55 protein-coding genes and 2 pseudogenes (1 of these 57 running past the window's edge) are annotated in these 57671 nt (G+C 44.8%); 42 read left to right on the forward strand and 15 right to left on the reverse strand.

Annotated features, from left to right (window positions below):
* The 6 genes from ald to H8S84_RS05940 all read left to right on the forward strand — a co-directional run.
* Positions 1-544: the final stretch of an alanine dehydrogenase gene (gene ald / locus H8S84_RS05915; protein ID WP_187066317.1), read on the forward strand. It extends 569 nt beyond the left edge of the window; the window shows 544 of its 1113 coding nt (coding positions 570-1113); its start codon lies beyond the left edge, outside the window; it ends in the stop codon at positions 542-544.
* Between the two features lie 387 nt (positions 545-931).
* Positions 932-2803: an LTA synthase family protein gene (locus H8S84_RS05920; RefSeq protein WP_187066318.1), complete on the forward strand. Its 1872-nt coding sequence runs from the start codon at positions 932-934 to the stop codon at positions 2801-2803.
* A 228-nt stretch (positions 2804-3031) separates the two neighbouring features.
* Positions 3032-4792 (forward strand): sodium:solute symporter family protein, encoded by a 1761-nt coding sequence (locus H8S84_RS05925; RefSeq protein WP_187066319.1) that lies wholly within the window; start codon positions 3032-3034, stop codon positions 4790-4792.
* Between the two features lie 303 nt (positions 4793-5095).
* The gene (gene murB, locus H8S84_RS05930; RefSeq protein ID WP_187066320.1) at positions 5096-6112 is read left to right on the forward strand and encodes a UDP-N-acetylmuramate dehydrogenase; all 1017 of its coding nucleotides are present in this window, start codon (positions 5096-5098) and stop codon (positions 6110-6112) included.
* A gap of 87 nt (positions 6113-6199) precedes the next feature.
* The gene (locus H8S84_RS05935; RefSeq protein WP_187066321.1) at positions 6200-6634 is read left to right on the forward strand and encodes a DUF5004 domain-containing protein; all 435 of its coding nucleotides are present in this window, start codon (positions 6200-6202) and stop codon (positions 6632-6634) included.
* Positions 6635-6728: 94 nt separating this feature from the next.
* Positions 6729-7151 (forward strand): hypothetical protein, encoded by a 423-nt coding sequence (locus tag H8S84_RS05940; protein WP_187066322.1) that lies wholly within the window; start codon positions 6729-6731, stop codon positions 7149-7151.
* Between the two features lie 61 nt (positions 7152-7212).
* Here the strand turns inward: H8S84_RS05940 and H8S84_RS05945 are convergent, their stop codons facing one another.
* Complete coding sequence (locus tag H8S84_RS05945) at positions 7213-9609, reverse strand: endonuclease MutS2 (RefSeq protein WP_187066323.1); 2397 nt, start codon at positions 9607-9609, stop codon at positions 7213-7215.
* 170 nt (positions 9610-9779) lie between these two features.
* Between H8S84_RS05945 and H8S84_RS05950 the strand changes: the two genes are divergently transcribed.
* From H8S84_RS05950 to H8S84_RS05980, 7 genes are all read left to right on the forward strand, one after another.
* Positions 9780-10238 carry a YhcH/YjgK/YiaL family protein gene (locus tag H8S84_RS05950; protein WP_187066324.1) on the forward strand — a complete coding sequence of 153 codons (459 nt, stop codon included), beginning with the start codon at positions 9780-9782 and terminating at the stop codon, positions 10236-10238.
* A 102-nt stretch (positions 10239-10340) separates the two neighbouring features.
* Positions 10341-10766: a hypothetical protein gene (locus H8S84_RS05955; RefSeq protein ID WP_187066325.1), complete on the forward strand. Its 426-nt coding sequence runs from the start codon at positions 10341-10343 to the stop codon at positions 10764-10766.
* A 79-nt stretch (positions 10767-10845) separates the two neighbouring features.
* Complete coding sequence (locus H8S84_RS20095) at positions 10846-11073, forward strand: RidA family protein (RefSeq protein WP_230407052.1); 228 nt, start codon at positions 10846-10848, stop codon at positions 11071-11073.
* 353 nt (positions 11074-11426) lie between these two features.
* On the forward strand, positions 11427-11873 hold the full coding sequence (locus H8S84_RS05965) for a DinB family protein (protein WP_187066326.1): 447 nt from the start codon (positions 11427-11429) through the stop codon (positions 11871-11873).
* A 94-nt stretch (positions 11874-11967) separates the two neighbouring features.
* Entirely contained in the window at positions 11968-12459 is a 492-nt protein-coding gene (locus H8S84_RS05970) for an SRPBCC family protein (protein WP_187066327.1), read from the forward strand.
* A 111-nt stretch (positions 12460-12570) separates the two neighbouring features.
* Positions 12571-13062, forward strand: a complete 492-nt coding sequence (locus H8S84_RS05975) for a GyrI-like domain-containing protein (RefSeq protein WP_187066328.1) — start codon at positions 12571-12573, stop codon at positions 13060-13062.
* Positions 13063-13126: 64 nt separating this feature from the next.
* Positions 13127-14047, forward strand: coding sequence for an alpha/beta fold hydrolase (locus H8S84_RS05980; RefSeq protein WP_187066329.1), 921 nt, complete (start codon positions 13127-13129; stop codon positions 14045-14047).
* Between the two features lie 26 nt (positions 14048-14073).
* Here H8S84_RS05980 and H8S84_RS05985 read toward each other — a convergent pair whose 3' ends face one another.
* On the reverse strand, positions 14074-15126 hold the full coding sequence (locus tag H8S84_RS05985) for a serine hydrolase domain-containing protein (RefSeq protein ID WP_187066330.1): 1053 nt from the start codon (positions 15124-15126) through the stop codon (positions 14074-14076).
* 203 nt (positions 15127-15329) lie between these two features.
* On the opposite strand from H8S84_RS05985, the gene H8S84_RS05990 reads away from it, so the two are divergent.
* On the forward strand, positions 15330-15638 hold the full coding sequence (locus tag H8S84_RS05990; protein ID WP_187066331.1) for a putative quinol monooxygenase: 309 nt from the start codon (positions 15330-15332) through the stop codon (positions 15636-15638).
* Here the strand turns inward: H8S84_RS05990 and H8S84_RS05995 are convergent.
* The 3 genes from H8S84_RS05995 to H8S84_RS06005 all read right to left on the reverse strand — a co-directional run bounded on the left by H8S84_RS05995 (position 15635) and on the right by H8S84_RS06005 (position 18546).
* Positions 15635-16411, reverse strand: a complete 777-nt coding sequence (locus H8S84_RS05995; protein ID WP_187066332.1) for a TIGR02757 family protein — start codon at positions 16409-16411, stop codon at positions 15635-15637. The two genes, H8S84_RS05990 and H8S84_RS05995, sit on opposite strands and share 4 nt — an antisense overlap.
* Positions 16412-16768: 357 nt before the next feature.
* On the reverse strand, positions 16769-17755 hold the full coding sequence (locus tag H8S84_RS06000; protein WP_187066333.1) for a septal ring lytic transglycosylase RlpA family protein: 987 nt from the start codon (positions 17753-17755) through the stop codon (positions 16769-16771).
* A 14-nt stretch (positions 17756-17769) separates the two neighbouring features.
* On the reverse strand, positions 17770-18546 hold the full coding sequence (locus tag H8S84_RS06005; RefSeq protein WP_187066334.1) for a DUF4905 domain-containing protein: 777 nt from the start codon (positions 18544-18546) through the stop codon (positions 17770-17772).
* 98 nt (positions 18547-18644) lie between these two features.
* Here H8S84_RS06005 and H8S84_RS06010 point away from each other — a divergent pair, with 98 nt between their 5' ends.
* From H8S84_RS06010 to kdsB, 5 genes are all read left to right on the forward strand, one after another.
* The gene (locus H8S84_RS06010) at positions 18645-19994 is read left to right on the forward strand and encodes an NfeD family protein (RefSeq protein WP_187066335.1); all 1350 of its coding nucleotides are present in this window, start codon (positions 18645-18647) and stop codon (positions 19992-19994) included.
* A gap of 244 nt (positions 19995-20238) precedes the next feature.
* On the forward strand, positions 20239-20535 hold the full coding sequence (locus H8S84_RS06015) for a hypothetical protein (protein ID WP_187066336.1): 297 nt from the start codon (positions 20239-20241) through the stop codon (positions 20533-20535).
* A 70-nt stretch (positions 20536-20605) separates the two neighbouring features.
* Complete coding sequence (locus tag H8S84_RS06020; protein WP_187066337.1) at positions 20606-20944, forward strand: hypothetical protein; 339 nt, start codon at positions 20606-20608, stop codon at positions 20942-20944.
* Positions 20945-21013: 69 nt separating this feature from the next.
* On the forward strand, positions 21014-21721 hold the full coding sequence (locus tag H8S84_RS06025; RefSeq protein ID WP_187066338.1) for a DNA alkylation repair protein: 708 nt from the start codon (positions 21014-21016) through the stop codon (positions 21719-21721).
* Positions 21722-21777: 56 nt separating this feature from the next.
* The gene (gene kdsB, locus H8S84_RS06030) at positions 21778-22515 is read left to right on the forward strand and encodes a 3-deoxy-manno-octulosonate cytidylyltransferase (RefSeq protein WP_187066339.1); all 738 of its coding nucleotides are present in this window, start codon (positions 21778-21780) and stop codon (positions 22513-22515) included.
* Positions 22516-22605: 90 nt separating this feature from the next.
* Here kdsB and H8S84_RS06035 read toward each other — a convergent pair whose 3' ends face one another.
* A complete protein-coding gene (locus H8S84_RS06035; RefSeq protein WP_187066340.1) occupies positions 22606-23388 on the reverse strand; it encodes an SDR family NAD(P)-dependent oxidoreductase in 783 nt (260 codons plus the stop codon).
* A gap of 134 nt (positions 23389-23522) precedes the next feature.
* Between H8S84_RS06035 and H8S84_RS06040 the strand changes: the two genes are divergently transcribed.
* From H8S84_RS06040 to H8S84_RS06065, 6 genes are all read left to right on the forward strand, one after another.
* Positions 23523-24146 carry a hypothetical protein gene (locus tag H8S84_RS06040; RefSeq protein WP_187066341.1) on the forward strand — a complete coding sequence of 208 codons (624 nt, stop codon included), beginning with the start codon at positions 23523-23525 and terminating at the stop codon, positions 24144-24146.
* 67 nt (positions 24147-24213) lie between these two features.
* Complete coding sequence (locus H8S84_RS06045; protein ID WP_230407094.1) at positions 24214-24462, forward strand: winged helix-turn-helix domain-containing protein; 249 nt, start codon at positions 24214-24216, stop codon at positions 24460-24462.
* Positions 24463-24538: 76 nt separating this feature from the next.
* Positions 24539-24868 carry a potassium transporter KefB gene (locus H8S84_RS06050; RefSeq protein ID WP_187066343.1) on the forward strand — a complete coding sequence of 110 codons (330 nt, stop codon included), beginning with the start codon at positions 24539-24541 and terminating at the stop codon, positions 24866-24868.
* A 56-nt stretch (positions 24869-24924) separates the two neighbouring features.
* On the forward strand, positions 24925-26166 hold the full coding sequence (locus tag H8S84_RS06055) for a hypothetical protein (RefSeq protein ID WP_187066344.1): 1242 nt from the start codon (positions 24925-24927) through the stop codon (positions 26164-26166).
* A 45-nt stretch (positions 26167-26211) separates the two neighbouring features.
* Complete coding sequence (locus H8S84_RS06060; RefSeq protein ID WP_187066345.1) at positions 26212-26499, forward strand: hypothetical protein; 288 nt, start codon at positions 26212-26214, stop codon at positions 26497-26499.
* Between the two features lie 43 nt (positions 26500-26542).
* Entirely contained in the window at positions 26543-26833 is a 291-nt protein-coding gene (locus H8S84_RS06065) for a hypothetical protein (RefSeq protein ID WP_187066346.1), read from the forward strand.
* Positions 26834-27280: 447 nt separating this feature from the next.
* Here H8S84_RS06065 and hpf read toward each other — a convergent pair whose 3' ends face one another.
* Positions 27281-27586 carry a ribosome hibernation-promoting factor, HPF/YfiA family gene (gene hpf, locus H8S84_RS06070; RefSeq protein WP_187066347.1) on the reverse strand — a complete coding sequence of 102 codons (306 nt, stop codon included), beginning with the start codon at positions 27584-27586 and terminating at the stop codon, positions 27281-27283.
* Positions 27587-27840: 254 nt separating this feature from the next.
* Here hpf and H8S84_RS06075 point away from each other — a divergent pair, with 254 nt between their 5' ends.
* From H8S84_RS06075 to H8S84_RS06085, 3 genes are all read left to right on the forward strand, one after another.
* Complete coding sequence (locus H8S84_RS06075; RefSeq protein ID WP_187066348.1) at positions 27841-28560, forward strand: hypothetical protein; 720 nt, start codon at positions 27841-27843, stop codon at positions 28558-28560.
* A 355-nt stretch (positions 28561-28915) separates the two neighbouring features.
* Positions 28916-31462, forward strand: a complete 2547-nt coding sequence (locus H8S84_RS06080) for a TonB-dependent receptor domain-containing protein (protein WP_187066349.1) — start codon at positions 28916-28918, stop codon at positions 31460-31462.
* 360 nt (positions 31463-31822) lie between these two features.
* Entirely contained in the window at positions 31823-34255 is a 2433-nt protein-coding gene (locus H8S84_RS06085; protein ID WP_187066350.1) for a TonB-dependent receptor domain-containing protein, read from the forward strand.
* 107 nt (positions 34256-34362) lie between these two features.
* Here the strand turns inward: H8S84_RS06085 and H8S84_RS06090 are convergent, their stop codons facing one another.
* Positions 34363-36057, reverse strand: a complete 1695-nt coding sequence (locus H8S84_RS06090; protein WP_187066351.1) for a PAS domain-containing hybrid sensor histidine kinase/response regulator — start codon at positions 36055-36057, stop codon at positions 34363-34365.
* A 563-nt stretch (positions 36058-36620) separates the two neighbouring features.
* Here H8S84_RS06090 and H8S84_RS06095 point away from each other — a divergent pair.
* Complete coding sequence (locus tag H8S84_RS06095) at positions 36621-37016, forward strand: DUF7793 family protein (RefSeq protein ID WP_187066352.1); 396 nt, start codon at positions 36621-36623, stop codon at positions 37014-37016.
* 94 nt (positions 37017-37110) lie between these two features.
* On the opposite strand, the gene H8S84_RS06100 is transcribed toward H8S84_RS06095, so the two are convergent.
* The 3 genes and pseudogenes from H8S84_RS06100 to H8S84_RS20355 form a co-directional block, all read right to left on the reverse strand.
* Positions 37111-37518: a response regulator gene (locus H8S84_RS06100; protein WP_187066353.1), complete on the reverse strand. Its 408-nt coding sequence runs from the start codon at positions 37516-37518 to the stop codon at positions 37111-37113.
* 5 nt (positions 37519-37523) lie between these two features.
* On the reverse strand, positions 37524-40106 hold the full coding sequence (locus H8S84_RS06105; protein WP_317175427.1) for a PAS domain-containing sensor histidine kinase: 2583 nt from the start codon (positions 40104-40106) through the stop codon (positions 37524-37526).
* A gap of 33 nt (positions 40107-40139) precedes the next feature.
* Positions 40140-40436 (reverse strand): annotated as a pseudogene (locus tag H8S84_RS20355) (PAS domain S-box protein); the annotation flags it as partial.
* Positions 40437-40954: 518 nt separating this feature from the next.
* Here H8S84_RS20355 and H8S84_RS06110 point away from each other — a divergent pair.
* The 6 genes and pseudogenes from H8S84_RS06110 to H8S84_RS06130 all read left to right on the forward strand — a co-directional run bounded on the left by H8S84_RS06110 (position 40955) and on the right by H8S84_RS06130 (position 46024).
* Positions 40955-42229 (forward strand): site-specific integrase, encoded by a 1275-nt coding sequence (locus H8S84_RS06110; protein ID WP_187066355.1) that lies wholly within the window; start codon positions 40955-40957, stop codon positions 42227-42229.
* Positions 42222-43172 carry a hypothetical protein gene (locus H8S84_RS06115; RefSeq protein ID WP_187066356.1) on the forward strand — a complete coding sequence of 317 codons (951 nt, stop codon included), beginning with the start codon at positions 42222-42224 and terminating at the stop codon, positions 43170-43172. The genes H8S84_RS06110 and H8S84_RS06115 overlap by 8 nt, the downstream gene beginning before the upstream one ends.
* A 68-nt stretch (positions 43173-43240) precedes the next feature.
* Complete coding sequence (locus H8S84_RS06120) at positions 43241-43585, forward strand: helix-turn-helix domain-containing protein (protein WP_187066357.1); 345 nt, start codon at positions 43241-43243, stop codon at positions 43583-43585.
* Positions 43578-44900: a YfjI family protein gene (locus tag H8S84_RS06125; protein ID WP_187066358.1), complete on the forward strand. Its 1323-nt coding sequence runs from the start codon at positions 43578-43580 to the stop codon at positions 44898-44900. Before H8S84_RS06120 ends, H8S84_RS06125 begins: the two co-directional genes overlap by 8 nt.
* Positions 44901-45004: 104 nt before the next feature.
* Positions 45005-45193, forward strand: a pseudogene (locus tag H8S84_RS20360) (PG0870-related protein); the annotation flags it as partial.
* An 81-nt stretch (positions 45194-45274) separates the two neighbouring features.
* Entirely contained in the window at positions 45275-46024 is a 750-nt protein-coding gene (locus H8S84_RS06130; RefSeq protein ID WP_187066359.1) for a DUF6371 domain-containing protein, read from the forward strand.
* Positions 46025-46095: 71 nt separating this feature from the next.
* Here H8S84_RS06130 and H8S84_RS06135 read toward each other — a convergent pair whose 3' ends face one another.
* Positions 46096-47829, reverse strand: a complete 1734-nt coding sequence (locus H8S84_RS06135) for a zinc-ribbon domain-containing protein (protein ID WP_187066360.1) — start codon at positions 47827-47829, stop codon at positions 46096-46098.
* A gap of 178 nt (positions 47830-48007) precedes the next feature.
* Between H8S84_RS06135 and H8S84_RS06140 the strand changes: the two genes are divergently transcribed.
* On the forward strand, positions 48008-48232 hold the full coding sequence (locus H8S84_RS06140) for a helix-turn-helix domain-containing protein (RefSeq protein ID WP_317175428.1): 225 nt from the start codon (positions 48008-48010) through the stop codon (positions 48230-48232).
* A gap of 487 nt (positions 48233-48719) precedes the next feature.
* Here the strand turns inward: H8S84_RS06140 and H8S84_RS06145 are convergent, their stop codons facing one another.
* Complete coding sequence (locus H8S84_RS06145; RefSeq protein ID WP_187066362.1) at positions 48720-49580, reverse strand: DNA/RNA non-specific endonuclease; 861 nt, start codon at positions 49578-49580, stop codon at positions 48720-48722.
* A gap of 99 nt (positions 49581-49679) precedes the next feature.
* The gene (locus tag H8S84_RS06150; protein ID WP_187066363.1) at positions 49680-50339 is read right to left on the reverse strand and encodes an SOS response-associated peptidase; all 660 of its coding nucleotides are present in this window, start codon (positions 50337-50339) and stop codon (positions 49680-49682) included.
* 368 nt (positions 50340-50707) lie between these two features.
* Between H8S84_RS06150 and H8S84_RS06155 the strand changes: the two genes are divergently transcribed.
* From H8S84_RS06155 to H8S84_RS06175, 5 genes are all read left to right on the forward strand, one after another.
* Positions 50708-51169, forward strand: a complete 462-nt coding sequence (locus H8S84_RS06155; RefSeq protein WP_222621579.1) for a contact-dependent growth inhibition system immunity protein — start codon at positions 50708-50710, stop codon at positions 51167-51169.
* An 84-nt stretch (positions 51170-51253) separates the two neighbouring features.
* Positions 51254-51730 (forward strand): GIY-YIG nuclease family protein, encoded by a 477-nt coding sequence (locus H8S84_RS06160; RefSeq protein ID WP_187066365.1) that lies wholly within the window; start codon positions 51254-51256, stop codon positions 51728-51730.
* A gap of 70 nt (positions 51731-51800) precedes the next feature.
* Complete coding sequence (locus tag H8S84_RS06165) at positions 51801-52361, forward strand: hypothetical protein (RefSeq protein WP_187066366.1); 561 nt, start codon at positions 51801-51803, stop codon at positions 52359-52361.
* A gap of 2 nt (positions 52362-52363) precedes the next feature.
* Complete coding sequence (locus H8S84_RS06170) at positions 52364-53203, forward strand: agmatine deiminase family protein (RefSeq protein ID WP_187066367.1); 840 nt, start codon at positions 52364-52366, stop codon at positions 53201-53203.
* Between the two features lie 104 nt (positions 53204-53307).
* On the forward strand, positions 53308-54192 hold the full coding sequence (locus H8S84_RS06175) for a hypothetical protein (RefSeq protein ID WP_187066368.1): 885 nt from the start codon (positions 53308-53310) through the stop codon (positions 54190-54192).
* 442 nt (positions 54193-54634) lie between these two features.
* On the opposite strand, the gene H8S84_RS06180 is transcribed toward H8S84_RS06175, so the two are convergent.
* The gene (locus tag H8S84_RS06180) at positions 54635-55267 is read right to left on the reverse strand and encodes a recombinase family protein (protein WP_187066703.1); all 633 of its coding nucleotides are present in this window, start codon (positions 55265-55267) and stop codon (positions 54635-54637) included.
* A 468-nt stretch (positions 55268-55735) separates the two neighbouring features.
* Here H8S84_RS06180 and H8S84_RS06185 point away from each other — a divergent pair, with 468 nt between their 5' ends.
* A complete protein-coding gene (locus H8S84_RS06185; RefSeq protein WP_187066369.1) occupies positions 55736-57340 on the forward strand; it encodes a hypothetical protein in 1605 nt (534 codons plus the stop codon).
* Positions 57341-57671: the final 331 nt, after the last annotated feature.

Below are 57671 nucleotides of genomic sequence, written 5' to 3' on the forward strand. Positions count from 1 at the left end.
GGGTGCCGACGTAACTATACTTGACACGAACTTGGCAAGACTTCGTTACCTTGATGATGTAATGCCTGCCAACGTGAACACTTTCATGTCGAACGAATACAACATCCGCGAGCTACTTTCTACACATGACCTTATTATCGGTGCAGTGCTTATCCCAGGCGCGAAGGCTCCACACCTGATCACAAGAGACATGCTGAAGGAAATGCGTCCGGGTACTGTAGTAGTAGACGTAGCTGTTGACCAGGGTGGTTGTATCGAGACTTGTACGCCAACAACGCACGAGAACCCGACTTATATCATTGATGACGTGGTTCACTACTGCGTGGCTAACATGCCAGGTGCAGTGCCTTATACTTCTACGCTTGCGCTTACTAACGCTACCCTGCCTTATGCTATTCAGTTGGCAAACAAAGGCTGGAAGCAGGCTTGCGCCGATAGCAATGAGCTGAAGCTGGGCTTGAATGTAGTTAAAGGCCAGGTAGTGTACAAAGGCGTTGCTGAGGCATTTAACCTGGATTACACTCCAGTTGAAAACGTATTGTAAGCTTTAGGCTTTTATAACTATAAGGAGCGCCTTTCTGACACACGTCGGGAAGGCGCTCTTCATTTATGCCGAATTTTGATTGTATCTTTGTAGTTGGTTTGTGGGATAAGTTACAGTTATGGGCTCATAACTACTCTGATGTGGTCAATCTAAAGAGATAACTCAGTAACTTGTCATCTCGACCTTTGGGAGAGATCTCGATAGAATTCTTTTGAGCAAACCTTAAATAGATTTCTCGCGGTGTTCGAGATGACAGATAGGCAAGTTAAATATATTGAGAGGCAGAAGAGGTAAAGCACCAGGCTAACCTACTCTCATATTAGAGGGATTAGTTTAAAATAACATTGCAGCCATACTTCAGCTGCAATTGAATACATAAATTACTTGATGATCGACAGTTCTTTAAAGTTGATGCTGCGCCGGTTGGGATTGCTCCTGGTGGTATATATGCTGCTTAGGCTCCTGTTTTATGCTTTTAACTACAGCACTTTTGGAGAGGCCACAGCTGGCAATACGTTATTGGCATTCCTCTATGGCCTCCGCTTCGACTTTGCGGCTATCTCCATCATTAATGCTCCTTTTATACTTTTATCGCTGTTCCCGTGGGGCAACACCCTTAACCCGGTTTACCAGCGCGTGCTAAAAGTATGGTTTATACTTACCAATGCTCCCTTTATAGCCCTGGCACTGGTAGATGTCGAGTTCTTTAAGTTCATAGGCAAACGCTCCAGTAACGAAGTAGCCACCATCACAGCCGATATCATGGACCAGTTGGGCCAGTTGATGCAGAATTACTGGTTTATTGTGCTGGGATTTATACTTGTGGTGTACCTGCTGGCAAAAGTATACCCATCGTTAAAAGAGCCTTATACTTTCCAGAAGAATATATTACTGCGTGCTATGCGCCTGCTGTTTATGGCAGCGCTTGCAGTGCTTGCCATACGGGGTGGCTGGCAGTTGAAGCCGCTGCGCGTGAGCCACGCCTTTATACTTGAACCCGCAGCTCTGGGTCACTTGTCGCTTAACAGTCCTTTTACTTTTATAAAAGGTATCGGGAAGCCACAGCTGGAGCTGAAAAACTACTTCCCTAACCAGGAAAGTTTACTTGCCGCCATGGCTTTTGATCCGGCAAAGTATAGCCAGCAGAACGGAGAGCCGCTAAACGAGAATGTGGTTGTAATTATACTGGAGAGTTTTGCTTCAGAGTATGTCGGGGCCCTCAACAATGGGCAAGGCTATACTCCTTTCCTGGACTCGCTGGCTACGCAGGGGATACTTTTCAAAAATGCCTTTGCCAATGGCCGTAAATCTATCGAAGCGCTGCCTTCGGTGTTGTCTGGTATACCTTCGCTGATGCAGGAGCCATACATAACGTCAGCATATCAGGCGAACAAACTACACGGTTTAGGCACTGTGCTGCAGGATGCCGGTTATAAGACAGCTTTTTTTCATGGAGCCGCCAATGGCACCATGGGGTTTAACAACTTCTCGAAGCAGGCAGGCGTGCAGGAGTATTATGGACTTGACGATTACCCATTAGAAAAGCGTGCAGAAGATTTTGACGGCCTCTGGGGTATTTTTGATGAGCCATACCTGCAATATGTAGCCCATAAGTTAACGGACTATAACAAGCCTTTCTTTGCCACACTTTTTACCCTGAGTTCTCACCAACCTTACACGGTGCCTGCCAAGTATAAAGGTCGTTTTCCGAAGGGTGAGTTGGAGATACATGAATCTATTGGCTATGCTGACCATGCTCTGCGTGAGTTCTTTAAAACAGCCTCTAAGCAGCCCTGGTATAACAACACCCTGTTTATACTTACTGCAGACCATACCCAGAAAAGTATAGCTCCGGCCTATCAGAACGAGCTGGGTTATTACCGTGTGCCGCTGCTACTCTTTCATCCAGGTAAAAAATTTGAAAGTATAAACCCAGAGCAGGTTGCCCAGCACACTGATATTTTCCCTACCATTGTTGATTACCTGAATATCAACACAAACAAGGTACTGCCATTTGGCAACTCTTTACTGGACACCACAACCAATGGCAGCGCTATACTTTATAATGGGAACTCCCACTTTCTGGTGCAGCAAAATGGAGTAACAGAGCTAACTGCGGACGATCAGGTACGATTTTATACTTTCCCTGATTTCGCGCCTGCTCCCTCCCCTACCCCTAATGCCGAACAACAGCTAAAGGCCTATGTGCAATATTTCAGAAGCGGCTTGGTGAACAACAAGCTTTACTTAGAAGACTAATGAGTTCTGAGTCTCATGTTCTGGGTCAGGATCTGGATATTACTTGTCAGACACAGGACTTTATACTTGAAGCTGACTTTGTTGCTTAAGAGAATGTAATTCGTAATTCGTAATTCGTAATTCGTAATTCGTAATTTATATTTCCTTTTCTTAATTTACGCTTCTTATTGCAGGCTTCAATATTAAAAACTGCAAAATCAGGCATCTTTCACCCTTAAAGCACACAGCATGCACCTCGATTTAATCGACTGGATTGTAATGGCCGTTTTCGCCATATTGATTTTAGGCATCGGTATAAGTTATACAGGCAAAGCCAGCGGCAGTTTGGCCAACTATTTTCTTGGTGGCCGTAACTTAACCTGGTGGGTAGCCGGCACCTCTATGGTGGCCACTACGTTTGCCGCCGACACACCGCTTGCCGTTACAGAACTGGTGGCCCAGAGCGGCATCTCCGGCAACTGGCTTTGGTGGAACATGCTTTTGGGTGGTTTGCTTACTACTTTCTTCTTTGCCAAGCTATGGCGCCGTGCCGGTATCATCACCGACCTTGAATTTATCGAGATGCGCTACTCTGGCAAGCCTGCTTCCTTTTTAAGGGGCTTCCGGGCTATTTACCTGGGCATTTTCATGAACAGCTTAATTATTGGCTGGGTAAACGTTGCGCTGATGTCCATTATCGAGGTTTTCTTTGAAGTACCAAAGTCTGAGCAGCTGTTTTACGTGGCTATTGCGATGCTGGTGGTGGTTACATATTCATCCTTGTCAGGTTTATTAGGTGTTGCCATAACCGACGTGGTGCAGTTTGTAATTGCCATGACAGGCTGTATCATACTGGCTATACTTGTTGTAAACTCCGAGCAGATTGGAGGCATTACAGGCTTGAAGGCTAAATTGCCAAGCTGGTCTTTGGATTATTTTCCGAGTGTAGGTACTGAGGGGGCCACGGCAACAGGTGTAGCAAAATCGCTCACGCTATCTTTGGGTGCCTTCCTGGCATTTACTACGGTACAGTGGTGGGCCAGTTGGTATCCGGGCAATGAGCCTGGCGGTGGCGGTTACATTGCCCAGCGTATGATGAGTACGAAAAACGAAAAGCACGCTCTATACGCAACGCTTTTCTTCCAGATCGGGCATTACTGTATTCGTCCTTGGCCATGGATCATTGTGGCACTTTGCGCGGTGGTTTTATACCCTGATCTTTCTGCTGCCGATAAAAAGTTAGGTTACGTAATGGCTATGAAAGACTTTTTGCCTGCAGGTTTAAAAGGCTTGCTGCTTGTTGCCTTTTTCGCGGCCTACATGAGTACCATCTCCACGCAGCTTAACTGGGGTGCTAGCTATATCATCAACGACTTTTATGGCCGTTTCATCAATAAAGAGGCTAATCAAAAGCAGCTGGTGTCAGCCTCTCGTATTACTACGGTTTTACTTATGATCGTTTCTTTGGCCGTAACCACTCAAATTACCTCTATCTCTGCTGTATGGGCCTTTATTATGGAGGCCGGAGCCGGACTGGGCTTGGTACTTATACTTAGATGGTACTGGTGGCGCATTAACGCTTGGAGTGAGATTGTAGCAACCATTGCCCCGTTCATTGCCTTCGGTGTGTCTAAATTTATACTTGGCTGGGAGTTTCCAGACAGCTTCTTCCTGACTGTGGCCTTTACTACAGTTGCCTGGATAGCAGCTACCTATTTAACACGCCCTACGCCAATGACAAAGCTGCACGCATTTTATGAAAAGATTCAGCCGGATGGTGCCTGGGCTCCTGTTCGTAAATCGCTGGGCTTGCCAAAGCCAAGAACAAAGGTGTTTCATTTGCTTATCGGTTGGATTTCAGCAGCTGTTATGGTGTACTCCACCCTGTTCCTGATCGGTGACCTGATCTTCCAGAACTATGCCCGCTTTGCCATGTGGCTTGCTTTTGCCGTGGTAGCCGGATTTGTGATGGTTTATACTTCCAAACGCATCAACTTCTTCCAGGACTGATTCTGAGTTAGAGCGTTTGGGAGTTAGAAAGTTTCTTATCTCCCAACTTCTTAAAGACCTGTGAGTGCCTACAGAAAGTATGAGTGGAGCAGTTGCCTCTGCTCATACTTTTTTGCTTTAAATAGTGTTGTTCAACAGAAGTTTATCCCCTTATAACCTCCGAGGAGGGCAATTTTCATTAATTACTTCTGCTTCTGCACTTATAGTTATATCTTTTTAACTCCCAAACGCTCCAACTCACAAACTCCTAAACGCTTTAACTTTCTAACTCCTATCCTTACCTTTGCATTAAACTTATCGCCTATGAAACTGCAGTCCGATTATTCTCTTAAAGCTTACAACACCTTTGGCATTGATGTAAAGGCAAAACTCTTTGTGCAGTTTAGCACCGTGCAGGAGTTGCAAGAGCTAATGCAGATGCCGGAGCTACAGCAGGAAGAGAAGTTAGTACTAGGTGGTGGCAGTAACGTGCTTTTTACAAAAGATTACGACGGTGTGGTGATGCGCAACGAGATAAAAGGCATTGAAGTACTGCGCCAAGACGATGAGCATGTATATGTAAAAGCAGGAAGCGGCGAAGTATGGCATGACTTTGTACTTTATACTTTGCAGCATAACTGGGGTGGACTGGAAAACCTTTCGCTTATACCTGGTTCTGTAGGCGCTGCTCCCTTGCAAAACATTGGGGCTTATGGCGTAGAGCTGAAAGATGTGTTTTACGAATTGGAGGCTGTAGAGATAGCAACCGGCGAAATTAAAACCTTTGACAATGACACCTGCCAGTTTGGATACCGTGAAAGCGTATTTAAGAACAAGCTGAAAGGCCGGTACATTGTAACAGGCGTAACATTTAAATTAACCAAAGAGCACCGGATAAATACAAGCTACGGCGCCATCCAGACTACCCTGCAGGAGATGCAGGTACAACAGCCAACAATACAAGATGTTAGCGCCGCGGTTTGCCACATCCGCAGCACAAAACTCCCTAACCCTAAAGAAATAGGCAACGCTGGTAGCTTCTTTAAAAACCCAGAGATTCCATTAGAGCAATTCGAGGTCTTAAAGGCGCAATACCCTACTATCCCCTCCTACCCTGTTACAGAAACAACGGTTAAGGTGCCAGCCGGCTGGCTGATAGAGCAGTGCGGCTGGAAAGGCAAAATGATTGAGAACTACGGTGTACACAAAAACCAGGCATTGGTGCTGGTAAACTATGGCGGCGCCAAAGGGGAACAGGTGCGCAAACTGGCCTTTGATATCATTGATTCTGTTGAGCAAAAGTTTGGCATCAGACTGCATCCGGAAGTAAATATCCTATAGTTTACATTGAAGTATAAAAATTCAGTTATATAGGCTCAACCTTATTTGCATAGCTACGATATACAAGGATATTTACAAATCGTATCTATGAACAGAAGAGAATTATACTCACTCCTTTTTGCCCTTTTAACCCTTACTATTTTTAGCAGCTGCGGCAAAGACGATCCTAAACCTGTAACCAAAACCGATTTACTGGTAGCGAATGAGTGGCGCGGAGACCAGGTAACGGTAAATGGTATTGATGTATCGAATCGACCCGAGGTAACCGGCCAGATAGGTCAGATAAAGACTGTGCGGCTTAAATTTAACCGAGACGGTACTTATACTGCCAAATACATGACCAATATGGGCGAACAAACACAAAACGGTAATTGGAGCTTTAACCAAGACGAAACCAAAATGACGTTTGAGCTTTACGGGGAAGTAGAAGTAAAAACACTTACAGAAAATAATCTTGACCTAACGTCTAAGATTCCTTTCCAGGGTGTGCTATTTAATGCTGAAATAAAGTTTGTGAAGTAATTTTGAAGAAAATTATTTAGGATTTTCTTTTTTATTTACAACTTTAAAAACTTTAAGTTAAATCGGATTATTCAACTTGTTAAGATATCGCATCATGAACAAAATTAAACTTTTGACCTTTCTTTTTGCCACCTTAATTATTACAACATTAACAAGCTGTGATAAGGACGATGATAAGGAGCCAAGCAGAACAGCCCTATTAACTGATCCTACATGGCAAGGAAACAGAGCCTTTATAGATGGCCAAGATGTAACCAGTTTCATTGATATTGATAATACGTCTTTCAAGTTTAAGACAAATGGCACGTATGATATTGTCTTGACTGGTACATCAGAAAACGGGACTTGGGAATTTACTAACAATGAGCAAAAGTTGCTGTTAGATAAGGGTACAGATAGTGAGTTACCAGTAGATATTTTAAGGCTGACAGATGCTAACCTAGACCTTAAATGGACTCAGGAAGATGAGGATACTGGTGAAATGTATACAGTTGAATTGCGCTTTATAAAGAAGTAATCTTATCAGATAAAATAGAAAAGGCTCCTACTCGGGAGCCTTTTCTATTTTACAGAAATTTTTATTTTAGCACAGCTAAGGTAGCACCATTACCACCGCGTTCTTCGGCTTCGTTGGCTACGCTTACCACCTCCGGGATAGAGTATAAATAATCGCGTACTACCTGCCGTAGTACGCCGTTTCCCCGGCCATGTACGATCTTGATCTCCGGTATGCCCAGCATAATGGCTTCATCCGTAAAGTTCATTACTTTGTTCAGGGCATCTTCAGCATATTCTCCCCTAATGTCTAACGTAGAGCCAAAGTCTGCCATGCGCTGCGTCATGTTCATGCCACGGGTATAGCCTTCTTCAGCTTTGGAAGCCGCCTTTTTCTGCTTGGCTACCTGCCCTTCCAGCTTCTCCAGGTTATCTACCTTTACAATCGTTTTAAGGCCACCGAATAGTACCTCTGCAGTTTTGCCTTTTATACTTACCACCTGGCCCACAGACTCCTGCCCTACCAGCGCCACGTTGTCACCTTCTTTTATACTTGCGTTGGCAAAGCGTTTGTGCGCAGGGCGCGGTTCTTCTTTGCGTACTTGTTCATTAGCAAAAGTTTCCAGTTCACGACGTGCTTCTTTGGTCTGCTCTTTCTCGGCCTGGCTCTGCTTTATCTGCTGTATGGTAGCCTCTATCTTCTGGTTAGCATCCTTTAACAGCAGCTTAGCCTTGCCTTTGGCCTCGCGCATAATGTCCTGCTTGCTCTCCTCAAGATAATTTTTCAGATCGCTATACTCTTTCACGTTGCGCTTCAGCTTCTGCTCCAGTTTGGTGGCTTCCATCACCTTCTTTTCCAGTTCCTGCTTTTCGGTTTCGAGTTCTTCCAATAACCTGTCGTAACGTATCTTGTCTTTACCTACCAGGCTGCTGGCTTTGTCTACGATGGCTTTAGGCAAACCAATTTTGCGTGCAATCTCGATGGCAAACGACGAACCCGGCTTACCGATCTCCAGTTGGTAGAGCGGCTGCAGGTTTTTGTGGTCGTAGCGCATGGCACCGTTTATAATGCCCGGTGTTTTCTCGGCAAAGTTCTTCAGGTTGGTGTAGTGCGTGGTGATCACACCGTATACTTTGCTGTTGTTTAGCGTCTGCAGCACCGCCTCGGCAATGGCACCACCCAGCACAGGCTCTGTACCCGTACCAAACTCATCTATCAGCACCAGGCTTTTATGGTCGGCCACCGTCACAAACTTTTTCATGTTGGTGAGGTGCGAACTATAGGTACTCAGGTCGTTTTCGATAGACTGCTCATCCCCAATATCGATAAAAATATCGTGGAAAACACCAGCCTCCGAGCCGTCCTCTACCGGAATCAGCATACCGCACTGCACCATGTACTGCAGCAGGCCTACTGTTTTTAAGCTTACCGATTTACCACCGGCATTTGGCCCTGAGATTAGCAGAATACGTTGGTCGCGGTTCAGCTCCAGGTCCATGGGCACGGTTGGCTTGCCCACTTGCCTGTGTGCCAGGTACAGCAGCGGGTGCATGGCTTTACGCCAGTTAATGTGCGGATACTTTTGCAACGTTGGTCTGGTCGCCTCTACCCTGCGGGCAAATGCCGCCTTTGCCCTAATAAAGTCCAGCAAGCCGAGGTATTGGTAAGCTTTGCGCAGTTCCGGAATATGGTGGCGAAGCGTGTTGGTTAAGCCTATAAGTATGCGGATCAGCTCACGGTGGTAAGCGTTCTCCAGGTCTTTAATATCGTTGTTGAGTTCGAAAATAGACTCCGGCTCAATGTATACCGTTTGTCCGGTAGCTGACTCGTCATGAATCAGACCTTTGATGCGGCGCTTGTGCTCGGCAATTACAGGAATTACCAAACGGCCACCACGAATGGTTGGCTCCACGTCGGATGGTGTCCAGCCTTCGTTTTTTGCGTGCTTGATGATGGACTGTATCTGCTTGCGAAGTATAGCCTGCTGTGAGATAAGGTCGCGCTTCAGGCGTTGCAGTTCCGGGGTGGCATCATCGCGTACGGCACCGGCATCGTCTACTACTTTATCCAAAGCCGCAATCAGAGAACGCTCTACAGTTACGTTGGCACCTAAGGCTTTCAAAGCTTCATACTTTCCTTCTTCGGAGTTAGATATAAAGCGCAGCGAGTCACGAATCGTACGCAGCGACATCTTTATCTCGAAGAAATGTACCACGTCCAGGTAAGCACCTTCCAGGGTTGCCCTGTCGAGGTAAGCGTTTACATCGAAGTAGTGCTGCAAAGGTATTTCCGCGTCGGACTCCAGCAGTTGCTTGAACTCGTCGGTTTGCTGCAGGAGGCGGTCCACCAGGTCGTGGCGGTTGAGGAATTGCATGCGGTTTACGAACTGGCGCCCCAGCGGGCTAAGGCACAACTCGGACAACATCTCACGCACCTGCGCAAACCCAATTTTTATTTCGAAATTATCTGGATAGATCAATGTTAATCTTTTAATTTAAGGCAAATTTAGCATTTAATAACAAGTATAAGCAGGTGTTTTGTTCGTTTTGGCAACCTTGTTTTTGACAAAAGAAAATGTGACAAATGACAAAAGAACTCTTCATCACTTTTAACTCTCTAACTTTCTAACTTTTTAACTCTCTAACTCAAATGGTTCTTGATAAACTCGCTAACGCACAGCGTTACTACACGTTGCACCCACGATTCGAAAAAGCGTTTGCTTACCTCCGCGATACAAATTTGGCAACGGAGCCAACCGGTTTGCACGAAATAGAGGGCAAAAAGCTATTCGCCATCGTATCGGAGGGTAAAGGAGTAACCGAGCAGGAGTATAAGCTGGAAGTACACCGCAAGTATATTGATATACAATTCATAATTTCAGGCACCGACCGTATGGGCTGGAAAGACCTGGCACAATGCGATGCTCCCAATGATTCCTACAACGAAGAACGCGACGCAGCTTTCTTCCCTGACAAGACCAACAGCTGGTTCGATGTACCCGCCGGCTCTTTCACTATCTTTTACCCTGATGATACCCACGCCGCCATGGTTACCGGTGAGAGTGTAGTAAGAAAGGTAGTGCTGAAGATTGCGGTAGAGTGTAAATAGTAGATTTGTTCTGCCGATTACGCTTATCCGTTGAAATCAACAAAAAAGCGTACGTTTATTATGTTTAGCCGGTAGTTAGCATTAATAATAAAAATAGATTGAATGTCTTTCAACCCAAGAAACATAGCTTTTTTAATCATTAGTACTTCCTTGGGTTGTGCTCAGGAAAAGACACCCGCAAAATTCTATTATTATGACGCTTATAAAGAAGCTAAGAATATAGAAATCGATAATACTCAAAAAGTTTATCAGCTTAACGTAAGTAAATTTGACCCTGATTCAGTAGAAATATCATTTATCAAATTCCATTCTATATCCTGCCCACTAGATGGTATTGTTACCCAAGTATCGGATACGATTTACTTGGACTTCGGACAAAAGTGCGATCCAAATGAAACTGCATTTATCACAGAGGCTGCAAAAATTAAGTTTATTTGGAAATTAAAGCTTAAGAACCCTGATAACTACAAGTATATCCCAAGAGGAATTGATTTCGAGTCTGGAGAAACTTGGCTTTTTGAAAAGTAAAAATATAAAGCTAACCACGCCTATACGGCAGCTTTGCCGCCACATAGCCAAGACCGTTTTAAGTAAACTTAATTAGTCAATGACACCGAAGGAAAATTTAGAGAGATTCAATTATAAGCTACCTAAAGTCTCGACACCAGGTGGAAATTATGCATCTGTAAACATTCGTGGGAACATAGCATACATAGCAATCCAATTTCCGATATTTAACGAACAATATCTTTATCAGGGAAGGCTAGGAAATGAAATCTCAACTGAAGAAGGCTACAAAGCGATGGAGCTATGTGCTCTAAATGTGTTAGCATAAGTTGATCAAAAGGTTGGATTTGAACGAATAATAGGACTAAATCATATTGATGCTTATTTTCAATCAGGAGAAGATTGGGATGACTCTCCCAAAGTAGTCAATGGTGCTTCCGATTTGTTTATGAAGATTTTGGAGAATAAAGGCGAGCATTCAAGAGCAATATTTGGAGTTCATAAACTGCCGAGAAACTTTAGTGTCGGATTAACAGCAACATTCACGGTAAAAGAAGAATAAAACTTCTCATAACCAAGTCATAAGTCAAACTTCGGCTACGCCTCCTTCACACGACGTCTCAGCACGTTGTTTAAACGGGACAGTTGTTTGGAATTAATTACAAAATAAATCAAACATAGATGGTTGATGAGCTAATTAAGATTTATGATCGAGATATCGATCGGCTTCAATATGAGATTGAAACATTTGATCAAGAAGACAATCTTTGGAAAACTATGGATGGCATTTCAAACTCTGCCGGAAACCTGTGTTTACATTTGATAGGCAACCTGAGGACTTATATTGGTAAAAATATGGGTAACTTCAGTTACACACGAAATCGGGATGCTGAATTCAATTCAAAAGATATTCCTAAGCAAAAGTTGATCGAGCAAATTGATGAAACTAAGCATATTGTTTTAGGAACCTTAAGGAACTTGGAAGCGAAGAAACTAGAGGAAAATCATTTAGAAGATGTTTTAGGTTTCAAAATGACCAACCGCTTTTTCCTGATCCATTTGGCTGCTCATCTATCTTACCATTTGGGACAAATAAACTACTTAAGGAGAATATTAGAGAAGAATTAAGCAGAAACCAGTAAGCTAAAAGCAAAGCTAGGGCTGTTGCTTTACTAATACTAAGTTCTCATTAAAAAGTAATTTACCTTAATCCTTCGAAATAATGAAATCAGCAGCCAAAAATATGATTGATGTTACTCACTCTATAGTTGTTCATCAAAATATAGAACAAGTTTTTGACTACCTCTCCGACTTAAGACACGATAAAGAATGGAGAGAAGAGATAAATACTACAACAGTTGCAGATACAATTCCAGGGTTGAACACGATCGCAGTCGAAGACTCATTTTTATCTAAACGTGTTCCGAATTACATCAAAAAGCTACAGTGTACAGAGTATGTAAAAAATGCCAGCGTAGTTTATCAGACATTCCCCGATAATGATTTCTTTCTGAGAAGTAGCCGTAAAGTTGAATTACTATCGGCGAACGAGACCCGAATTATATATCAACTTGAATTTCATAAAGCCATTGTAAAATTTGGCCTTGGTTTCAATCTACCAGCTTTTATTGTTGCATTGGTGACAAGAACAGCCATGAAAAAGTACATGAATAAATTAAAGAACATATTGGAAAACGAGGTAGTCTATAATTGAAAACGCTCGGTTTTTAATTATAAGTAGAATTATTTCTTCAGCTGTCAGATTTGATTGGAAAACGCTCTTCTTCCCGTCTCGCAAAATTTTATCTGTCTCCTTACTCATACTATGCAACAACCTCAAATCGTCTCCACCCAACCAAGGCACCTGATCGGCAAACGTATCACTACCTCCTTGGCAACTAACGACGCTGTAGCCTTGTGGAGCAGCTTTATGCCACTGCTAAAAGAGATCCGCAAACGTGTTGGCCAACAGCTTTACTCTGTGCAGGTGTATCCCGAAAGTATAAGGATGGATAAGTTTACCCCTGAAACGCCATTTGAGAAGTGGGCAGCAGTGGAGGTAACAGAAACTGGTATACTTCCTGAAGGTATGGAAGAGCTACAGTTGCCAGGCGGCCTGTATGCCGTATTCGTGCACAAAGGACCAGCAAGCGAGTTTCATAAAACAGCACAGTATATTTTTGGTACCTGGCTACCTCAATCAGAATATCAACTGGACAATCGTCCGCAATTTGAAGTGATGGGTGAAAAATATCTGGGCCATACCCATCCAGATTCAGAGGAAGAAGTATGGGTTCCGGTAAAGCATAAAGTATAAAATTTATTTATACATTCACGCACCATTATCACCTATAACATAACCATTTAGTCCAGGCCTAACCATGAAACTGAAGCATCTCTTCTTAGCTTTTTTTGCATTACTGCTTATTACCTTGGTAGCGCTACCTTATGTTCGCTCTGCTGAGAAATTTGAGCTGAACGATGAAACGCGTAAAAGTATAAAGGGAAGCTTTGTGCGATTACCTTCAGGTGTTACACACTATGAGCTCGCTGGCCCAGAAGGAGCACCGGTTGTGGTTTTAGTACATGGCTTTTCGGTGCCTGCCTATATCTGGGACAGCAACTTTAACGAACTGGCAAAAGCCGGCTTTCGGGTGTTGCGTTATGACCAGTTTGGCCGCGGTTTCTCCGACAGACCAGCAGTTGATTATAATGCAGCATTTTACCACAACCAGCTAAACGAACTATTGGCAGCGCTAAAAGTTGAGGAGCCAGTAAACCTGGTTGGTGTTTCGATGGGTGGCGCTATTGTGGCAGGTTATACAGCTGCTTTTCCGGATCGTGTAAATAAAGTTGCGCTGCTTGCCCCTTATAATCAGGCTACAGACATCAGTATACTTAAAACACCTTATGTAGGAGATTACCTGAACCAGGTGTACCTGGTGCCTACTTTACTCGAAGGCCAAGCCTCTGATTTCTTTAACGCCTCCGTACTGCCTGCCAACTATAAGTCAAACTTTGCTGCGCAGATGGAATACAAAGGCTTCGATAAGGCGATACTTTCCACCCTCAGAAACTTCATATCCAAAGATCCGCAACCATACTTTAAAGGTTTGGCCGAAACCCAAAAGCCGATATTACTTATCTGGGGCAAAAACGATCCAACTGTGCCCTATAATAAAGAGCTGACTCAGATGCTTAACCCAAAGCTGATCTTATTAGATAGTTGCGGCCATATTCCTCAAATTGAGTACCCTGAAGAAGTAAATCGGGAGCTTGTTTCATTCCTGGGCAGCAGATAAAAGAAAGTATAAAAGCACTACTGTAGTTACCTCGTTAAATGTAAAAGCCTGCAAATTAGATCAGATTCTAACCGCGTTTTCGGGTGCTGCTGCAGTACATTAATAAAGTTGGTGAGCAGGTGCGGATTATCGGCTATGTTAGAGAAACAGGCTATGAGCAGTTGGCTCTCCGGCACACGAATTACCAGGTTGCTAAAGCCACAGGTATTGCCGGAGTGGTACATCTCTAAACTACCGTTGCTGCGTTTTGTAAAGAACCAGCCCATGCCGTAGTACAATGCAGGATTACCTTCAATGTTGGTGTTTATACTTTGCAGTGCTCCTTCTATATTGAAGCCTTGTTGCTGCAGTGCCTCATGCCACTTCAGGTAATCGCGCAGCGAAGTATAAATACAGCCATCGCCTTTGGTGGCGCTGCACACACTTTGGTCAGATAAGATCATCTCTCCTGCTGCATTCACGGCATATCCTATGGCTCTGTTGGGAATAGGTTTGCCAGCCTCATAAAGCACCGTATTGCTCATACTCAAAGGTTTAAAGATATACTTGCTTAGAAACTCCGCATAGGCCATACCCGATACTTTCTCTACCACCAATGCCAGCAGCACATAGCCTGTGTTGCTGTAGCGGTACTGCGAGCCTGGCGCAAATAGCAGATGAGGTTGACTGGCTGTAATAGTTAGCACCTCCCGGTCATGCACCTGCTCCTGCCTTGTATCGGCTACAAAACCTTCGTAGTCAGGTAAGCCGGAAGTATGGTTTAACAGGTGCGCTATACTTATGTCGCTGCCTAAATGAGCCAGTTCCGGAAAGAAAGAGGACAACCTATTGGTATACTGTAGCAGCCCCTGCTGCTGTAAAAGCTGCACACATTTGGCAGTAAACTGTTTGGATACAGAAGCCAGGCGAAAATTGGTAGCCGGAGTTATCGGTTCTCTGGTATTCAGGTCCATAAGGCCAATACAACCTTCATACAGCACCTCTCCTACCCTGGTTACAAGTATGGCTGCACCCGGTTGTTCTTCTGTGTAGCAGTTTTGCAGATGTGTATCAAGTGCCTGAGTTAATGCGGTTGCCATAGTTGATCTTATATTTTGCTAAAGTATAAAATAATCGAAAGCTAAGCTTTCCGGAGAGCCAAAAGTATAAAAGCCAACATTACTTAACATAATAAACACACTAAGAATAAAAAATTCTTGCTAGCTATACTTTAAGGTAGTCTGTTTGAAGAGGCGCAGAAATTCTATACCTTTAGCTTCACCTACTATATACTTCCTGAACTATGAACAAATACGGTTTACACGGTAAGCTACAGGCAAAAGATGGCAACGGCGATGCGTTGGCCGCTATCCTGCTGCAAGCATCACAGCTGGTATCTACAGCAAAGGGTTGCCACCTGTACCTCGTAAGCAAGGATGCACAGAACCCTGACTCCATCTGGATAACCGAAGTCTGGAACAGCAAAGAAGACCACGACAACTCACTGCAGTTGGATGGCGTGGGTGCCTTGATTTCACAGGCGATTCCCCTGATGGCTGACAAACCAACAAAAGGACTGGAACTGGAGGTACTAGGAGGCTTACCAGCTTAAAAATTCTCCTCTACGCCCAGCCCGAATAGGGCGTAATCATACTTTACCGGATCTGTAGGGTCGAATGCCCGTAGGTGATCTGTTAATTCTTCGGCAGTGTGCCAGTCCATGCCTTTGCGCGTGATAAGGCCAAGCTTTCGGGCCACCCGCTCCACGTGCACATCGCAGGGACACACCAGGTCGGCAGGCTTCATCATCTCCCAGATACCGAAGTCTACTCCTCTATCGTCTTTGCGCACCATCCAGCGCAGGTACATATTCATCCGTTTGCAGGCAGACTTACGCGCAGGTGTGGAGATGTGCTTTTTGGTGCGGTGCGGTGCATCTTCCAGGCTAAATACCAGGTCGTGGAAGTACTCCAGCCTATCTTTCTGATATCTTATCTCATTATGCACACCGGTAAAAGCAGTCTCTAAACTTTCGTGCTGGCTGTAGTACCACCTGAAAAAGTGCAGCAGGTACAGTAGATCGGTGTCATTAAAGGTGCGGTGTTTAAAGCCCAGGAAACGCGTCAGGTCCTGCTCCTGGTGGTTAAGTATAAAATCGTGTGGGGCATTGTCCATTAAGTTCATCAGTTTTATACAGTTGTTGATGATGGTTTTGCGCTGTCCCCACGCAAGTATAGAAGCAAAAAAGCCACTGATCTCGATGTCCTGCTTTTTGGTGAAGCGGTGCGGTATAGAAACCGGGTCGTTGGGTATAAAACCAGGTTGGTTATACTTCTCCACCCTGTCGTCGAGTAAGGCTTTGATGGCAGCGTAATCTTGTTTCATGTGGTAAAGTACGGGGATTTCTGGAATAAGGCAGATGTGCAGGTCCAGTTTTATAGCTGCCGTGGTCCAACCACCCCTACCCCTCCTTGTCTAAGGCGGGGAATATATACTTACTTCTTCTTATTTTATCAATATAGCTATGATTTCCATGTTGAAGACAGGTTAAACGGAGGCTATAAAGCTTAAACCTCTACAGATGTGATGGCCGAATTCCCCGCCTTAGACAAGGAGGGGCCAGGGGTGGTTGGACTACGGCAGCTACATGATCTGACTTAAAAACTTGAGAATTCTGACCTAAAACAAAAGCGCCTGAACACTTCTGCTCAGGCGCTTTTATACTTTATACTTCTCTAAACCCTACGGCATATAAGAAACCTCAACTCTGAATTTCTGATCTACGGCACCTAGTTTCTGGTAAGCCTTCTTTGATAATCGCACGATCACTTTATCATTAGCACCCGTCTCAGGCAGCTTTCCGATAACGCGCACATACACTACCTGTCCGTTCATGGCATTCTTCACCTGCATAATAGTACCAACCGGGGCAGTTTTGTGCAGGGCAAGGTATTTATTCGTGTCAGCTTTCGGGTCGATCATCTCGGCCATGCCGCTTTCGATCATTTTCTTTACGCCAGAGGCTGTGTTTTCGGTCTCAGCTTCTTCTACACGCTCATTGGCTGCCGCTGGTGCAGCAGGTGTACTGGCTGGTGTAGCAGTAGTTGTAGCGGCCGGAGTTGTTGATGTAGTGGAAGCAGCAGCTGTTTCAGCTGGCTTAGTCTTTGTCATTTCATCGTCTGGCTCTGGCGTGTACACCGGCTTTTTGGTTGGTGTTGCAATGCCTTTGCCTACAATCAGTTCAGTGCCTACACTAATGCTGTTGTCCTTCAGGTTATTCCAGCGTTTGATATCCTCTACGGTTACGTTGTGCTGGCGCGATATAGAGTAAAGCGTTTGTTTTGGCTCTACGGTGTGCAGCTTGTTGCCAGAGTTGTTTACAGTGTAGGTTCTGTTGCTGGCAGCAGGGGCAGCTGGTGTTGTTTTAGCTGTGGAGGCCACCACTGCAGTAGATGCTGTGCTATACTTTCTCGGGATCAGCACGATCTCACCAATCTTGATAGCCGACTGAACACTTGGGTTCGCCTCTACGATCTGGGCAATAGGCACACTATACTTTCTTGATAGCGCGTAAAGCGTTTCCTTCGGCTCTACTTTGTGCTGCACAAACAACTTTCCGTTTTTGCGTTCCACACCAACCGAATCACGAACAGCAGTAACCCCAAGGGCACTAGCCGAAAAAGAAAGTAAAGGCGCTACTACAAGAGCAGCTAATAAAGATCGAACCATGGCTAAAAATTGTACTAAGCTAAAAGTCTGTATACTTGCAAAATATGTTTATCCCGGAGCAAGTATAACTGAAGGTTAAAGATAAAAAAAGTATCTGAACCAATGCCACTTAATCCGCTACCAAGTTTAACTTTTAAGTGTAAATTACCTTGCAAGTCGTATACAACCACAAAATTATCTAAGTTCCCTACCGCGCCCTCTTCATAATAACTTATTACTATATTATTGCTCAGCTCGGCATATTCCAGGGCAACTACTGGTTTTTCTCCGGATTGGTCTGCTATAAAGTTGCACACTTCCTCAAAGTATGGCTCACCGTCCTTATACATCACCGGGTATTCCCAATTGGTGTAGCGCGTCTGGCTGAAATCAGCCACCAGGCTGGCTGCTGTTTGCTGGCTGATGCCGTCGCGTAACGTATTGCCTGTTTTAGGGTTAACCAAGGTTAAAGGCTGATCAGGGGCATCTGCACGATACACCAACATACCATCACTGGCCAGCCCGTAAAAGGCCATTTCATCTAGTTGCCACTGCACTTCTCCGCCTTCTGCTGCCAGAGCGGTTACCCCTTTATGCTGACCTGTCTTGCGGTCGCCGTAACCGTGCAGGAACACCAGATTATGCTGCGCATCTTCCAGCCCCTGCCACCAAGCTTTGGAAGGGTTCACGGCAAGCTTGTTTAATCTGAACTCAGCCAGATCTAAAGTACAAAAATGTGCCAGCAACAAGTCAGAGTCACGCACCTCCAGTGCCAGTTTTGGAGTGGACGTATCGATGCGGATTCGCCACACAGGCGCCTGAAACTCGTATGAATAAAGTAAGGAAAGTATAAGCTTGTGTTTTTTTGTTATCTTATTGCCAGATTGGACCTCAACCAGCCCCCTAAATTATGAAAACCTATCCAAAGCATTGGTATGTAGCAGTTGTTTACCTGCTCTGCCTGCTCTTAAGCCCTGCCGTTTTAGTAGCCCAAAATGCAAAGCCGAAGGTGTTTGTGATGGAGATCAAATCAGAGATTGATCCGCGCACAAACCGCTACACCGAGCTGGCTCTCGAAGAGGCCACCGAAATCGGGGCAGACCATGTGCTTTTGATACTGGATACATTTGGCGGAGCCCTGAACGATGCCGACGAAATAAGAACGCGCATTCTGGAGTATCCTAAGCCGGTGTATGTGTTCATCAACAAAGATGCCGCCTCGGCTGGCGCACTTATCTCGCTTGCCTGCGACAGCATTTACATGGCGCCAGGGGCCAACATTGGCGCTGCAACGGTAGTGGGCGCTGATGGCGAGGCTGCACCGGGCAAATACCAGAGCTACATGCGCTCCATCATGCGCTCTACAGCAGAGGCCAATGGCCGCAACCCACGCATGGCCGAGGCTATGGTAGAGGCCAGCGTAGACTCTACCTTATCAGCAGGACAGGTGCTGTCGCTTACCTCAACGGAAGCTGTTAAGTATGGCTTTTGCGATGGCATTGCTACAAACGTAGAAGGTGTGCTTGACGAGCTGAACCTGGAGAATGCAGAACTTGTGTATTACCAGCTGAGCACCACCAACAAGATCGTCTCCTTTTTCCTGAACCCTTTCATAAGTGGCATACTACTCCTTATCATTATAGGTGGGTTATACTTTGAGCTTCAGACGCCGGGGATTGGTTTTCCGTTGGCTGCAGCTGTGGTGGCAGGTATTTTATACTTAGTGCCCTACTACCTCAACGGTCTGGCCGAGAACTGGGAAATCCTGCTTGTGGTAGCCGGGCTTATACTTATACTTTTAGAGGTATTTGTGATACCGGGCTTTGGCATTGCTGGTATAAGCGGCATTGTGCTGGTGCTGGTATCGCTGGTGTTGGTAATGGTAAATAATCAGAATTTCGACTTCACGTTTGTACCCTCTGATGATCTGATGAAGAGTTTAATATCGGTGGTTTTGGGAATGATAGGGGCAGCTGTGTTTATCGCCCTCACCTGGAACAGGCTGGTAGGAAGCCGCGCCATGCAGCGACTGGTGCTAAATAACACCTTCAACAGCACCGAAGGTTACCGCTCTGCTAACACTGCCGAGCATTTGATCGGGAGGGTAGGTATTGCCCACACCCGCATGACACCGAGCGGACGCGTGATGATAGACGATTCGCTGTATGATGCCCAAGCACGTGACGGCTTCATCGATAAAGGCGACGCTGTTCAGGTAGTAGACCAAAGCACATTCTCGTTGCGGGTAAAGAAAGTATAACTTGGAGTTACGAGTTCTGAGTGCCGAGTTGGAATTCAGATGTCAGGTGCAGGCCGCAGTACTTTATACTTGTCACTTCCTTTGTTGCTCAAGGTGAGCATAATTCATAATTCATAATTCATAATTCATAATTCATAATTCATAATTCATAATTCATAATTCATAATTCATAATTCATAATTCATAATTCATAATTAAAATGAAGCTAGCACCCCTATTTGTAATCATACTTACAGCCTTAACTATGTCAGCTTGCCAGACCACCCCACAGGATGAGAACGAAGCCATTACCACCAATGCCACCCTGCTTTGGTCTGGAGAGATTGCCGCAGACGGTTGTGGCTTTGAAATAGAGATTGACGGGAAAACATACTTGCCCGAAAACGAAGATGCCATTCCCGCAAAATTCAAGGAAAGCGAGAGCTCTGAAGTTAAACTGACTTACCTGCCTCTGAAGGACCAAATCGACCGCCGATGCGGCATGTTGCCCCAGCCAAGAGTGATGGATGCGGTACGTGTAGTTTCGGTTACAGCGCTCTAAGTAAAAAGTATAACACCTTGCAACCTTACAGCGAGATTCTGGCTCTTCTAAATAAAGCATCTTAGAAGAAATGGGAAAACATATATTAACCGGTTTAATGCTGCTGGCAATCTTTAGCCTGAGCAGCTGCGAAAAAGAGGAGACTTGCTATACAACAGTAACAGTAGACGGTGTAATTAGATGGTCTGGTAGTTATGCAGTTGATGGCTGCGGCTATTTTCTGATGGTTGGCGAAAAAAAATATAAACCAACAAACGAAGCCGACATTCCGGACACATATAAGGTAACAGGATGGGAAGGCACTCCCGTAGAGGTTAAAATGATAGACTACAACAAGCAGGTGCCGGCAGGTTGCCAAGTTTCTTATCAAGCAAACTCTGCCAAGCTGCTGGAGATAAGAAAAAAGTAAGAGGTTTTTTGTTATACAGGTGAGCCGAAGTATATTGTAAGTATACTTCGGCTCATTTATTTTATACCTATGACCACGCCAGACATTATGCAGCAGCTTGCCAGCCTGGGCTGCGAAACCACAAAGAATACGCTTACCAGGCACGGTGCTAAAGAACCTTTTTTCGGAGTAAGGGTAGGCGATCTCAAGCCCATCCAGAAAAAGATCAAAAAGAACCACGCCCTGGCGCTGGAGCTTTACGAAACAGGCAACTCTGATGCTATGTACTTGGCTGGCCTTATTGCCGACGAAACCGCCATGACCAAAGAAGACCTGCAGCGTTGGGCAGAGCAGGCGTACTGGTACATGCTAAGCGAGTATACGGTAGCTTGGGTGGCATCGGAAAGCAAGTATGGTTTTGAGCTTGCCAAAGAGTGGATCAAATCTGATAACGAAAGGCTTGTAACAGCGGGGTGGGCCACATTATCTAACCTGGGCGGCATTAAGCCAGACCACGAATTGGACCTGGATTACCTTAGCCAGCAACTGGATTTTGTACAGCAGCATATACACAGCAGCCTCAACAGAATACGCTACACCATGAATGGCTTTGTGATTGCCATGGGCTCATTTGTTCCGGCATTAACAGAAAAGGCCAGGGCTGTAGCAGCAGCAATAGGTAAAGTAGAAGTATATATGGGCCAAACCTCCTGCAAAGTACCAGAAGCCTCTCCTTATATAGAAAAGGTAATACAGATGGGCCGCCATGGCAGGAAAAAGAAAACGGCACGCTGCTAAAATGCCTGCACTTACGTACCTTTGACAAGTATAAAATCAACTATCAAACATAAACTATGGAAGTACTTGGAATCATACCCGCACGTTATGCCAGCACCCGTTTTCCGGGCAAGCCTTTAATAGACATCAGCGGAAAAAGTATGATACAGCGGGTGTATGAGCAGGCCAAAAGCGCCAACCTCGCCGAAGTACTCGTAGCCACAGACGATCAGCGAATTTTTGACCATGTGCAAAGTTTTGGGGGCAAAGCTGTCATGACAGCCGAGCATCACCAGAGCGGCACCGACCGCTGTTTTGAAGCTTACCAGCAGTACAACCAGCCTTTCGAGTACGTCATCAATATCCAGGGCGACGAGCCTTTTATCAGGCCGGAGCAGATAAACCTGGTGGCAGGCTGTTTTAGAACTCCTCAAACACAGCTGGCTACTTTAATTAAGAAGATAACGTCGCCGGAGGAGCTGTTTAATGTAAACTCACCGAAGGTGGTGATCAATAAAGCCGGAGAAGCTTTATACTTTAGCCGCCAACCTATCCCCTACTGCCGCAACGTACCCAACGATATCTGGCACAGGCAGCACACCTACTACAAGCACATCGGCATTTACGGCTACCGCACCGATATCCTGGAGCAGATCACACAGCTGCCACCGTCTGGCCTGGAGCTAGCCGAGTCGCTGGAGCAGCTGCGTTGGCTGGAGAACGGTTTCAAAATAGCCACAGCCATCACTGAATTCGAAACCATCGGCATAGATACCCCGGAAGACCTTTTGAGAGTTACGAGTTCAGAGTTCTGAGTCACGAGCTAGTATCTGGATGTAATATATCAGACCCAAGACTTTATACTTGTCGCTAACTTTGTTGCCTAAGGAAATGTAATTCAAATCCTAAACATAGATCATTTTCACGGTCATGCCGCCGTCAATGGTAATACTTTGGCCGGTAATAAACCCTGCTTTATCGGAGCATAGAAACAGGGCGGCCTCTGCAATGTCCTCTGGCGTGCCTACTCGGCCTGCCGGGTGTTGTTCTTTATCCTCTTTGCTGTGCTGTGGCTGATACCGCTGGCTGCTCTTTTGCCAGTCTCCTGTTTCTATCCAGCCCGGTGCAATGGCGTTTACTCTTATTTTATCTTCTGCCAGGCTAACGGCCAACGAATGCGTAAGCGCCTCCAGGCCACCTTTGGATGCGGAATAGGCGAAGGTGTTGGGCTCCGACATAAATGCGCGCGTGCTGGTAATGTTAAGTATAGCTGCCTGATCCGCCTTGCGTAAAAGCGGAAGCGCATACCTAGTACACAACACCGGCCCACGCAGGTTTACCCCCAGTATCTTGTCAAATTCCGACAGCAGCATCTGCTCGAGGTCTCCCATAAAGGGATCAGCAATTCCGGCGTTATTGATAAGCACATGCAGCATTTTATACTTCTCCCCCACGCTTTCCATCAATGTCGCAACCTCGTGCTCGGCACTCACATCGCATTTTATAAACTCTATGTTCAGCTTTTGCTGTTGCAGGCGATCTACTGCTTCCTTGCCTGCTTCTTCGTCCGCATCTGTTATAACTACCTTTGCTCCCTCGCGGGCAAAAGCTTGGGCTATACCAAGTCCTATGCCCTGCGCACCGCCGGTTATAAGTACTGCCTTGTTTTTGTAATAAGTGTTTTCCATGCGCTGTTTATGTTTAGTTAAGTATAACTGAGGCCGCTGTGAAGAGTTATGTATTTAAAAACAAAAATATTTTAACCCATGCTACTTGACATTACGTAAACTGTGATTAACTTTGAAACTCAAAGTGCTTTATCATGAATCAACAGCAAGACCAGTTAGCCGACCTACGCGAAATCCGCAATATCATGGATCGCTCTTCCCGCTTTATTTCCCTGAGCGGGTTATCAGGAGTAGCTGCCGGCGTGTCGGCGCTTGCCGGTGCAGCTGTGGTTAAATGGTATTTCAGCCAGCACAACATCAATTACTACAATGACCTGGGCAGGCAAATGTCGCAGGAAAACATACTTTTTGTTTTAGGCGTTGCGGCAGCGGTACTTGTACTTGGTTTTTGTGCGGCTACTTACTTTACGATTCGTAACACCCGCAAAAGGAACCACCGCACCTGGGATAACCAGTCAAAGCGGTTGCTCCTGAACCTGGCTATACCCCTGGCCACCGGAGGTGCTTTTTGTGCCATACTTATTTACCACAACCTTTTGTTTCTTGTGGCACCGGCTATGTTGGTGTTTTATGGTTTGGCGCTGCTACATAGCAGCAAGTATACATTAGGCGATATACGCTACCTTGGAATTATTGAGATTATACTTGGCTTGATCGCCAGCATTTTTGTGGCCTATGGGCTAACGCTCTGGACAGTAGGCTTTGGAATGCTGCACATAGTATATGGTGCGCTGGTGTACTTTAAATACGAACGCTAGCAGACCTGTGAAAGAGTATCTAGAAAATATTAACAAAGCCTTCGAGAGCAGGGCGCGGCTTGGCATTATGTCCGTGCTGATGGTAGAGGATTCGGTTGATTTCAGTACGCTGAAGGACACCCTCCAGCTTACTGACGGAAACCTGGCCAGCCACCTCCGGGCATTGGAAGAAGCAGCCTACCTACGCGTGGAGAAGCAGTTTATCGGGCGTAAACCTAATACTACTTACCATGCTACCGATGCTGGCCGCGAAGCTTTTAAGAACCACTTAAATGCTCTGGAGCAGTTAATTTTAAATAACCGGCCAACCGGATAATTTTTTTACCTTTTTACTTTGCATTTCAAAGTACTTTAGACGTAAATTAAATATGATCACATTAAGGATTACTAGTATGAGGACAAGAACAGAACAACAGCATAGTCTGAATTACAGGGGTATTTGCAGAGGTGCATTGGCAGGTGCTGGTATTGCACTGGTGTTGCTGCTGATTTTCATGTTGGCCTTAGAAGACATAGCCTATGGTGTTTGGGTCATTATACCCATGCTCACCATGTCAGTTGGAGGTGCCTTAGGCGGCATCTATTGTTGCTTCATGAATCATTTGCGAGTAGAGGGGAGTTGGGCAAAGGCTTATGCGAATATCACCAGCACATTGTTTTACATCCTGTTACTGTGGCTCAGTTTGGTTGCCGGGCTACATGCAACCGGCCACTGGGACTAACAACTAGAAGAAAACTATACCTGAGACAATATCATCAGCATTTAAATAAAAAAGCCATGCGCGATCAAATACTTTCCAACATGCAAAACCCCGGTCAGCTCGAGAAGTTGTACCGGACAAACAAGGCAAGCTTTAAACAGGAGTTCAGCGGCCTTTACCCTCAACTTAGTGGCAATACCCTTGCCGACTTCTGGCACGAAAGACTAAACTACGAATCAGAGGAGATTTCGTGGGGTACCGGTAAAGAGTTTGTGTTCGTTGTAATTGCTGCATTAATAGCGGGTATACTTGCCAAACTGCCGGCTATCTTCCCTATCAGCGAAGAATTCTTTTACCCACGCAATATAGGTTTTCTGGTGTTCCCGTTTCTAGCAGCCTATTTCGCCTGGAAAAACAAACTACCAGATACCAGGGTAGCTTTTATAGGATTTGCTGTAGCTGTTTGCGTAGTATACATCAACTTTTTGCCAAACAACAACAGCGACACCCTTATACTAGCCTGCATACACTTGCCTTTGCTGCTGTGGGTTATACTTGGTGTATCATATGTAGGCGATGAGCTCAGCAACTACAAAATGCGCCTTAGCTACCTGCGCTTTAACGGCGACCTGGCTGTTATGTCGGCCTTGCTGGTGATAGCCGGAGTACTGATGACGGGCATTACGATCGGGTTATTCCAGCTGATCGGTTTGCAGATAGAGGAGTTCTACTTTGAGTATATCGTAGCATTTGGCTTGCCTGCAGTTCCTATAGTGGCCACTTATCTCACCCAAACCAATCCGCAACTGGTAAACAAGGTATCCCCTATCATCGCCAAGCTGTTCAGCCCATTGGTGTTAGTCATGCTGATCGTGTACCTGGGAGCTATTATTATTTCGGGCAAAGACCCCTACAACGACAGGGAGTTTCTGCTCCTGTTTAACGTGCTGTTGATTGGTGTAATGGCTCTGATCTTCTTCTCTGTTGCGGAGAGCTCTACCAAAGAAAAATCTATATCTGGTGTGTGGGTGCTGCTGCTGTTGTCGGTGGTTACTATCGTAGTAAATGGCATTGCATTGTCGGCTATCTCTTTCCGGATCTCGGAATGGGGTATAACGCCTAACAGAGTAGCCGTGCTGGGTGCCAATGTATTGATTCTTATTCACCTGCTGCTTGTAACAGTAATGTTATTTAAGGCAGCTACGAAGAAGGCGGTAATCACAGAGGTAGGCAGATCCATTGTGCTGTATATCCCAGTGTACTTTGTCTGGACAATCATCGTCGTATTTCTATTCCCATTGCTTTTCGGCTTTAAATAAACCAATCAACAGACATTAAAAAATTTAAGAATAACATATAATATTATGGAAAAGACATTAAACATTGGAAGTATAGCAAGTTCGCTGTTCGGCTTAATTGCCATAGCAATCGGTATCATTAACATGTTCTGGGGTAACGACCCGTTTTATGGCATCTTCATCTTTCTGCTAGCGTTAGTTTATTTCCCGCCGGTGGCTGCTTTTGTTGAGAGAATCGTTGGCAGGCCAATCCCATTACTAGCAAAAGTCTTGCTAGGAGCCTTTATTCTTTGGACAGCATTAGGTGTAGGCGAACTGTTTGACAAAATAGAACTGATGCTGAAGAACTTCTGATTCATTAACTATTTGAAATACAATCAACTAACGCATAAAAATTGTGATTACGCAAAGCAAAACATTCACAGGCATTGTGCTCGCCGTAGCGATGATATTAGCTATACCTTTGATAGCGATGCAGTTTACAGATGAAGTTAACTGGAAGCTGTTTGATTTTATTTTGATGGGTATCCTTCTGCTAAGTACTGGATTCGCAGCTGAGTTCGCGGTGAGAAGAATAAAGAACAGAGACTATCACTTACTCATCATCGCACTTATTCTGTTGGCATTCTTCCTAGTTTGGGCTGAGCTTGCTGTTGGCATCTTCGGAACCCCATTCGCCGCAAGCTAATGAGTACAGGCATTAAAAGGAGGTTCTTTCCACTGCAACTTGTTAACTGGGTATTTGGTACTGTTGTCTTATTGATAGGGGCATTGAATATATTTTTGGTTCATGTAATTCCGGGGTTAGTTTTTCTGCTGCTTTCTTTGGTCTATTTTCCGCCAGTAAACACACTACTCAGAAATAGGTTCGGCTTCAGTATTCCGCTATTGGTAAAAATCATACTCGGTATTGCCATCGTTTGGTTTACCTTGGGGGTGAGTGATCTTGGAGATATGATAGATTAGCGAGTATTGTTAAAGTTAATAATCCTAAATAGGAGCTTTTGACATATTAAACTCTCTATCCTTCTATCTCTAAAGAAAGTATACTAGCTTGAACCAAGGCTTTATTCCTGGTAAAATAAAAAAGGCGCTACTGAACAGTAGCGCCTTTTGCTCTTAAACCAAGTATGATTTATTTCTTCTGTAGCTGGCGTACCAGTTTATCCTCCACGTTATCCAGAAGCTGATACCAATTATCACCTTCGTCCTGGGCAAACACATCGTTACCAGGCACGCCAACGCGCATGCGCACACTTTTCGTGTTTGTTGCTTGGTTCGCCTCTTCTTTAAAGTAAACGTCTATCGAATCTATCTTTTTGGCGTGCCGTTTTAGCTTGGCTATCTTTTTACGGATGCTCTCCTGTATTGCATCCGATATCTCGATATCTACGGCCTGTACATCTAACTTTATACCTTCGTAATTCTCTGTGTAGTTCATAAGTCTTATTATAGGTTTGCTTTCCAATGGGTTTGTACAACCAGAATGCTGCTTTTTTGCCCATCCACATTGTAATGCCATATAACGTAAGGCTTCTCCTTTTGTTAAAGCAATATTTCCTAAAACGGGTTATATACCTCCATCTTAGAAGAAACAGTGAGCTCCATTTTTCTGTATAAATTGGAAAGAACGATGGCCTAAGTTAGCTGGCCCTTTTCTGGAATAAATAACATTAATCTTAAAGTTGAAGGCTTATGAACACCCTTCCCATCAACTGGCTAACCGAAGGATTGATAGATTTTGAGTACAAAAAGTACCTGCTGCTGGCCTACCTGCAGGCAGCAAAAGAAGAATTTGGACATCAGCGCCTCTACCCCGTCTTCTCTGATCTGATCATGCATTACCGCAACCTGCTGCAAGTAAAGGAGCACAAAAAGCTGGTGTATGAGTCTTTCCCGCAGCGCATCAGCCGCGCCGATTTTGAGAAGCTGGAACTGGTGTATGAGAAGATAGTGGAAGACGACGAAACCATGCAGCAGATTGAGGAGATAGTGCAGTATGCGGCGCCACTCTTCGGTGAGGCTGTAGAGTCGGGTAAAGAACTATACGATTTTGTGGAGCGGCACATCGAGATCAGCCCTGTTGGCATCACCCCGATTTACCACGATGAAGGCTATCTTTTCTTAGAGGCTTTCCCGAGCAAAGAGACACAAGTATACGTTTACCGCATTACAGTTTTTGAAAACACCTATGAAAAGTACCGTGGCATCAACACCCGCCATTTGCAAACAGTGCGGCGCGGCCTGGCCCTCACCCACGAAAATCTAAAAGTGCAGTTGCTGCGTGAGCGGCAGGAGCTGCCAAACCCTGCTACGTTTGCAGTGGTGTCTAAAATTCCTGTGCCCCTGGAGAATTCGCTGCTTCCTATAGCCAAGCGCTCATTGGTAAAGTATGTGGCAAATTTGGCAGCCTGATCAAACTATATCAATTGTAAAGTAGCTAAAACTGCCTTCTTTTCACGGGAAGGCAGTTTCTGTTTTTATACTTGCATAAAAGTATAGAGAAACCATCTCTCCCTCTTTATACCAAAATACTACCCTTCTTCTATAACCGTCTCAATCCACCGATTAAACCCCATTATCTACCTACTAACAGCTTATCGGTTACTTATGACTATTCATATATAAATGCTATGTATTGGTATATTCTGTTTTAGCAGCTCAAAAAAGCAATATTACTTTGTATCATGAGGCAGTATAAAATTGCTCATTAGGATTTATGACGACAAAATTACAGACTATCTACAAACATTCTTTTCCTGCAAAAACTATGAAGAAACACGTACTATTACTGTTGCTGGGTTTAAGTACAGCAGCACCTGCGTTTGCTCAGGCTCCATCTGCTCAGCAGGCACGTCCGGCACAGCAACAGGCAGCAGGCATGCCTGGCACCACGGCTCCAAAAGGAAACGCCAAAATTAGCGGTGTTATCCTAGATGCTGAAACAAACAAGCCTGTTGAGTTTGCTACTGTAGCCCTGATCAGCGTGGCAACCGGCAAGCCGATAGACGGCACCATGGCCGACGAGAAAGGAAAATTTTCTATCACAAAGGTAGCAGCAGGCCAGTACAAGCTAAACGTCTCGTTCCTGGGCTACAAGCTGCAGACAATTGAGAATGTAAATGTTACGTCAGACAACGCTGATATAAACATTGGCTCTGTATCGCTTGCCTCTGACGCTAAAAAATTAAGTGAAGTAGTAATTACAGGCGAGAAACCACTTGTAGAAGAGAAAATTGACCGCACTGTTTATAACGCCGACAAAGACCTTACAAATGCTGGCGGCAACGCCTCTGACGTACTTCAGAAAGTACCTTCCCTGTCTTTAGACAACGATGGCAATGTGCAGCTGCGCGGCAGCTCCAACGTACGTGTGCTTATTAACAACAAGCCATCGGCTATACTTGCCGGTAACCTTGCCGAAGCATTAAAGCAGATCCCGGCCGATCAGATAAAATCAGTTGAAGTAATCACCAGCCCATCTGCCAAATATGACGCAGAAGGTACAGCCGGCATCATCAACATCATCACGAAAAAAGACGGTGGCTTACAAGGAGTAACTGGCTCTCTTGCACTTGGTGTAGGTACACGCGGAAGCAACGGCAACGCTAGCCTGAATGTTCGCCGTGGCAAGCTGGGCATCAACGGTAACTTTGGTGGCAACATGTTTTACAACAAAGGCACCATGACCAACGAGTTCATCGGTTTTGACGACCCGACGACAACTTTTGATGAAAGCTCTTACAACTTCCAGCGTGGCGAAACACGCCCTAGAGGTGCTTTTATGAACGGACAGCTTGGCTTTGAATACGACTTTAATCCAAAGAACAGCCTTTCAGGCGGTATCCGTAGCAACGGAGGACAGTTTAGGGTTACTAATGACCAGGAAGTAAATTCTAAAAACGCTTTCAGAACAGAGAATTTCCTGAATGACATTTTGATGCGCAACCAGCGTATTGGTACAGACTATAACCTGGACTTCACTCACAGTTTCAAGAATCCGGGGCAGGAGTTGGCATTACTATCTCTCTACTCGGTTACCAACACGGAGAACAACATAAACCAGGACCTGCATAACCAGGGCGAACCTGCTTTCCAGCAGAAGCGCAACACTAACGACGGAGCCAACAAGGAACTGACTTTCCAGGCAGATTACACGCACCCTTTCAAGAACAAGACCATGTTTGAAATAGGCGCTAAGACTATTTTCCGTGATGTGGAGAGTGACGCTTTTTACCGTGACATCTTTATTAACAGACCTGAAGCAACCAGCACTGACAAGTTCTTCTATCAGCAGGATGTTTATGCTTCTTACATGACGTACGGCTTAACGCTTAAAAAGAAGTTGAATGTGAAACTTGGCGGGCGTTATGAGTATACCGACATCAGCGCTGACCTAGTGGGTAACGATAAAGACTACGCTACCAATTACGAAAACTTTATTCCAAGTGTAGCTTTGTCGTACAGCCTGAACCAAAAACATACTTTCAAGGCAAACTTCACGCAGCGTATTCAGCGTCCTTCTATGTTTTTCCTGAACCCTTACCGCCAGCAGCAAACATCCAACACATTCGTGGAAGGAAATGCTAACCTGGATGCAGAATTAACAGACCTGTATGAGGTAGGCTACAGCACCTTCTTTAAAACAACATCTATCAACATAACAGGTTATGTGCGCCAGACAGACAATGCGATTGAGCCGATTGCTACGCTCATAAACGTAACAGAGGCAGACGGAACTGAAAGACAAGCTACACTTTTGACATTCCAGAACATTGCTAAAAACAAAACATATGGCGTGAGCTTGTTCGGTAATACAAAGCCTACCAACAACTGGACCATCGGTGGTAGCTCAAACATCTACTACGTAAACCTGAAGAGTGCCTACAACAGCAACAATGGCTGGATGTACAACATTAACGCAAACTCTTCTTATAACTTTGGCAAGGGAATAAGCGCTCAGTTCAATGGTGGTTTCAACTCACAGCGTATTCAGTTGCTAGGCAGATTTGCAGCCTTCTCTTACCACAGCCTTGCTATTAAAAAGGAGCTGTTTGACAAGAAAGGTGGTATCAGCCTTGGCCTGGACAACCCATTCCGTGAGAATATGCGCATGAAGAATGATGTAACTGCTCCAAAAACACCTACTAACCCAAGCGCTTACGAGCAGCACATGCGCATCAACAACTTTAACCGTGGCGCACGTGTAAGCTTCAACTACAACTTTGGCAAAATGGAGCAGCAGAAACCACCACGCCGTAAAAAATCCATCCGTAACGACGATGCGAAACAAGGCGAGGGTAACGGTGTAGGATAAGACTACCAAAGCATAACTACCTATCTACTATCTACCTAAAGCCTCTCCCGAACAGGAGAGGCTTTTTCTTTGCTGCTATTTTAGAATTAGCAATAAAATACCGGTCGCTGATGCAGCTTTTTGAATTAACCTGCCTCTGTAGGCATGTGAATTTAGATGAAAAATGAGCGTTTTAACCCGCTTCTGTCCGATTTCAAACACCAGATGCACGAATACGAACAAGTTTTAAGAGGTCCCAGATGCCTATAGCACATAAACACCTACTAATCAAATATATACCTAATGGCATACTTGTTGGTAAGCCGCATCTACCAAGTATGCTAAAATACTACCAAAGCGCTAACTACTAACCTCTACTTTATGATCAAAAGATTACTCTATCTACTACCACTAACCTTTGCAGCTCCTGCCATTGCGCAGGCGCAGGTTAGTGCACCACTACAGCAAAGTATACCACAAGGCAATGCCCGCATAACCGGCACTGTGCTCGATGCCAACACAAAGGCCGCCGTTGAGTTTGCAACTGTCGCCTTGCTAGATGCTACTACCGGCAAAGTACTGAACGGCACCATTGTAGATGAGAAAGGCAATTTTATACTTGATAAGCTAACAGCCGGCAAGTATAAACTGCAGGTTTCGTTCTTAGGATACCAGCAGAAGGTTGTTGATGAGGTTATACTAGCATCTGACAAGGGTGAGGTAAAGGTGGATGTGATTACACTTACGCCTGATGCCAAACAACTAAAAGAAGTAGTAATAACCGGGCAGAAGCCGCTGATAGAAGAAAAGGTTGACCGCCTGGTGTACAACGCAGACCAGGATATTTCTACAAAGGGAGGCACGGCGGCTGATGTGCTGCGCAACGTGCCCATGTTGACAGTTGATGGCGACGGAAACGTACAGATGCGCGGCAGCTCTAACATTATGGTACTTATTAACAATAGGCCCTCCTCTATCATGGCCGGGAGTGTAGCAGACGCTGTGCGCCAGATACCCGCAGACGTTATAAAATCGGTGGAGGTGATCACCAGCCCCTCGGCAAAGTATGATGCAGAAGGAACAGCCGGTGTCATCAACATTATTACCAAAAAGAACACGTTGCAGGGTGTAACAGGAGGCGGTTACATAACCCCTGGCAATGTATCCACAATTGGCAATGCTAACCTAAACTACCGCCAGAAGCAGTTCGGCATTAACTCGAGCATTGGTACCAACCAGTTTTACAACAACGGCACAACCTTGCTGGAGCGTCTGAGTTATGTCAACAATACACTGCTGCGCCAAAGCGGTAAAACCCGCAACCGCAGCGGCTTCATTAACCCGGCTCTGGGCTTTGATGTGGACCTGAACGAAAGAAACAGCTTAGGCGGTGGTGTACGGTTTAACAGCGGCTACAACTATGTCAAAAACGACCAGCAGGTAACAGAATCCAGAGCGGGTGATTTGCTTAGTGAGTCTGATGTAGATGTGGTAAGTAAATCCAACTCGCTGGGATACGACCTGAACCTTGATTATCTGCGCACCTTTAAAAAACCTCAACAGGAGTTTAGTATACTTACGCTATACTCAAAATTTAATGCTGACAATCAAGCCAACCAGGATGCTTTTAACGAGGATGGGCAGCTAACTTACCTGCAGCGCAACCTGAACGAAAGCCAGAACGAGGAGCTAACTTTACAAACTGACTATATCCATCCATTCGAGAACAAAACAATGTTGGAGTTAGGCGCTAAAACAATACAGCGTTTTGCCAGCAGTGATGTATCTTATTTCAGCGAGTTTCCGCAATCAGACAGAATCCTTGCTTCAGATAATATCTTCTCTTACAACCAGGATGTATATGCCGGTTACTTCACATACGGTTTCCAGGTGAAGAAAAAACTGAACGTGAAAGTGGGTGCCCGCTATGAGCAAACCGCCATAAACGCTGATTTCAAAACTCAGAAAAATGCCTTTGAAACCGACTATGAAAACTTAATACCTAGCGTAGCCTTATCTTATACTTTAAAGGAGAAGCATACTTTCAGGGCTAATTATACACAGCGCATACAGCGGCCGCAGCTGTTTTTCCTTAACCCTTACGAAGAGGCTGTTTCACCAAACGTGATACAAAAAGGCAACCCTGAACTGGATCCTGAACTGACAGATCTTTATGACCTAAGCTATGGCACTTACAACAATATAGTTAGCTTTAACTTGGGTCTATTTGCCAGGATAACCGATAACGCCATCACCACTGATCCTTTCCTTCGCAACGACACCACTGTTATCACCTTCCAGAATATAGCCCGCAACACCACCTACGGGGTAAACGTGTATGGGTCTGTGAAGCCTAAAAAAGGATGGACAGTGAACAGCAACGTGAACTTATACCATGCCAGCCTTAACGGCAACAATCTGTCTAACTCCGGCTGGATGTATAACATCAACTCTAGTACAAGCATAGAATTGGGTAAAGGATGGGTAACACGATTTAACGGCAGCTTTAACTCCAGAAGAGTAACCCTGCAAGGCAAGATGGCCTCCTTCTATTATCATAACATGACGCTCCGCAAAGAGATTCTGAACAAGCGCGGAGGCATCGGTATAAACCTGGCTAACCCTTTCATGAAAGGTACGCGCGTTCGCAATGACCTCCAGACTGCGACTTTTGAGCAAATGGAGCGCAATATAAATTTCACCCGGGGTATCAGGGGCACGCTTGAGTTTAGGTTTGGAAAGCTTGAGCAGAACAAGGCGCCTCGTCGGGCAAAGAAATCCATCAGTAACGATGATGCCCTTCGGGGCCAGTAATTGATGGTGTTTGAATAAAGGTGAAGAAAAGCCCTTGCCGCTGGCAGGGGCTTTTTTCATTTGGACAAGCTAACTTTATAAATCTCTGCTAATTGCGGGCTGCTGCCTTATACCCACTTTGTGAGAACAGAAATGAGTTCTTTGTCTGTGAATGGCTTGCAGAGGTGATCGTTCATACCTGCACTAAGGCTTTTAACAATGTCCTCCTGGTAGGCGTTAGCTGAAAACGCGATGATAGGGCTAGCAACATTTCCTTTTCTTAACCTTTGGGTTGCCTCAATTCCATCAACGCCGGGCATCTGAATATCCATAAAAATCAGGTCGAATAAGTTGCTTGTAGCAAATTGAATGGCTTCTGCCCCATTTTGTGCAGTCGTTACAGTGGCGCCATATCCTTCCAGCACATCCTGCATCAGAAGTACATTTATTGGGTTATCATCTACTACAAGTATCTGCGTTGGCTTATTCACTTTAAAATTAACCACCGCCTGTTCTTCTTCCGGAAGTATGGCTTCTTTCTCCTGCTCATACTTGAGCTGTACGGTAAACCAGAATGTAGTGCCACTGTTCTGCCCTTCCGGTGGACTTATGATTCCCATTTCGCCTTGCATTAGGGTAACCAACTTTTTACAGATAGCAAGCCCCAAACCATAGCCGCCATACTTCCGCGACATGGTTTGATCGGACTGAGTAAAGGAGTCAAATACAACTTCCTGTTTCTCTGCTGGTATGCCTATGCCTGTGTCTGTTACTATAAACTTTATGGTGGCTGTCTGTTCCTGCTCATCTAAAGTCTGCATCTCACCGTGCACAGCTATACTCCCTGTCGCTGTAAATTTAATGGCATTGCTTACAAGATTTACCAACACCTGATTCAGTCGTATTGGGTCTCCTATCATAACCCGCGGTACAGCAGCATCTACTGTATAGGTAAAAGTAACACCCTTTTCTTCAGCCAGATACTTGTATGGTTCCAGATAGGAGGCAACGGTTTCGCGCAAGTTAAAAGCAATAGTATCGATAGAAATCCTATCCTGTTCAATCTGGTGCAGGTCAAGTATATCGTTCAGCAGCTTGGTTAAGTTTGACCCTGAGGTTTTAATCAGGCTTACATACTGTGCCTGCGTCTGGTCTAAGGAAGTGTCCTGCAGCAGATGCGTGAAGCCCATGATCCCGTTTAGCGGGGTGCGTATCTCATGGCTCATACTTGAAAGGAAAAGACTCTTAGCCTCGTTGGCGGCCTCTGCTCTTTCTTTTGCTTCTTGCAGCTCCTGCTCTTTCTGTTTTAGCTCCGTAATATCCTTGGCAACAATCAACACCCCATCTTTTTCCTTTCTGCTGTTCATCAGGTACGATAGGGAGCAGGATGTTGTAATTTGATCGCCTTTACTTGTAGAAAGTAACAGCTCCAGGTTCAGGCTTTTGCCTTTTTCGGCTAATGCAGCTAAGCCTGTGCTTAGGTTTGTGTTATTACTTTGCGGGAAGACCTTTGTAAAATGAATACCCACCAAGTCAGTTTCCTTATAACCAGTTGCCTCTGTAAACGCCTCATTTACGTTCCGGATGGTGAGATCAGTGTTAAGCACGAGCAGCATATCTACCACGCCATGGTAAATACTTTGCATAAAATCCCTGGATACAGTTGAGTTCTTCAGCTCCTGCCCCAACATACTAATGCCTGAGATCACCGCATCCATCTCATCCCCATTGTCCGACACGTCTAAGTGATAGTCAAAGTTTCCGTTGGCTACTTCGGCAATGAGTGCAATTATCTCCTCTATTCTTTCTTTAAGAACTTTCACGCAAGCTTTTACTTAATAAACAGCCAATGGCCGTTCTGTTATATTCTGATGTGGCGAATCAAGCAAAATGTAGAAGTATAAGTAACCGAGATCAATACCTAACAGCTGGTAAATACTCAACTTATTTAGCAGCCTGTTTACTATTCAATATCCATTCCTCAGGGTTCCTTCTTACCTAATACCTGCACCGCTTTATCAAGTATATCCTAATTGAGTTATATTACAAAGTTATAACTCTTTATTTTTTTAACAGCTGAATAACGCAGACAGGTTCATCTGCTGGAAAGTATAACTGTTGTTAGTACTTGTAATTTGATAAATTAATGTTGCCACACCTGCCTCGCCTTAAAGTACTTTAGTTTCTCTTTTTAAACTTTTAACCATTGGTTTTCATCTTCTTTCGAATAATAATCAGCTATCCACGAACATGATGTGAATCGTTATCATCTGAACAAAAGAGTACAGCGTATTTGTGATATTGCTAAAGCAAAGCCATTATTAAGGTATTTTAGTAACTTTGGCTATGTTGCTAAACTGCTTACCTGGAAGTAGCAACACATTAAATGGGAAAATTTAAGAATGTGAGCGAAGTAATAGAGACACCTTACATCAGTATGTTTATAGAAGAAGGTATCCTCCATGTCTATTATAAAAGAATAGAAAATATGGATCTGGATATCGCGAAAGAATGCGTCCTTACCCGAAAGGAATTTACGAATAATCGAGTGTACCCTTGCCTGATAAATGTTATACAGATGAAAAGCTCTACCAAGGAGGCACGTGATTTTTTTGCAACAGAAGGAAATGAAGGTATTTCGGCAAGTGCACTGATCGTGAATTCATCTGCCTTTAAAATGATGGCCAATTTCTATATTATGGTTAACAGGCCCAAAAACCCTACCCGCCTGTTTACGGATAAGGCCAGTGCGCTGGAATGGCTGGAACAGTTTAAAAAGTAGTTTAACTTCTTATTCACTCCATCTTCACGAAAACAATAGTACAGCTAGGTTACTCCCAATAACTTATTTAGCCAGAGACTTTAGGTACAGCCTGCTACCTAACCTCAGCCTTTTTCTGTAACTCAATACGGCTGTATATTAAGCTCACATCTTCGCTGCTTATAGGCTTATGTAAGAACCCTGAAACTATACTATATGTTTCTGCTTTCACGCTATCCGACAAATCCAGTGAAGAGGTTAGTACATAGATGTTGAACTCCTTCTCCGCATATAACCTATCAGAAGTTAGAGCATCTAAGAAATCCCATCCATCCATCAGCGGCATATTCAGATCCAGAAAAATCACGTCGGGCATATCAGTCTCCTTAAGGGCTGCCAATGCGTCTAACGCAGCCTCTGCAGATAAGAATGTGTCTACACACTGGGTTGCGGCATCCAGATTTAGTATACTTTGCGTTAGAAAAACGCTAAGCTTATCATCGTCAATGACGAATGCTTTCATGTTAGTTAAGGTATGATTATCTGGAAACTTGTTCCTACTCCTGTCTTACTTGTTACTTCAATCTGACCGCCCATCGCCTCTAAGTGTGTTTTGATCAGGTAAAGCCCAATGCCTCTGCCATTCTTGTTTTTATGGAACCGCTTATACAGTTTAAAAACATTGTCTTTGGCTTTGGCCATATCAAAGCCGGATCCATTGTCTGAAAAAGAAATTAATACTCCTTTATCTGGACTGGCTTGGCATTTTACCTCCACTCTTAGCTTACGATCTATTGCTCTATACTTTATCGCATTAGACAACAGGTTGTAAAATATACTATATAGATAAGCTTTGTTGGCCTTAACTTCGATGTCATCGGCTATATGAAATAGCACCTCGCCGTCGCACTGCTTTAAAGACTCTTCCAAGGAATTGAGCGCCTGCTCTACAACTAGTTTTACACGTATCTTCTCCAGTTCAAGGCTACCCTGTCCGTCACGCACACTAAGGATTGTGTTCATATCCTTCAAAACAATATCCAATTGCTCCACACTTTGCTTCAGATGCGCCAGGGAATCATCATAAAGCGCACTATCTTTGCCTACTTTTGTGAGCAGGTTCGCTAGTCCTATTGCATTTGCAACCGGGGCTCTCAGATTGTGCGAAACAATGTAGGTAAACTGCTGCAGGTCTGTGTTCTGGCGGTTAAGGTCCTGCGTCATTTTTAGCAGGTTTTCCTCTGCTTCTTTTCTGAAGGTAATGTCCTTCTGTATAGCTACAAACCTTGTAACATTTCCGTTTTTATCGCAGATAGGCGTAGTATCTACTGAAGCCCAGAATTTTTCACCTGACTTGCGGTAGTAGGCTATCATTACGTTAAAGTGTACTCCTTCCCGCAGCTTTTCACAGAGCTTTCTTAAGGTAATGTCTTCTGTTTCTTCGCCACGCAGTACTTCAGCAGGTTTTCTACCGGCCATTTCGGCAATGGTAAATCCGGTCATTTTCGTAAAGCCGACGTTTACCCACTCTGTAAGCCCTTCAACATCCATAATAATCACAGCATTGTCGGTGCCACTGGCAACCAACGAAAGCATTTCGAGCTCTTGCTGGGATTTTATGCGCTCTGTTATATCTGTAAGTATGGTAACAAACTTTACAATCTCGCCTTGCTCCCCGAACACAGGGTTTACCTGAACAGAAAACCAAACGCTCTTCCCATCTTTGCGGCGGCTGCATACCTCCCGAGAAATAGGAACCCCCCGGAGCATTTCGTCTTTTACTGCTTCTAGTGGATGCTGGTCTTTGTGCTGTGCCTGCAACAGCTCAGCCGGCACTTTGCCTAAAGCCTCTTCCAGGGTATACCCAGTAAGCCTTGTAAAGCTGTCGTTTACCCACTCAACCGTACGCGCTGCGTTTGTAATAATAACACCGTTTGTCGAGTGCCTTGCTACCAGCGAGAGCTGCTGCAGTTCTCGCTGCACCTCTACTCTTTCTGTTATATCATTAAAGTAAATAGAAAGCCCCTCTTCTGATGGGAAAGCCCGTATACTCAACCATATGCCATACTCTTGTGAATAGGCTTCAAAATGCACGCTGCAACCTGTTTGCATGGCATAGAGGTAGTTTTTATAGAAGATCTCGCTTGACGAGTCCTGGTATAGTTCGAAAAAGCTTTTGCCTACGAACTCCTCTTTTTTATGGTTGGTCAGGCGTTCGAATTCGCTGTTAACGTACGTATACTTCCAGTCACGGCCAATGGTACAGAAGGCATCTGTTATACTTTCAAAAATAGTGGTAAGCTTTTTAGCGTGCTGCTCTACTGCCTCATGATAGTTTGTTGCAGCCGTAATATCCTTTACTATACTATGAACAGCCAATACCTCGCCATTAACCTTAACCGGAATTTTGGTAACTTCCAGCACTAACTTCCCATCTTCAAAATCTGACTTAAGCAAAAACTTTACAGTATTTCCGTTAAAAGCATCCGCTAAGTGTCTGTCGCAGACAGCAACCGCCTCAGGTGGAAGAAAACCAAAAATAGGCTTAAACAGTATTTCGTGCTTCGGAAGACCGAGTAGTTGCTCTGCGGCCTGATTCGCCTCCAGGATCAGCCCCTCACGATTCTCTACGAAAACCGCATCCGGGTTATACTCAAACAAGGATTTGAATCGCTGCTCACTTTCGATAAGCCGCTGCCTGTTTCTATACTTCTCTGTTACATCACGGGAACTGGTAACAAGCGCTTTTACAGCAGGATTATGCAACTGATTGCTAAGACAGGTCTCAAGGCGCCTCCACTCCCCGTTGATATGCAAGAACCTGAAATCCGAAATTGTAACCTGTTCTTCTGATTCTAAAGCCTGAACAAGTTTCTCCTGCACCATCTCTACATCATCCGGATGGATAAGTGAAAAGGCATTTATTCCCATCAGGCTTTCTGCAGTATACCCAAGTATACGTTCAGTTGATCCGCCGCTATAAGTGAAGTTTACATTTTCATCGAACAAGGCAAGCATATCGGTGCCATGTTCTACCAATGCCCTGTGCAGTTCATCTTTTTCCTGTAGTTGCTGTATGCCGAGCTTTTGGTCTGTTACATCCCGCCCCACAAAATACAGTATGTCTTTGTCCTCTATCCAAATAACTGACCAGAATATGTGAATTGTATAGCCTTCACTATGAATACACCGACTACTGAAGTTAACCTCGTGAGACAGGCTAAGAACCTCATTAAAGAATTGGTTTGTGCGCGCAACATCGTCTGGGTGCAGAAAAGAGGAAAAATGTTTACCGTGTAACGCTTCGCTTTTATAGCCTAAAACGTAACTAACTGCATCACTTACAAAAACAAAACAACCGCTGCTATCAACACACCCAAAAATATCAAGTGATGCATTTATTAGTTTTTCTAATACACTCGGCTTCTCAAAAGCAAACATTTGTTACTAGCAAAGTAGAACTAAAACAATAATTCTTATTATAGTTATATAATCAACCCTATAAAAGAACATAAAACCTCCTTAATAATCGCTGCAACAAGACAATATAACAAATAATTCAAATTTTAAACTTTACAATTACTCTTTATACTGTGCAGCTAAAATCCTATTTAATAAAATTTTAGATGAGATTAAAGTTATAGTTTAAAATGTATTAAAGAAGTGATCAATAGTTAGTGTATGAAGAGGCCTCAGCAGTCGAAGGAAAATTGGAAACAAAAAAGCCACTCACGATCTTCTCGTAAGTGGCTTTTCTTTTTGTGGGCCCACCTGGGCTCGAACCAGGGACCACCTGATTATGAGTCAAGCGTTTAATATTGTAAATATTAATAAATATTGCTAAATATTATATATATGGACTATATGAAAGGATTCATGTTAATAAATTAGTGCATCGTAATTGATTTTAATTAAAAATGTATGCAAATTGTATGTACAATAAACGGATTTACATACACATGAAAAAAGCGATCACATCTATCATATTGGACAAGAGGCGCCCCCTGAAAGACGGGACCTATCCAGTCAAGCTCAGGGTCACCTATCAGCGGCAGCAAAAATATTATCCAGTCCCCTGCTCAATCACAGAGGAATACTCCCTCCCAGCCAACTACTCCTTCACGGAGGAGGAGTTTCAAAAGGCACAGATGCTTAAGCCAAGGGGCATGTATAAGGACATCCAAACCGACCTACAGGCGTTCGAGGGGCTAGCGGCCGACATTGTCAAGACCTTGCAGCATTTTTCCTTCGAGGCATTCGAGAAGCAACTCTACAACACATCCGCAGGCGAGGACGTCTTCGCCGCCTTTGACAGGATGGTGGGGCAGCTGGAAATGGAAAGCAGGCTTGGCACCGCAGACAGCTACAGATGCGCCGCCAATTCCATCAGAGCCTTTGCCGGTAAGAAGGCATTGCCCTTCTCTGCCGTAACCCCTGACTTCTTAAAGGGATATGAGGCATGGATGCTTGCCAACGGGAAATCCCTCACAACGGTGGGTATATACCTTCGTCCCTTGCGCGCAGTCTTTAACGAGGCGATTGCCACAGGAGATTTAAAGCAGGAGTTATATCCGTTTGGGAAGCGCAAGTACGTGATACCGGCCGGGCAAAATGTCAAGAAGGCGCTCTCGTTAGACGACATTGAGAAAATTTACAACTACAAGCCGACGACTGATAGCGAGTCCAAGTTTAAAGAGTTGTGGATGTTCACTTACCTATGCAATGGCATCAATGTAAAAGACATCGCCCACCTTAGGTACAGCAATATCGATGTGGACAAGATTGTATTCATCAGGGCCAAGACGCAGCGCACCTCCAGGCAAAACCTTAAGCCTGTCGTGGCCATGCTCACCCCAGAGTTGGAGGAGATCATAGACCGATGGGGCAACAAACCCAAAACCCAAGCGTCATACGTTTTTCCCCTACTATCAGAAGGGCTAACCCCTGAGCAGGAAAGGCAGAAAATCAAGCAGGCGACCAAAAACATAAACAAGTACATTGACCGTATAGCTAAGGCAGTAGGCATTGAGAAAGACGTGACAACTTACACAGCAAGGCACTCCTTCTCTACGGTACTAAAGCGCGCCGGTGTCAGCATGGCAGAGATATCTGAGGCCCTCGGCCACAAGGACCTCAAGACGACCGAGAGTTACTTGGACAGCTTCGAGGATGACGTGAAGAGGAGGCACAGCGGCATGCTTACAGCTTTCAAGAAAAAGAAATTGAATGAATGATTACAGCACATTATCGGTATCAGAGCTGTTCGAGCGGTTCGCCGTCTACGATGAGGAGCGAGAGGCCATAGATGAGTATGCTCTTTCCCTTCCTGAGGCGGATCTAGAAGCGTTTCTCAACCTCAAGAGGCGGAATGCAGTCGGCCTAGGTTTAGAGGCCTCTCCGTTCGAAGGCATGCAGGCGATAAAAGTGTTCAAGACAGACAGAGGTGACGATAAAGATGCTACCGTCGACTTTATCGCGTATGATTACAGTCTGGAGAGCTATAAAGCTTATATCGACAGCAGGCTTTCACTTGAGGCCAACAACCCGACTATAGTGCCCTACATTATAGAGGATGAGTTAAACAAGTGCCTTGGGAAGCTTCAAATTATAAAGAATGAGAGGGCCAACTTGAATAGCAGGAATGAATTTAATGCCAGCATAGCCTCCCAGCAGGACCTAGAAGCCTGCATAGCTTACTTAAACAACATATTAAGCAGCATCACTCGGCCTGGTACACCACTTCGTACGAGTAGAAACGGCAAGTATTCGGAAAATCCCTTATCACCGCCTGCACTGCCAGATCTAAGTGATTATATAAACCGCGCAAGAAAGTACTTAGAGCATCTCAATTCCCAAAATACAAAGCGCCAGAAAGGCTTAAGAACTGTAGACTACGAAAGACTGCTTAGGTATACCAATGACTTGATAGAGTTTGAAGAAGTCCCAAAGAATGTGGAGCCCATTTATGCAGTAGGCAAAACGCAGTCTCACATCCGGTACACTTTCTACCTGATACACAAGGATCTTTACGGAACAAGGCCTAAAAGGGGATATTTCATAGATTTTCTATATGCTGTATTCCCTTCCCTTTTTAAAGACACAGAGTGGAATACGACATTCACTAAGTTTTCGCAGGCACCTCCTTCGTACAAGTATGATGTAGCAGATAAAGGGTAAAAATTGGTAAGATTGGTAAGATGGGGATCTTACCAATTTACCATCTTCTTACCCGATTTATTTGCAACATGATTTTAAATACCAGTTACCCACAATTGTCATTTGAGCAGTTGCCAAATGCCGTCTCTGCTCTCTTCCACATGGTGGAACGACTAGAGACGAATATTCAGGAGCATTTTGGGGCAGTCGTCGCGCCGGAGAGACCAATCTCCCCGGAAAAAGCCGCTGAGCTCCTGAACATGAAATTGCCCACGCTGTATGCCAAGGTGAGGCAGGGACTAATCCCACATTACAAACCGTCAGGCGGCTTGTATTTCTTTCCCAGTGAGCTGATAGAGTGGGTAAAAAAAGGTCGCATAAAGACCACGGCTGAGATTCAGGCGGAAGCAAGAAAGGGGTTGCGCCGTGGATAAGCGTACAAACAGCAACCCGTTCCCGCTGGAGGTATTCCCTGTAAGAATTCAGGAAATCATTCTGGAACTGCATGAGAGCCTTGGGTATCCAAGGGATTTTATCGCCGCAGCCATCTTATTTGCCGCGTCTGTTGCCATCGGAAATACCCACAGGGTGCATGTAAAGGAGGATTTTGTGGAGAGCGCTGTCGTCTACCTTGCTATTGTGGGACGGCCTGGCACGAACAAAACCCAGCCTATCAAATTCGCGCTAAAGCCTATCCGGCTCAAGGACAGGGCTTCCTACGCCTCCTACAGGGAGCAGATGGAGGAGTACAAGCGAGTCGCCTCTATTCCGAAGAAGGAGCGTGCGCTGCTCGGCACTGAAGAGCCGGCGGTGCCGGTGCTGCCCAAGACCATCATGGGAGATTTCACCATTGAGGCGCTGATAGAGGTGCTGCACCTAAACCAGCGCGGCCTAGGCGTCCACGCCGATGAGCTGGCCAGCTGGTTCAAGAACTTCACCCGATACAATCAGGGCAGCGAGATGGAGTTCTGGCTCAGCGCCTGGAGCGGAACGGACGTGAACAAAGACAGGGTCTCGGGGGATCCTACGCTGGTCACCATGCCTTTCGTGTCGGTCATAGGTTCCATACAGCCTGCCGTGCTGCACGAGCTGGCAAAGGGCTCCCGCAGCCAGAACGGCTTCATGGACAGAATGCTGTTCGTGGCGCCGGATGACCTGCAGAAGCAGGCCTGGAGCGACACAGACCTGCCCGATTGGGTCAGCAAGGAGTGGCAGCGCATCATGTCTAACCTGCTGGAGCGTGAGCTGCTGCTTGACAGCCACGGATGCCCGGAACCAAGGGTGCTTCGCTTTACACCCGAGGCAAGAAAGGCGCTGTTTGACTGGCAGAACAGTATAACTGACATTTGCAATGCCACGCAGGACGACCTACTAACCAGCGTCTACAGCAAGCTGGAGACCTACGCCGCGCGCTTTGCCCTTATCCTGCAAATGCTTAGGTACGCTGCGCCGGAGGGTGACAGGGACGCCGTGGGCGTGGAGGCAGTGAAGGGCGCCATCAGGCTGGCGGAGTACTTTAAGGAGAATGCACTTAAAGTAAGGCAGCAGGCGTCTGAGCCACTGCCACTGGCAAAACTGCCGGCTAACAAGCGAACGCTGTATGACGCTCTCCCCCAGTGCTTCTCCACTAGTGAGGCTCTCAGAATTGGGAAACCGCAGGGAATGCCGGAAAGAACGATAAAACATTTACTGAACGACCAGGGCCTGTTCCGCAGAGAAAGCCACGGCCAATACCGAAGACTATTCTAAAAACAACTGCTGCACTTTCGGCATTTCCTGCACTTTCGGTTTTGGGCCGAAGTGCGGAAAGTGCCGGAAATGCAGGTTGTGCAACCTTACTTTATTCAAGGAAGATGAGTACTTATCGGTATACACTGGAGAGATACAGGGGCAGGAGCAGCCGCTATGCCTGCCCTTCATGCGGAAAACCCCAGAGGTTCACCCGCTACATAGACACCACTACAGGCCTGCACCTGCACGAAACGGTAGGAAAGTGCGACAGGCTCGACAGCTGTGGCTACCACTACAGGCCCAGCGAGTTCTTTGACGACCACGGCATGTCACCCGAGCCTAAGGCCCTAACTGCTGTATGCAGGACTGAGCCTCCGAGACCGCCGTCGTTTATGGAGGAGGAAATGATGTGGAGGAGCGTGCAGTCGCATGCACCTAATCACCTGAGGCAGTACCTAGAGCTGCAGTTTGGAGCCAAAACGACACAGGACCTTGTGACGAAGTACAGAATCGGAACAGCAGCCAAATGGGACGGGGCTACAGTATTCTGGCAGGTTGACGTCAGCGGCCACGTTAGAGGCGGCAAGGTCATGCACTATAACCCCTTAACAGGCAGACGCATCAAGGACAGGATCTCATGGGCACACACCTGCTTGAAGCTCCGCGACTATAACCTGCGGCAGTGCCTATTCGGAGAACACCTGCTCAAGGAGAACCCCGGTAAGCCCGTAGCACTGGTGGAAAGCGAGAAGACCGCTGTCATCGCAAGTGCATACCTGCCGCAGTACGTGTGGTTGGCTGTCGGCGGCAAGACGGGACTGAAGCAGGAGAAGCTGCAGGTTTTAAGGGGAAAGGATGTCACGCTTTTCCCTGATCTGCAGGCATACGAGATGTGGAATATGAAGGCAAAGGAACTGTCGTGGGTTACCCACTTCCAGGTATCAGACCTGTTGGAGCGTATTGCCACGGAAGAGGAAAGGGTGCAGGGTCTGGATTTGGCTGACTATCTCGTGCAGCTGGAAATAAGCGTAGCACAGGCTATGCAACTAACTGGCTCTCCTAGTTTACTTAGACGGAACAGGCATCATAACTGCGAAACGGCTGGATACAAAAAACTTAAATTGTTTTTAGTGGGTGCATAAAGTTTAGAGGGGCGCCCTAGAAGGTGCCCCTCTTCTTGTTGTAGACCTGTTTTTTAGTGATAGCACTACAATTAGCTTCTTGCGGAGGAGGCACAATATGGGCACCAAGTGCCCCTCAACACGCTTTCTGCCGTTGCCTTCCACGTATGCCGGTATTTGCATTCCCACTCATACTTTGTCTTGATGTTCCTATATGCAGGAGACAGGCACCTGCCTCCTCTTGCCTGCGCAGCATTTTGAAGGTCAGACAGGGTCTTTTTGGCATTTCCCGCGCAGTACGGGCACCAGTACCCCTGCATGACCTTGTCGAACGTCATCTCAAAACAGTGCCCTTTTGTACACTTCCAAGGGTACTTTGCGTGGGTGATAGTATATCTTTTGGATAGGCTCTCCCCGCCTTTGGACTGGGCAAACTTTACCAGGTCCTCCAGCTGATACCGGCGTTTCTTCTCCCCGGTCTTTTTGTCACGGCATTTGGGGCACCAGCTTCCTCGCAGCACGTTGTTAGGTATAGCCGACCATTCATGCCCCTCCTTGCATCGCCAGAGCAGGGGAGACTGGCTTCCTCCGTAGGCCTCCGACAGGCAAACGCCTCCCCTCTTGGACGCAATCCTTTGCATCTCACCGATGGTCTTCCTGTCAAGGCCGGCGCAGGTTCTGCACCACTTTCCCTGCTTAACATTGTCTGCCTTTGCCCACCACTGGTGCCCGGCCTTACATTGCCACAGGTAGCGCCTCTTTGTGTCGAAATACTCTGTCGAGAGAAGCAATCCATCTCTTGACACAGCCAAGTCCTTCAGCTCCGCAAGCTTATCGAAGTTATAGGCCATGTCAGGGTTGACTTCTGTATCATCGAAACCTGTCGGCAACGGGTAGTGGTTTCTGAGCAGCTCTGTCCTGATAAAATCTTTTAGGTTCTCTACCCCTAACACCTCCAGCACAGAAGGCACCTGGATCAGAAGAATTCCCCTCTGCTCACAAAGCTGAGCCTTCAGGGCATCCCTCTTCTGTATAGCCTTGAATTTAGATGGCTTGCCAGTACCAAAGAAATCATCTTTAAAGTGCTTCCTGTCGACAAAGTGCTGCGTGCCCTGGTGCTCAAAAGCGATGCCCAGCTCTTTGCTGTAGCCGTCCAGCTCCATTGGATACCCCCTGTCTGAACGCAGCCACTTGGGCCTAACTTTAGGAAACTCGCTTTTAAGCAGCTGTTCAAAGAAGGTGCGGCAGATACGCTCTCCGGTACCGCTGGCGCAGAGGGGGCACCAAGTCTTGTTTGAGAAAATGTTGTTGCAATTTGCCTCCCATTTGTGTCCGCTTGCGCATTCCCACTTGTGATGCTTATCAAACCCCATGTACTCCTCTGACAAGCACTTTCCCCCTTTGTTATGGGCAAAGTGCTGTAAGGTTTCGATTGTGTACTTCCCCCTCTTGATCCACGCTTGGCGCCTGCCGCACTCCGGGCACCAGGTTCCGCTATACCTGATGCTGCTCCAACTGGCCCACCATGTGTGGCCATCGCTGCATTGCCAGTGGTAGCGCGCCTTCGGGTTTGTGTAGTCTAGGGAGAGGCACCTGCCTCCCATTTTTTCAGCGTGCGCATGCAGGTCCTGAATTGTAGTCCTGACCACTCCATTGCAGGGTGCGCACCAATAACCCAGTTTAACAGTTTCTGGGGTGGCCTCCCATTCATGGCCTTTGGCGCATTTCCACCGAAGCTTCCCCCTTATGCCGTGATAGGATGAGGACAGGCACCTGCCGCCTTTTTCAGCAGCGAGCTTTCGCAGCTCTTCGATCTTTGAATCCATTCGTTCTTTATTTAAAGTGACACAAAAAAAGTAAGCATAATCAAGCAACCTGCAGAGTAGAGCATGCATCAATAAGTACTGCAGTCCTGCTAGAAGGGCGTGCGGTAGAATACTATATAGAAGCACAACACAGTATGCGTGCTGTCTACGTTAAATTTTTTATTTGTGTTTTTGCTGTGTGGAAAGTACCAGCAAAAAAGACTTCCTTAAAACATTCGGGCGGCACCTGAAGCGCCTCCGCGTGGAGCGTGGCCTGACGCAGGCGAACCTTGCTTTTGAGGCCGGTCTGTCTGAGTCGCAGGTGCAGCGCATTGAGTACGGCAACCACAACTTCTCTATCATGACACTGCTTGCGATGGCAAGAGCCTTAGAGCTTTCACCCGGCCAATTGCTGGACCTATAATCGCCCATTCCTATTTTTAACAGAACTCCGGTAGTTACGGATTTAGCGGCTGAATTGCATCGCTCTGTGTGATTCGGTTAACTTATAAATAATGCGCTGAGGACAACTGCATTACCTGCACTTCTTGCACTCTTGGTTTCAAAAAGTGCCGATAGTGCTGAAAGTGCAACAGTAGCAAAAGAGACCGACGCTAAAGATATATATTCTATGTAGTGCAAAAGCCAGAGATATTCTGGAAAAATCCCGAAAAAAATTTTACATCTCCCCTTCAGGGCCTCTTGATTCGGAGATGGGGGTGCATGAGGCAAATGGAAACGCTTTTGGCTGACCGGGTGGGTCTATTTTGCGGAACCTGCTTTTTTACTAGTTAACTGCTTAGCTTTGCTGTTTTAGTTATAGCAGCGATGATTTAATACAAGACACAGCTTCAGATGTTAAAGCTCATGGTGCGCAGGAGAATGAGCAATATGCCTTCCTGTAATTAGACTTACTTTGTAGGCCCTGTGTCTACCCTGGCTTCCAGCACCTGCTGAAGGTTTGTTAGTATATTAGAAAGCAGGTCATAGCCTGTCGCCTGTTCGATGGCATCCACGCTGGTGCGGTACGATCCCCAGTCAGCGCTGACACTGTTGCTGTTGGGCGTGTTGACGGCAATCACGCGTGTAGTGGAAGTGATACGCTCCAGATCGTTCCCGCCTGCTTCCAGGACCAGCAGCACCTTCCAGATGCGGTTTGGCACGGTCACCCTGCCCTGGTCAATGGTCTGCATAGCCCCGTTACTGCCAGTACCACCTGCACCATAGCTGCCCATGATCACATACACTTCCTTGCCGTCCTGTACTAAATCACGAGTGTATTCCTCCAGGTTAGCCCACAGCACGCGGTTGTGGTTGGGTGCCTGCGGGATCATGTTGGTCATCAGGAAAGTAGCTGAGTTGTCTTGCGCGCTGCTGGTGCGGTCTGCCGATGGGGTGTTGTGCCCACGGTCAAAGCCGCTGCCAGTATAGTTCGATGGGCCTACGCGGTACCAGCCCTGCGGTAGTGAGTTATCTGCCCGGAAGTCATCCTGCCGGTCTGCCTGCCCCAGCCACTTTCGATCTACATGCCAGCTGACCCAGTTGGGGGTGCCGCGGTCCCTGCTGTAGGAGAGCGCATACTGGGAACGTGAAATCAGGTAGTTGTTCTCATCCGTGTCACTGGCTTGGCTGGGGTTGCCCAGAAGCAGCTGCTCTTCCTCTAGCGTGAGCGGTTTATCGGGCGTAACTTCACTGTCCTCGCAGCTGTAGACTAGCAGCGTTAAGACAAAAATAGTAAGGCAGCGGGCAGAACGGGTAAACAGCTTCTTCATTCAGCAAGGCAACAGGTACAGTAAACCAAACGAAGCACTATAGGGTAATGTTTTACCTGCTGTGGAAGAAAGCAGCTGTTCTGACTGCCATTAAGGGTGCTACAGGGAGTTCAGTACTTCAGGCACGTTGTTCAGCGGGGAGTTGACTAGCGGCGACACAGCATAGGCTTTCATATCGGCTGCCTTGTAGGGATGCAGCAGCGAGAGCAGCTCCTGCTGTGATTCATACTCGTCCAGCCACAGCTCCTCTGCCTCCGGAGAGAGCATCGCCGGCATGCGGTCATGGATCGGCTTCACCACTTCGTTGGCTTCGGTGGTGATGATGGTAAAGGTGTGGAGCACCTCGCCCGTTTCCTTGTCAGTCCACTCATCCCACAGGCCTGCGAACGAGAACAGCTCTTCGTTTTTAAGCAGAATGCGGTAAGGTACTTTTCCATGGTCGGTGACCTTCCACTCAAAGAAGCCGTCGGCTGCCACCAGGCACCGTTTAGACTCAAGCAGTCTGCGGAAGGAGGTTTTTTCGGTGAGTGTTTCAGCCCGTGCGTTGATCGAGCGCTTAACCGCCCTGGCATCCTTGGCCCAGAAGGGCTGCAGGCCCCACGAGAAGAACTGCAGCGTGTCTGGATGGTCATTGGTCACCACAGGCAGTGCCTGGCTGGGGGCGGCGTTATAGCGGGCCTCCTGCAGGTGCTGTTCCAGCAGCTTAGCTGCTTTTGAGCGTCCTTTTGTCTTGGGTAAAACGGTGTATCTTCCGCACATGTTCTAGAGGGTTTTAAGAAACGGTACTGCTTTGGTTATCCATCCAACGCACTGCAGGGCCAGATGTTTTTAGGTGCCGCGTTGTCAGACCCGCCTGCTGGACGGCGTGCGCCGTGGTTGCTGTAAAGCGCCTGCTACCGCACCGGCAGGTCGATAGCACAAGGCCGCGCCACTGCCTGGTTTATGTGCGGCTGATAGCTTGACAATCTCTGGAAAGACAGTATATTGGGTAACGAAAACACGCCCATGCACCAGGCAGCTGTAAATACCGGACTCAAACAACTTACCTGCTCAAAAACAGTCGGCAGCAGTTACGTACATAGTGCAGATAAGCGTATGTTCACGTTTATAAGGTAGTTGTGCGTCATTTGAATAATAGAAAATCAAACAAAGTGAGCAAAACCAAGCTTAAGAATAATTGGCTCTCAAAGACATTAGAAAGTTTAGAAAAAGATGTTTGGGGTGAACCAGAGTACAACAACCATTTAGTAACAACCTGCCATAGACTTAGAAAAAAGGCACTCAGGGACTTTGAGACGGAAGACCTAAGAATCATGATTGGGCAGAATATTGGGCTTAAGTATCTAATTCCTTTAGCACTCGATAAATTAGATGAAAATATACTGGCTGACGGTGACCTATATGATGGTGACTTATTACAGGCAGTTTTGAAAAGCGACAAAGAGTACTGGAAAGCAGAAAAAGAAAATTGGAAAAGGATGTGCGGTATATTCAACCGAGATATAAGCCTTTTAGAAAGTCACTACAATACCAGGAGTATCAAAGAAGAATGGTTTAGCACTTTTGCTGAATTTGAAAGAATCAACTAACAAAACGCTGCACAACAAAACCTATAGTGCATTGAAAACGCACCATAGCAGAGACGTTGTGTGTAATTCAAAGATTAAAAGGTAATGCAAAAAATATATTTTGACTACAAATCCATTGAAGCCATTTTCGAACAAGCGGAGGAAGCACTTTTTGATAAGTCAAATGTGTTGCCGATTACTTACACTAATTTTGACTGCACCACATTCGATAAATATAATAAGGATCTGCTTGGTAAAATATCGGGAAACTCTATCGTCTACTGTATCTGGACTAGTAAAGATGCGGTGGATTATAATCCAAAGTATATCGGACATGCTGGAAAGAACATCTCAAGACAAAGGATTAGGAATCATCTGACCAAGAAAGATTCAGCGACTGGCGCTCAACTGGAAAACATCAAAAATCAATTGCTAAATAATAATTCAATCGGGCTTTCATATTTAATTATAGAACCAGCATACATGAGAAAAGCCCTTGAAGATTGGCTAATTGATAAAAATTCATTTAAGCTTGATTGGAACAATATTGGTAAAAGAAGAACTGCACACAACATTGTGTAAACGTCAGCTATGACCGACGATCTTGCCGCCTTTCATCCGAAAGCGTTGTAGTACATTTAAAGTAAAAAGAATGAGCCTGAGCGAAAAATATTATGAGCTATGTTATACTAGACGGATTCATGAATACTCTAAAATAGACCAATATAAAAATTGGCCTCAAGGTCAGGCTTGTAAAATATATGGATCACTTGCGAGGTTTTATCAAGACGAACTCAATATTAATTCAGACCAGTTAAATCAATTAAGAACCAAGTTTAAGAGATTCAATAAGCTATATTCAAAATACTTTAATGAACATAGAAAAGCTCTTTTTGAGGATCCTGAAAAGCTTTTAGAATGGTACGACAGGCAGAACGATTCTTGTAACTATTGTGGAACAACTCAATCTGTTCTGCATAAAATTGTAAAACGACGAAATGGTAATCTAACTCTCAACAAAAAAACAAAAAGGTCCAAGGGAACACTAGAAATTGAAAAGCTAGACCCTAGTAAAGACTATACCTACGAGAACTCTGTTCTATCATGTCCATTTTGTAATAATGCCAAAAGCAACCTGATTTCAGAAGAGGATTGGCGAAGGTTTTTTGCCCCAGCCATGAAAGATTATTTCAAATCAATCTTGTTCACATGATTTTGGGTAAAGAAACCAATAGGGTTTATTTTTCAAAAAAACTCTATTCTGACGAGCGTTTTACAAACACCTGCAATGCGCTTACCAAACTGCTTGACAAGCAAGGAATCAGGCATGGTTTACTAAAAGCTACAAAAGACATTTGGTGCAGGGATTACATGCCGGTTCAGACTGAAAAAGGAAAGTTTGTTCAATTTCGCTATAAACCTTCCTATTTAACGGATGACTTGGAACTTCAATCAGATCCAGGGGTAGTTTGTGAAGCAAATAATCTTGAGCCTGAATTTTCGAAAATAAATCTTGACGGTGGTAATGTTGTTAATTGGTCGGACAGAGCAATAATCACTGACCGGGTCTTTGACGAAAACCCCAAATACACAAGTAAGACAAAACTGATCACAGAAATTGAAAACCTGCTAAAGGTTGAAGTAATTGTCATACCTCAGATTAGGTCTGATATGACAGGTCATGCAGACGGACTTGTTCGGTTTGTTGACCGTAGCAAAGTTCTTGGGAATAACAGGGAACAGGAATACAAGTACTGGAAGAACGGAATTACCAAGATTCTTAAAGAACATGGAATAGAATACATTGACGTACCCTTTTTTGAGTTTTATAACAGAAAGTTTAAGGACAATGCTATTGGTTGCTACATTAACTTCTTGGAAGTAATGGACTTGATCGTGCTCCCTGTCTTTGAGGTTAGCGGAAACCGGGACGATGAAGCAGTTAACCTATTTAAAGAGATTTATCCAGATCGGGTTATTGAAACCATTAATTTTAATGAAATCGGGCTACTGGGTGGTCTTTTAAACTGTACAACCTGGACGATTCTAGAGTAAAAGTGACACTACAGCACCAGCTAAAAAGCATTAAAACACTTTTAGCACACCCGCACCTAGTTTAACCGATAATACGCGTATTAACGAATAAGCTAAGAATTAAAATGTTGACATATAAGGAACTCATAGAGCTGAGGGAAAAATTGGCTAGTGGCGAAATTAGTTTGGAACTAGCGAAAGCTCAGTATTGGAAGGACTTCAAAGAAGGACAACGTTCTTGGCATACAAAGGACTGGAAAGAAAGAAGGTGTGAATTCATTAAATGTAAATGTGAAATATGTAGTAGTAACGAAACATTAACGTTACAGCATCTTTCTCACCCCAAAAAATTCTCCGAACATCTAACAGAAGTAACAAAGATATACGCTAAAGATTACATAGACTCCAATCCCGAAATTGATAAGTCTGAATTACGTAATTACATACTAAAAAATTATGATTATTTCCCCGCCCCATTGTGTCCAAATTGTCAGAGTAGAAAGCCTAACAAACGAATAAGAAAAGTCCCGCAGTATTTCTGCACAGAATGCCGGCACGAATTTGATGAAACAATTACTAAATCCTTGGATGAGCTTATTTCAACTTTTTATAAAAATGAAGAAGCAATTGAAGTTCTGGACAAGTGCTTTGTTTCAAATGATGGATGGAAAAATAAGCATAACCTATCAAGTATAAGGTATTGGCTACAAAGACAACGGACAAAGAATCAAGATGCTGAAGCGATTGAGAAGAAGGCATTTTTACTTTATCTAAACGATAACATTAAATATCTTTCCTTTGAAGATACAATAACTGCTTGTAAAAAATGCGCATCTACCTTCGATCTATACAATATGGAACTATGTCCAAAATGTAAAGCATATTACAAAGGCGTTCAATATCCAACTTGTGTTCAGTGTTTGCCAGAAGACAAACGGAAAACAGCTTTAGAGAAAACTGAGTTAGGTAAACAAATGCATGAATTGCACAAAGGATTGGGTATTGACTAGGTTAGTCCTACTTGTAGAGACTTGCAAAATGAAAACCTGCTGCTAACATCGGTTTGGCATTATAGCGGCTAAAGTGCTTCTATGAAACATTTATGCAAGGTTCAACTGTTGGAATTCTATTGACTTTGTACTTAAAGTCCGCCACATCGTCAAGCGGAAAAACGTTCTTAACCTTTATAAGGATAAGTGTATTTTCAGAAAAATCCCAAAAAAATTCGGATACCTGTATTTAGAGACCTTGTTTATAAAGGGCGGGGGTAGCATGGAGAAATGGAAACGCTTTTGGTCAGACTGGGTGGGGCTTGTCTACTCAAATATGTTTTGATTTAAGCACCCTACAGAGTTATATCTTCCAGCTGTTGAACTGGAAATTTGATGTGCAATATCTGTTATAGTTTCCTTAGCTACAGGTTCGCAGAATATTGGAGTAATGAGTCAGCTTTCAGACCAGCTCTCCCAGCGTACGCTTCACTTTCATCACTGTGTTCGGAGATACTCCGCACAGCTTAGCAATCTCCCGTACCGAACATCTACCTTCTTTTAAATACTCTGCTACTTTCTTGTTTTCCTCTAGTAGCTTGGCTGTGCTTTTAACAGTCCCTTTGGGTCTAGCTATATGCTTACCCTGGCGCTTGGCTTCCTGCTGGCCTGACACGATCCGCTCCACCAGTGACTCCCGCTCCATCTGTGCCAGGTCTGCCAGTATCCCAAGCACCATCATGGTAACCGAATCCTTCCTGCGGTGCTTATCAAGCGAGCGCAGGTTGCGGTTTACCACATGCGTGCATACGCCCAAATCGGCCAGCTCTAGGATGATCTGGCGTACGTCCATATTATCCCTGCCTAACCTGGATAGCTCCAGGCAAATGACTTCTGTGATCTCCTTTCTTTTGGCAAGCTCAAAGATTTCTCCCATGCCTGGGCGCTCATATTTGTTGTGTGTTCCTGAGACGGTCTCGCAGACGGTATAGACCACGTCAAAGCCATTGCGCCTGGCATAGTCATTTAGTTCCGTGACCTGACGGTCGGTGTTCTGCCTCGCAGTAGAGACACGGGTATAGAGGGCAGCTTTAATCTTCTAGTTTATGTAAGGGTGAAACTTATATTGTCCGCTGCAAATATAGTGACTGTATCAATAAAAGCTACAACTTAACGTAATACAACAATTAAGTTAAGTTGTCTCCCTTGCAAATACAGAAAGACTTCTTAAGTTAACAACACTTTATTTGATACAGTAATTAACCCTATTTACTGTTGTAGCAAGGAGCGGACAATACATATTAAAGAAGCAGCGTGATTGCTTACTGCTAAACTCACATCACCTTCCAAATTCTGGATAACATTGCCAGCACCTCAGTTAATTTCGTTTGATCTTTTATATTAGCATTTATGTATATTTGATCACCCAACTTTTCAATGCCAGTTATAGGTGTTCTACTTAAGGTTTAAAATAAATAAAGGTTAAGCAAAATATATAGTTTGGTTTAATACACTTTACTTGGCCTTACGCCCAAGTCTTTATTGTCAATACATTAGTCAAAGAATGATGCTACAGAAAAACCTATTGTTTGCACAGGAAGAGCAACTAAACAATTACTCTCTAGATGGGACCTCTATTAAAGGTTCATACAGTACAATGCAGTTCGCTTTAAGACTAAGAAAGGATATTAGAGACGCTCAATTTAGTGACTTTTTACCTGAACAGTTACAAGCAAAATCCACAGTCTTGCATGAGAATATCCATTGGTGGCAACATATGGGCTCGAATTTTGGATTTCTATTTAGTTTAAGCTATCCAGCGTTTATACACTACAGCCTTAACGAGATTCGAGAAGTTGTAAAGGATAATATCTTATTTAAATCACTACTAAAATTCGACAAAGAATATTTTGAGAAAAATGGTATAGCTGATCTAGCGAATTTAAATGTCGTAATAAACAACTATTATGATATTGAATATGCTAAACTTTTCGCCCTCTCTAATCAGAATATACTAAAATTAAATGAAGATAGAAGGTTCTTTCTAAACATAGGACATTGCTATCATATCTTTTGGGTCGCTACAGTACACACTCTATCTGATTCTATTGACAAAGATTACAATTTTTTGCCTCCTACAAATTCTTGGTCAAAGGAATTCCAACGGTTAGGAGAAGAAAAAGTAGTTGGTTTCTATGTGGATTCACCTTTGCAATTAACTCAAGTCGGAATAAAAGCAATTTATGAGGGTCAAGCAATTTTCAATCAAGCTCAATATCTTACAGGAACATTAAACAGAGACCTCACTTATTCTGACTTTGTTAACCGTGGAATGTTTTATGGTATATATACTGAAGCTTTTGATCTTTATATAAAAATCACAGGTTACTCAAGACCAGAAAATTTACTAGATCCAATTGTAGGTTTGTTCCTCTTGATATGTGATATGGCAATAAACCCAAATAATGGCTTCCCACTAGATATCTATGATTTTGAAAATTTTATCACTAAAAATGATCCTGGAATTAGATTCACACTTATTTGTAAAGAGGTTTCTAAAAAGGCTGAATATTACAGAGACAGAATTAGTCAATATTCCAAAGAAGAGTATGTATTGTTATCAAAAGAATTGGCAACAAGTATTGGATGTGCTTGTTCCTATGAGAGCATATCAGAAGTTTTAAAATGGAGGGAGCAAGATATAGTAAAGGAGATATTAAAGGAAGAAGATCAGGCAGATTATACTCTTATAAATTTACCTATCCGTCTTCTTTTTTCAAAATATCTTAGATTTCAAGAAGACAAATTGGAACATCCCAACATCTTGTGCTGGGCCGGTTATCATCTATCAAATTTAGGGGGTGAATTCGATACTGCTAACACTTTGTATTTAAAGCACCATGCAATTTTCATGGATGATGATAGTGGCGAAATTAAAGCAACAATTATCAATGGTAAGCCAAAAGACAAACTGTTAAAGTCATTCAATAATTTCTATGCCCACAACATACTTTATGATTTGGTTTTGAAATGGGTTACAGAAGAAGGAGAATTCAAGTTTGACTATAAGTGGCTAGCAGGTGAAAGAGCTAAAACATTTACTCCGACAATTAAAGAGAATTTTAAAAAACAATTTGGCATTGACATAGAATCAATTAAACCCATTTGATATGCTGCATTAGTCTTTTGAACCTCTGTTTACTTATATGGGTGTTTGTATACTGGATTTTGCTGATAGGAAACTAAGATCTTGTAAGGATTATAAAGTTTAGTTATATAGAATATATAAACTTAATTAATGTATAGGCCTGCAATCTAGACAGTATAATCATGCTTAATTGTGGGAAAGACTTTACTTCATTTAAGTAGGGTGAAACAGCTATGCAAGTTTTATCCCATACAGATTAATTTGTAACAACTATAGTCCTGTTATGTCTAGTCCTACACTGCAGTACTCATTGTTGGTATAAATTTGCTTGACATACCACATATAGCGAATA

The organism is Pontibacter cellulosilyticus (assembly GCF_014306105.1).
In the GTDB taxonomy this organism is placed as follows: Bacteria; Bacteroidota; Bacteroidia; order Cytophagales; family Hymenobacteraceae; genus Pontibacter; species Pontibacter cellulosilyticus.

What these genes read in the sequence shown, in the direction of transcription:
- H8S84_RS05920 (WP_187066318.1), top strand. Translation starts at nt 932, where the DNA reads ATGATCGACAGTTCTTTAAAGTTGATGCTGCGCCGGTTGGGATTGCTC.
- H8S84_RS05925 (WP_187066319.1), top strand. Translation starts at nt 3,032, where the DNA reads ATGCACCTCGATTTAATCGACTGGATTGTAATGGCCGTTTTCGCCATA.
- murB (WP_187066320.1), top strand. Translation starts at nt 5,096, where the DNA reads ATGAAACTGCAGTCCGATTATTCTCTTAAAGCTTACAACACCTTTGGC.
- H8S84_RS05935 (WP_187066321.1), top strand. Translation starts at nt 6,200, where the DNA reads ATGAACAGAAGAGAATTATACTCACTCCTTTTTGCCCTTTTAACCCTT.
- H8S84_RS05940 (WP_187066322.1), top strand. Translation starts at nt 6,729, where the DNA reads ATGAACAAAATTAAACTTTTGACCTTTCTTTTTGCCACCTTAATTATT.
- H8S84_RS05950 (WP_187066324.1), top strand. Translation starts at nt 9,780, where the DNA reads ATGGTTCTTGATAAACTCGCTAACGCACAGCGTTACTACACGTTGCAC.
- H8S84_RS05955 (WP_187066325.1), top strand. Translation starts at nt 10,341, where the DNA reads ATGTCTTTCAACCCAAGAAACATAGCTTTTTTAATCATTAGTACTTCC.
- H8S84_RS20095 (WP_230407052.1), top strand. Translation starts at nt 10,846, where the DNA reads ATGACACCGAAGGAAAATTTAGAGAGATTCAATTATAAGCTACCTAAA.
- H8S84_RS05965 (WP_187066326.1), top strand. Translation starts at nt 11,427, where the DNA reads ATGGTTGATGAGCTAATTAAGATTTATGATCGAGATATCGATCGGCTT.
- H8S84_RS05970 (WP_187066327.1), top strand. Translation starts at nt 11,968, where the DNA reads ATGAAATCAGCAGCCAAAAATATGATTGATGTTACTCACTCTATAGTT.
- H8S84_RS05975 (WP_187066328.1), top strand. Translation starts at nt 12,571, where the DNA reads ATGCAACAACCTCAAATCGTCTCCACCCAACCAAGGCACCTGATCGGC.
- H8S84_RS05980 (WP_187066329.1), top strand. Translation starts at nt 13,127, where the DNA reads ATGAAACTGAAGCATCTCTTCTTAGCTTTTTTTGCATTACTGCTTATT.
- H8S84_RS05985 (WP_187066330.1), bottom strand. Translation starts at nt 15,126, where the DNA reads ATGGCAACCGCATTAACTCAGGCACTTGATACACATCTGCAAAACTGC.
- H8S84_RS05990 (WP_187066331.1), top strand. Translation starts at nt 15,330, where the DNA reads ATGAACAAATACGGTTTACACGGTAAGCTACAGGCAAAAGATGGCAAC.
- H8S84_RS05995 (WP_187066332.1), bottom strand. Translation starts at nt 16,411, where the DNA reads ATGAAACAAGATTACGCTGCCATCAAAGCCTTACTCGACGACAGGGTG.
- H8S84_RS06000 (WP_187066333.1), bottom strand. Translation starts at nt 17,755, where the DNA reads ATGGTTCGATCTTTATTAGCTGCTCTTGTAGTAGCGCCTTTACTTTCT.
- H8S84_RS06010 (WP_187066335.1), top strand. Translation starts at nt 18,645, where the DNA reads ATGAAAACCTATCCAAAGCATTGGTATGTAGCAGTTGTTTACCTGCTC.
- H8S84_RS06015 (WP_187066336.1), top strand. Translation starts at nt 20,239, where the DNA reads ATGTCAGCTTGCCAGACCACCCCACAGGATGAGAACGAAGCCATTACC.
- H8S84_RS06020 (WP_187066337.1), top strand. Translation starts at nt 20,606, where the DNA reads ATGGGAAAACATATATTAACCGGTTTAATGCTGCTGGCAATCTTTAGC.
- H8S84_RS06025 (WP_187066338.1), top strand. Translation starts at nt 21,014, where the DNA reads ATGACCACGCCAGACATTATGCAGCAGCTTGCCAGCCTGGGCTGCGAA.
- kdsB (WP_187066339.1), top strand. Translation starts at nt 21,778, where the DNA reads ATGGAAGTACTTGGAATCATACCCGCACGTTATGCCAGCACCCGTTTT.
- H8S84_RS06035 (WP_187066340.1), bottom strand. Translation starts at nt 23,388, where the DNA reads ATGGAAAACACTTATTACAAAAACAAGGCAGTACTTATAACCGGCGGT.
- H8S84_RS06040 (WP_187066341.1), top strand. Translation starts at nt 23,523, where the DNA reads ATGAATCAACAGCAAGACCAGTTAGCCGACCTACGCGAAATCCGCAAT.
- H8S84_RS06045 (WP_230407094.1), top strand. Translation starts at nt 24,214, where the DNA reads ATGTCCGTGCTGATGGTAGAGGATTCGGTTGATTTCAGTACGCTGAAG.
- H8S84_RS06050 (WP_187066343.1), top strand. Translation starts at nt 24,539, where the DNA reads ATGAGGACAAGAACAGAACAACAGCATAGTCTGAATTACAGGGGTATT.
- H8S84_RS06055 (WP_187066344.1), top strand. Translation starts at nt 24,925, where the DNA reads ATGCGCGATCAAATACTTTCCAACATGCAAAACCCCGGTCAGCTCGAG.
- H8S84_RS06060 (WP_187066345.1), top strand. Translation starts at nt 26,212, where the DNA reads ATGGAAAAGACATTAAACATTGGAAGTATAGCAAGTTCGCTGTTCGGC.
- hpf (WP_187066347.1), bottom strand. Translation starts at nt 27,586, where the DNA reads ATGAACTACACAGAGAATTACGAAGGTATAAAGTTAGATGTACAGGCC.
- H8S84_RS06075 (WP_187066348.1), top strand. Translation starts at nt 27,841, where the DNA reads ATGAACACCCTTCCCATCAACTGGCTAACCGAAGGATTGATAGATTTT.
- H8S84_RS06080 (WP_187066349.1), top strand. Translation starts at nt 28,916, where the DNA reads ATGAAGAAACACGTACTATTACTGTTGCTGGGTTTAAGTACAGCAGCA.
- H8S84_RS06085 (WP_187066350.1), top strand. Translation starts at nt 31,823, where the DNA reads ATGATCAAAAGATTACTCTATCTACTACCACTAACCTTTGCAGCTCCT.
- H8S84_RS06095 (WP_187066352.1), top strand. Translation starts at nt 36,621, where the DNA reads ATGGGAAAATTTAAGAATGTGAGCGAAGTAATAGAGACACCTTACATC.
- H8S84_RS06100 (WP_187066353.1), bottom strand. Translation starts at nt 37,518, where the DNA reads ATGAAAGCATTCGTCATTGACGATGATAAGCTTAGCGTTTTTCTAACG.
- H8S84_RS06110 (WP_187066355.1), top strand. Translation starts at nt 40,955, where the DNA reads ATGAAAAAAGCGATCACATCTATCATATTGGACAAGAGGCGCCCCCTG.
- H8S84_RS06115 (WP_187066356.1), top strand. Translation starts at nt 42,222, where the DNA reads ATGAATGATTACAGCACATTATCGGTATCAGAGCTGTTCGAGCGGTTC.
- H8S84_RS06120 (WP_187066357.1), top strand. Translation starts at nt 43,241, where the DNA reads ATGATTTTAAATACCAGTTACCCACAATTGTCATTTGAGCAGTTGCCA.
- H8S84_RS06130 (WP_187066359.1), top strand. Translation starts at nt 45,275, where the DNA reads ATGGAGGAGGAAATGATGTGGAGGAGCGTGCAGTCGCATGCACCTAAT.
- H8S84_RS06135 (WP_187066360.1), bottom strand. Translation starts at nt 47,829, where the DNA reads ATGGATTCAAAGATCGAAGAGCTGCGAAAGCTCGCTGCTGAAAAAGGC.
- H8S84_RS06145 (WP_187066362.1), bottom strand. Translation starts at nt 49,580, where the DNA reads ATGAAGAAGCTGTTTACCCGTTCTGCCCGCTGCCTTACTATTTTTGTC.
- H8S84_RS06150 (WP_187066363.1), bottom strand. Translation starts at nt 50,339, where the DNA reads ATGTGCGGAAGATACACCGTTTTACCCAAGACAAAAGGACGCTCAAAA.
- H8S84_RS06160 (WP_187066365.1), top strand. Translation starts at nt 51,254, where the DNA reads ATGCAAAAAATATATTTTGACTACAAATCCATTGAAGCCATTTTCGAA.
- H8S84_RS06165 (WP_187066366.1), top strand. Translation starts at nt 51,801, where the DNA reads ATGAGCCTGAGCGAAAAATATTATGAGCTATGTTATACTAGACGGATT.
- H8S84_RS06175 (WP_187066368.1), top strand. Translation starts at nt 53,308, where the DNA reads ATGTTGACATATAAGGAACTCATAGAGCTGAGGGAAAAATTGGCTAGT.
- H8S84_RS06185 (WP_187066369.1), top strand. Translation starts at nt 55,736, where the DNA reads ATGATGCTACAGAAAAACCTATTGTTTGCACAGGAAGAGCAACTAAAC.